This is a genomic window from Streptomyces sp. NPDC021080 (assembly GCF_044333225.1).
GTDB lineage: Bacteria > Actinomycetota > Actinomycetes > Streptomycetales > Streptomycetaceae > Streptomyces.
The window spans coordinates 1-56,490 of the sequence record NZ_JBIRQM010000014.1; the positions used below are offsets into that span (position 1 = coordinate 1).

Genomic DNA, 56,490 nt, shown 5'->3' on the forward strand with positions numbered 1-56,490 from the left:
ACCAGATACGACAAGACCGCCACCTCCTACGAGGCAGCGGTCAATCTCGCGTCATTCCTACTCTGGGCAAGATCCGTTTGAAGACAGACCCTAGTGCTGGCCGTCGTTGTTCGCGCTTGTTGGTGTCAGCCGCTGATGCCAGCCCGTCTTGCCAGTCAGGGGCTTCACCGTGGCGCGGACGACAAGACCCCTTGGCACTCCTTGAGTGCGGCCAGCCTGAGGCCAGGATTCATGACTCCTCCGCCGGCTCACCGGCAGTGTCGGGAAGGTCGTCGTCGTGGATGTCGGCTATGAGCTCGGCGAGGGTGAAGTGAGCTTCCTCGGCCGACGACCACCGGTCTTCGACGCGCACGTAGTAGCTGCGTTCGGAGACGCGGAAGACCTGTCTTTTCTGGCGTTGGATCCCCTTCACGGAGTATGCCTTTTTGAAACTGTCCACGATGCGCAGCATCGCGGACAGAGCTTCAGCCTCGGTCCCTTCGAGTTCACTGTGGATGCGGTACCAGGAGGATTCCGCCTGGCCGTGAGCTTCCACGACGGCCCATCGGGGCATGGTGTTCTCCAGTTCATGAGACGGTGCGAACTGCGACGTCGCATGGCCGCGTTGCGCAGTCGGCCTGCACCCTGCTTCGGGCGCAGTGACCTTGGCGCGGGGAGACTATCGAAGGGGGAACGCCCAGGAGTTGCCTTTTTGGATCTTTCCTCGGTCAGGGACCGCTCGCGTGAGCGTTGTTCGCCGGCGACTGCTGTTCCTCGCTGTTTCCCGGTCGAACGGCACGGGGAGGGCACGGACCCTCTCGATGCGAACTCTCGGCGGGAAGGTCGCTGATGGTTCTCGGGCTGCTCGATCAGCCGTGGACGGTTCTTGAGGTACAGCCTCGGTCGCTGAGGTTGCTGTACTTCCGTGCTGTACGGCTTCGGCCTTCTGACGGGCGGTGACGAGGTCGTTGCGGCTCAACAGGGTGTCGGGGTGGGTATCGCCCAGGACTCGCTCGTGTTGCCTGAGGGCGGCCTCGTGCAGGGGTGGTCACCGCCGCCGACAAATACGGCTCAGCCTGCTCCACCAACCCGACGATCTCCGTACTCACACTCAACCCTGACCCGTGCCGCGACAGACAACGTTCGCCCCGTCGCGACGCCCGGCATGCCCTCTCACTGCACCGGCCGAAAGCCCAAGTACATCCAGTACGAGGACTTCCGGCCGGCACTCCCCCCGAGCTCTTCGAGCAGGGGGTACCCCCAGAGCACGCTCCCCCGAGCTCTCGGCTTCGCTCGAGCAGGAGGACCCCCATGACGCCGCTCCTTGACGAGCAAACGTTGCGCAGGCTTTCGGGAAGTTCGTCCGGGCCGTCGAGGATGGGCGGACCGTTCCGCCCGTCGCCTGGACGGAACGCCCCTGCTCGATCGCTCGGAGTCCGGAGGTCGTTCCTCCGTCTGGACCGCCGTTCAGTCGCCCCCGGCGCCAGTGAGGATCCGGAACTCCGCTTCCGCGTAGCCGGGTTCGCCCTGCCCGTCGTCGGCCCTGCGCCCGCGTGCAACGACGCTGCCCGCCCAGCCGAGAAGGAAAGCCGTCGGTATCGACACCACACCAGGAGTTTGCATCGGATACCAGTGGAAGTCGTTGCGCGGGAAGAACGCGAAGGGAGTACCGGAGACCGCCGGTGAGAACACATCCAGTCCGATGGAGGTCGCGAGGCCGCCGTAGACGGTCCACAACAGCCCGGTGCGGTTGTACCGCTGCCAGAAGAGGGTGTAAATGACGGCGGGCAGCACCGAGGAGGCCGCGACGGCGAGCGCGAGGGAGGAGAGGAAGTTCACGTTATAGCCCTGCGAGAGGGTGGCGAGGACGATGCTGAGGACGCCGACGCCCGTCCCGGACCAGCGAGCCGACCGGATCTCGCGCACTTCCGTGAGCCGGCCGCGGCGTAGTGCGTGCGCGTGCACGTCGTGGGCCAGTGCAGCGGCCGCCGAGAGCACGACACCGGCGACCACTCCGAGGACCGCGACGAACACCGCGCACGCCACAGCTGCGAACAGAGCACTCCCCGCAGCGTTCGTGGTGCCCCCTTCCAGCCCGCCGGCCAGCAGCAGCAGTGACATCTGGCCCTTCGGGTCGACCGCGGTAATGGTGCGGTCGCCGACCAGAGCGGCCGCGCCCAGCCCGGCGATCGCTACGAGCAGGCAGAAGACGCTGATCGCAGTGAGGGCGTACCGGGAGGCACGGCGCGCGGCCGCGCCGTCGGCAACGGAGTTGATCTGCGTGATCATGTGCGGCATCACGGCAAGGCCCAGCACGACGGTCAGTTGGGTGCCGAAGAAGTCGAGCCGTCCGGCGGGGTCTTGGCCCAGCTGAAGCCCGGGGTGCAGATAGACGTCTGGGCGCCCGCTGCCGCGCGCAGCGGCCGCGAGCAGTGCGTTCACGTTCCAGTGGAAGCGGTGCAGTACGAGGACGGCGACCGTGGCCACCGCGCCGAAGACGATGACGACCTTGAGGATCTGCACGACGCTGGTGCCCCGCATGCCGCCCAGCACGGGGTAGCAGATCATCAGCGCGCCGACGAAGACGATGCAGGCCTTCTGCGCGCCAGGGTTTTCCAAGCCGATGAGCAGGGCGGTTGTGCTCCCCACCCCCGACAACTGCACCACCAGGAAGGGCAGCGAAACGGCGAGGGTGGCCACCGCGGCCGCGATCCGTGGCGCCGCCCCGGGCATCCGCAGTGCGAGGATGTCGCCGATGGTGAAGCGACCGGCATTGCGCAACGGCCCGGCGAGTACCAACAGCACACCGAGGGCGAGGCTGGTGCTCAGCACGAGGACCAGGCCGTCATAGCCGACGACGGCGACGAGTCCGGTGGTGCTCAGCAGAGTTGCCACCGATATGTAGCCACCCACCAAGGCGATGGCGGCCTGAAATGGCGTCAGTGATCGATTGGCGGCGTAGAAGTCGGCGACCTCGTCCCGCTCGGGTGCGGCCAGCACGCACAGCAGCAGCGAAAGTCCGGCGAACGCCAGAAACGAGACCAGAACGGCCGTTTGCGCGCCGGAGCCGAGGAAGCTGGCACCGGGCCCCTCGAGAAGCGTGACCTCGCTCATCACCACGTCGTCCCCGTCCATCCCGTCGGGTCGACCGGCCGGCTGCGGCCCCACGCGTGGAGACCGCCTTGCCCTCGTGCTGTGTCTGCGCGGGCCCGCAGGATCTTCGCGCGCGTGTCGCAGCGCTGGGTGGAGAACCGGTCGTACCGCCAGGCGGTCACCAGCAGCAGCACTGCCTGCAGAAGGCCGAGGCCCATGCCGAGAGTGAGCGTGCCCGCGATCTGCCACGCCGGAAGTCCGTCTGACGAGCAGTCGATGAGCAGGGCGAGAGCGAATACGGCTCCGTTGGCGATCACGAAGCGTCGCCGCGACCGCGCGGCCAGGCGGCGGAGCTTGCCGAGTTCCGGACCGTCAGCCGTCAGGTGCTCCTCCGAAGGGAGCGCCGCGGACCGGTTGACGGGGTAGTGCGAGAAGGACATACGGGTGTCCCTTCACATGAGGAGTTTGTTCGGTTGTTGTCTGTAATTTGGAGCCGGCTCAGGTTCGACAATCGGACGGAAGCCGCGATCGTTCGTCCGGGCGGAAACGGATCGTGAAGCCGACACGCAGCAGTCGCAGGGGACCAGCTGCTTGTCGAGGAGCCGTTGAAAGAGGGCAGGAGTTTTCGCGCGACCCCCGGCGCCCACACCGAAAATCGTTACGTCGAGTATCGATATCTGGGGGTGGGGGGACAAGACTCTGGCAGGAGATTTCCGAAGAGACTGGCGGGACCCGTGAGGCGTGAGCTGTCAGGAGTGTCGGCCCGCAGAGATGATCAAGGATCCACAGATCAGGGCAAGGGCCGACAAGCGCAGCCACGCCAGGTGCGCCCCTTGAGACCGGGACGAGGCGGAACCCGGTACGGCACGGAGCAGCAGGTCCGGCGCATCCTGCCCTGGGAGGCTCATGTACCGGCCCACGCGTACGGCCCGTCCGCTGTCAGCCTCCCGGAGAAGGCGCACATATCGGCTGTCGAGCGCCGCTTGCACGGTCATCTCGGCGGCGGCCGGTGGCGCGGGTGACGCCTTCGTCCGGCGCTTCGGCGCTTCGGCGCTTCGGCATTTCCGGGATCGGCGGGTGCCCGGCGTCGCCAGAGCCCTCGTGGGGACAGGCACGCAGCGCGGTCCCGGGCATGTGCCACGCTCGGCCGCAGAACCGGCGTGCCCCCTACCTCGCACTCCTGGCCGCCATGGCCTTGCGGGAGCGAGGAGGCGAGGTATACGAGACATCGGTCTCCAAGAGTCACCGTGTGGCCTTGGGGGCCGACGTTGCCTTGTTCATCTGCCGCCTGGTCTGACCCGCGGGCCCGCGGGTCAACCGTGCCTCAAGGATCCCTCGCAAGCCCAGCTGCCGAAATGGACGAGCGCGATCGACAGCCTCACGCCGGTCAAGGTCTTCGCACTCGGACTGGCCCGGTCTGCTGACCCCACTGGCAGTTTTCCTGCTCGGGGAGAGCGAGCCAAGACCACGCTCGCCAACCGGAAAGACTGGCCGGCTCAGCACAACGTCGCCGTGATGGCGGTCCTGTTCTTCGTCCTCGGGCTGAAACTGCTCGGAGACGGCATCGGCATCCCCACCTCCTGACAGGCCTGTCGGGTGGGGCGTGGCCACTACCGCTTCAGCTCGCTCCGAGCAGATCCGCGGCCCTTTCTCCGATGACGATGGCGGGGGCGTTGGTGTGGCCGCGGATGATCGCCGGCATGATCGATGCGTCCGCAACCCGCAAGCCCTCCGTCCCTCGTACGCGAAGTTGCGGGTCCACGACCGAGGCGTCGTCGCTGCCCATCCGGGCTGTTCCGACCGGGTGGTAGAGAGTGTGGGCGTGATCGGCCAGCGCAAGGGCGTCACGCCGATGACGGGACAGGAGCTCGCCCCCTGGGGGCATCAGGAAGCGACCCGAGGACAGCCCCCTGGCAGTGAGTCGCTCGATGATCTGCTCGCAGACGTCGAGCCCGGCCATCATGGCCGCACGGTCGGTCCCGCCCGCGTCCGTGAGGTAGCGCGGGTCGATGACCGGCTTATCGAGCGGATCCGGTGAGGCAAGTCTGATCGATCCGGTGCTCTGGGGCCGGAGGAGGATCGCACCCACCGTGACACCGTGTCCGGAGGGCTTGACGAGACCTTCACCGATGAACGGCACCGGGGCGAAGATGATTTCGAGGTCGGGGAGTTCGAGCTCGGGGCGGCTGCGGACGAAGCCGTATGCCTCGCCGACGTTCGAGGTGAGCATTCCTCGGCGGCGGACGAGGTAGTTCAGGATCTCGCGGGGCCGCTCGGCGGAGAACAGTGTCCGGTCCGGCACGTCGACGGCGAGTCCGGAGATGAGGTGGTCGGTGAGGTTGGCGCCGACCTCAGGGGAGTCCACGAGGACATCGATTCCCCGTTCGCGCAGATGAGTGGCGTCGCCGATACCGGAGAGCATGAGCAGTTGCGGGGTGTTGACCGCGCCCCCACTGAGTACGACCTCGCGGCGTGCCAGCACCTTGCGTGCGACGCCACCGGTGACGTACTCGACTCCGACGGCGCGGCGGCCCTCGAAGAGGACGCGGGTGACCTGCGCGTCTGTGATGACGTGCAGGTTCGAGCGGCTGCGGGCGGGCTTGAGGTAGCCGTCCGCGGTGCTGAACCGGGCTCCGCGTCGCTGGCTCACCATCGTCTGCGAGAAGCCGTTGGGCGTGGATGTGTTGGCGGGCTCGACGGTATGGCCGAGCTCCCTGGCGGCGTCGAGGAAGGCGGCCGTGTGCGGGTTCGGGTTGCGCTGCGGCTCGATGCTCATGGGACCGGAGCGTCCGTGGTCCGGGTCGGTGGCGCCTGCGATCCTTTCCAGGCGGCGGAAGTAGGGCAGCAGGCCCTGCCACGACCAGTCCGGCCCGCAGAGGTCGCCCCACTCGTCGTAGTCGGCGGCGAACCCGCGCACCCACATCATGGCGTTGATCGAGGAGGATCCGCCGAGCATCCGGCCCCGGGGCCAGTAGACGGGGCGCCCGGAGAGTTGGACCTGCGGAACCGTCGTGTAGTCCCAGTCGAGTTGGGTCTTGAAGAGCTGGGAGAAGGCGGCGGGGATGTGAACGGCCGCCTTCCTGTCCGGGCCGCCCGCCTCCAGGAGGGCCACCGAGGCCGTGCTCTTCTCGGTCAACCGGCCGGCGAGAGCGGCTCCGGCCGATCCGGCTCCGACGACGACGTAGTCGACGCTGTCGAGCGAGGTGCTCATCGGTCCCCCTCGATCGTGCGGGCATCCGCCGTACCTGCGTCCCCTGTCTGCGTCACCGGTCGGCCGAAGGGGTCCCCGTGCGTGTCCCGGAGCTCGCGCTTGAGGATCTTGCCGGTGGCGTTGGTGGGCAGGGTATCGAGGAACTCCACCAGGCGGGGGTACTTGTAGCCGGCCATCTCTTCCTTGCACCAGGCGATCAGTTCCTCCTCGGAGAGCACCGCTCCAGGGGTGAGGACCACGCAGGCCTTGATCTCCTCGCCGTGACGCTCGTGGGGTACGCCGATGACGGCCACCATGGACACGGCGGGATGCGCGAGCAGCACTTCCTCGATCTCCCGGGGGTACACGTTGAAGCCACCGCGGATGATCAGGTCCTTGGCACGGTCGACGATGTAGTACCAGCCTTCGGTGTCCCGGCGTGCGAGGTCGCCGGTGCGGAACCAGCCGTTGCGCATGACCTCGGCGGTCGCCTCGGGCCGGTTGTAGTAGCCCTTCATGATGTTGTGCCCGCGGATGACGAGCTCGCCGACCGCGTCGGGCCCTGTGACCGGGGTCCAGTCCTCGGCGACCAGGTCCACCTCCACGCCCCAGACCGGACGTCCGATGGAGCCGGGCCGCACCTCCTCGCCGGGGGCCGAGAAGGTGGCGGCCGGGCTGGTCTCCGACAGGCCGTACCCCTCGCGGATCGTGACCGAGAACCGCTCGCCGAACCGCCGGTGGATCTCGACCGGCAGCGCCGAGCCCCCTGAGCCGGCTATCCGCAGGTTCTTGGCTATCTCCGGCAGGTCCACATCGGGCGCGTCCGCTTCGAGCAGGGCCCAGTACATGGTGGGGACGCCCGCGAAGAAGGTGACGGCATGGTGCTGCATCAGGGCCAGGGCCGATCGTGCGTCGAAGCGTGGCAGCAGCACCAGAGTCGCACGTGAGGCGAGGCCGGCGTTCATCTGCACGACCTGGCCGAAGGAGTGGAACAGCGGAAGGGCGATCAGGTGCACGTCGTGCTCGACCTCGCCGAACAGCTTGTGACAGGTCAGCACATTGAGCGTCACGTTGGAGTGGGTGAGCTCGGCGCCCTTGGGCAGGCCGGTGGTGCCGGAGGTGTACAGGATGACCGCCGTGTCACCGGGTTCGGTGGCGACCGTCTCGAAGTCGGTGCTCTGACCCGTCAGTGCGGCCGTCAGCGTCCGGGCGCCCGTGATCGGGGACTCCAAGGCGGGGGCCGCGGTCATGACGAAGAAGTGCTCGCAGCTCTCGGTGTTGCCGAAGCCGGTCCAACCCTCCTGGCCCAGTGGGAGCCCGGGGGTGCCTTCGAAGCAGAAGTAGGCCTTGGCTTGCGAATCCTTCAGGTGGTACGTGATCTCCCGGCTCTTGAGCAGCACGTTGAGCGGGACGGCCACCGCGCCGGCCTTGAGGATGCCGTAGTAGACGACGGGGAACCAGGGAACGTTCGGGCAGGACAGTGCGACCTTGTCGCCGGGCTCGATGCCGCGCGAGCGCAGCAGGTTGGCCACGCGGCAGGCGGCGGCGTCGAGTTCGGCGTAGGTCAGCTGCTGGTCGCCCAGGACCACCGCGGCGCGGTCGGGCACGGCACGGGCGCTGCTTTCGAGCATGGCGGCGAGATTGAGCATCGGATCTCCGTAGGGGTGGGGCGGGGTCAGCCGCGCAGCGCAGAGGCGAAGATGGCGGGCAGTTTCAGGAGGCCGGGCGCGGCGGTGAAGCGGGTGACGAGTTCCACCGTGGCCAGCGCCGTCTGGTTGGTGACGAAGTACGGCGGGCGGGGGGACAGGGACGGGTCGCCCGTGAGCAGACCGCGCGGGGCGGGCGTGAAGGGTGCGCGCAGCACGGTCTTCTCGATGTCCTCGAGCATGAAGGCGTTGTGCACGAAGCCGATGCCGCTGCCGATGTCCTGGCGGGTGTGACCGGGGAACGCGCCCCAGGGGGTGAAGCCGAGGAGGAAGCCGACCGCCGACCAGCAGTTGACGCCCAGGGTGCCGTACCGCAGTCCGGCGACGGCCTTCTCGACCGCTGCCCGGTCGGTCTTCTCCGTCCTGGGGTGGACGATCAGGGTGGCGCCGAGGGTCCCGGGGAGGGTGTCGTTGGCGAAGTCGACGGCGTGGCCGAGGAATTCGGCCGGGGTGTCGCCGGGCAGGCGTACGACACCGAGGGCGCTGCCGAAGACTTCTCCGGTGATCAGGGCGTCGTCGTGGTCGGTGATGTCGGGGACGAGGAGCCGGCAGCCGTCGCCGTGGGTCTCGGCCTTCGGATGGGCCGCCAGCACAGCGGACAGGCGCTGCTCGGCGCCTGGGTAGTAGTCGGTGCGCGGCGGCAGTGCGCGCAGCACCCGCCGGATCTCGTCCAGCAGTCGCTCGGTGCCGTCCCACTCGCGGGGCAGGACCAGGATCTGGCTGGCGATGCAGTTGTGGCCGGAGTTGTTCATCTTGCTGGTGACGATGTGCTCGGCCTGGTAGCGGAAGTCCGCCGCGCTCCAGGGGCCGGGGGTCACGATGCAGGGGCTGACGCCGCCCAGCTCGCTGGTGAACGGCTTGCCGATCAGCGGCACGTCGTCGCGGCGGCGCTCGCCCGCCTGCTCGTCGGTGCCCCACACGATGGCGTCGTGGGTACGGTCGCTGCCGGTGACGTGGATGGCGTCGACGCCCTCGTGCGTGGCGAGGTATCCGCCCTCGGCCGCACCTCCGTCGACGAAGCGCACCCAGCCGCGCGCGACGAACTCGGCGAAGACGTGCTCGAAGTGCGGGCGGAGATAGGCGTTGACCGGGTTCATCTTCGCGACGACGACCTGGCCCTCGGCATAGAGCTTGTGCAGGATGTCGAGGGCGGTGATGGCGGCGACGTTCCCGGCACCGAGTACCAGGGCCACCGCGGGACGACCCGGCCGGCCCCGGTACTCCCCTGCGGCGCGGCTGCGTGCCTGCTCCCCGGTGATGCCGGGCCGAAGCCACACCTGAGCCGTGAAGCCGTTGAGCAGCAGCCTGTCCCAGCCGGTGGCGGGGAAGACGTCGACGTGGGTACGGCCGTCGCGGGCTCGCACGGCCTTGGCGTCGACCGGGTCCTTTCCCGCGGCGATGCGCCGTAGTACGTGCAGATACGCTGCGGCGTTCTGGACCAGGGCCCACGGCCCTCCGATCCAGTCCTCCGCGGCCCATGGGGAGGCAGGGTCGTAGCCCTTGGCGCGGGCGCCGGCAGCGGCCAGGTCGGCGGCGCCGGAGGTCAGGCGGGGGAGCAGCCGCTCCAGCAGGGCGATGCGTTCGGTGAGCGGGGTGGTGGACCAGGACACGGCGCCGATGCGCAGTTCGGCAACGGCCTGGTCGAGGCAAGAGGTGTCGAGGGCGCTGGGGTTCACGTCATTCCTCGTGGAAGGTGGATTGAGGGCGGGCGGGGGCCGTGCTCCGTTCGCTGTGCGAGGGGCGGCGGACCCCGCCCGGGGACACGACGGTGTCGCGTCGTCAGGCCGGGAGCAGGCGCGCGTCGCGGTCCGGGTCGATCAACGTGACGGCGGCGCTGCCGCCCAGCAGGAGCAGAACACCGGTGATCATGACCGCGTACCGGTAGCCCCCGGCTCCATGCACATCCACGAGGTGCCCGATCAGCGTCGGGGCGATCAGACCGGCGGTGGTCACCACGGCGTTCATGATGCCGAGCGAGCCGCCGCGGCGGTCGGCCGGCACCAGTTCCACGACGGTCGTGGCGGCGACGCTGCCCATCGCTCCGGAGAGTGCGACTCCGATGACGAGGAGCACGACGGTCACGGCACCGGCCGGGGCCCACGGCAGGGCCAGGCATGCCGCCGCGCCGATGAGCATGAGGATGCCGCCGACCCCGCCGCGGGCCCACCGGCTTGCGGTCCCGCGGCGCAGCAGCCATCCGGTCAGGCCCGCCTGTCCGAGCACCACGATGCCGCTCGTGCCCCACACCAGCATCAGCAGCTGGGCGGAGGTGGTCGAGGAGTAGCCCAGACCGTCCTGGAGGTAGGACGGGAGCCAGACCAGGGCGAAGGCGATGACCCAGTAGGTGCCGAAGTAGGCGATCGTGGCACCGATCCAGGTACGGGTCGCGAGGATCCGGCGGTACGGCGTCCTGCAGGTTGCCGGACCGGTTGTGGTTTCGGCGCCCTGGGCAAGGGCGGGCGAGTCGGTCCCGTACCGTCCCTCTCCGCCGAAGGGGATCCACAGCAGAGCCCACACCACGCCGGCGACCGCCACCACGGCGACGGCCGAGCGCCATCCGTGGTGGTGGATCACCCAGGTCAGTACGGGAGCGGCGACGAGGACTCCCAGGGTGATTCCCAGCACGATGAGTGCCCCGGGCAGGTTGCGCCGGTGGTCGGGGAACCAGGACAGGGTGGTCTGCTGGGCCACGGGGAAGGCGGGCCCCTCGGCGGCGCCGAGGAGGACGCGAGAGGCGATGAGCACCGCGAGCCCTCCGCCCAGGGCCAGTGGTGCCTGGGAGACGGACCACAGGAGGGCCATCGCCAGTAGCAGCCACTTGGGCCGTATGCGGTCGGCGAGCAGTCCCACCGCGGCGCCGCAGATCGAGAACAGCAGGAAGAAGGCGCTGCTGGCGAGCCCGAAGGCTGATGCGGACAGGCCGAGATCCTTGCGGATCGGGTCGGCCGCCAGGCCGAGCACGGACTTGTCGGCGAAGTTGATCATCATGAGGACCACGAGCAGAGCGGTGACGACCCATGCACGGAGTCGTGGGTCGCTCGCGGTCATCACAGGATCGGCGGGCACAGCTGGTACGACGTCGGTGTCGGTCACAAGAGCTCCGCGGGAGACGAGCGGGACGGGGAGGGCGGGCGAGGGGCCCGGCGGCCCCTCGCCCGTGGGCGTACGATCCGGCGCCGCTCAGGAGAGCGGGACACCGGCGATCGCGATGCGCTCCATGACGCGGCGCTGCGGGTAGTAGTCGTTGATCGCGTAGTGCTGGGTGGCGATGTTGTCCCAGATCGCGACGGAGCCCGGCTGCCAGCGGAAGCGCACCTGGTACTCGGGGATACGGGCCTGCAGGACGAGCTCGTCGAGCAGGTCGCGGCTTTCGCTGTCGGACAGGCCGACGATCCGGGTGGTGAAGGGCTCGTTGACGTAGAGCAGCTTGCGGCCGGTGCGCGGGTGGCGGACGACCACCGGGTGCTCGACGGGCGGCAGGGCGTCCCGGAAGGCGGCGATCTGGCTCTCCGTCATCATCGCCCCCCAGCTGGGCACCCAGTCGTGCACAGCGGTGAGCCCCTCGATACGGGCCTGCGTCTTTGCCGAGAGGTTGTCGTACGCGGCAGCCATGTCGGCCCACTGGGTGTCGCCGCCCGCGGGCGGGACCTCGACGGCGCGCAGGATCGAGCCCAGGGCGGGCGCGGCCATGAAGGAGTGGTCGCTGTGCCAGATGTTCTCGGTGCCGATGGCCATGGCGTCCTTGGCCAGACGGGAGACTCCGGCGGTGTCTCCCTTGGGGAAGAAGGGGTTCACCTCCGGCTTGCCCCACAGGCCGGAGAGCGCGAGCTGGGACTGCGGGTCGAAGGCGTGCTGGTCACGGAAGAAGATCACCTTCCACTCCAGCAGGGCCTGCTCGAGCTCCTGGGCGAGGTCCTCACCGATCGGCCGGGACAGATCGACGCCGTCGATCTCGGCACCGATGTGAGGGGTGAGCGGACGGATGCCCAGGTGCTGGTACTCGACCTGGGTCCAGCCCGGCGCGGTGCGCTCCAGCACACGCTTTCCGTAGTGCATCAGGGGCTTGTCGAGGGCGGGGGCGGGGGCGGTGACGACGCTGTCCATGGGCACTCCGAGGCGACGATCGGCATTTCGTTCCTGGGAGTATCGTTATTCGGGCATGGTCTGGCAAGGGCTTGACAGCACCGATGTGAAACGAGAGTGTCCGGCGTGGTCGACGCGGTCAGGACGCCGAACCGACGGCGCGCGCCACAAGATCCACCAGGGCGTCCACGAACCTGGAGTCGGGCATCTCCTGCTCGCCGATCAGCCGGAACAGCAGCGGTGCCGCCACCAGGGTGGCCGCGGCCCGGACATCGGTGCCGGGCTGCACGTCGCCGCGGGCGATCCCGCGCTCGAGGATGCGTCTCGTTTCGCTCGTGATCCGCTCGGTGTACTCCGCGTACTGACCCCGTATCGCGCCCGTCTCGGCCGCCGCTCCGATCAGGCCCGCGATCAGCCGGTCCGACCCCGGCAGCCGGTAGGCCTCCAGGCGAGCGGTGAGCACGAAGTGCAGCTCGGCACGGAAGCTGCCCAGATCAGGCACTGACAGGACGCCGATACGGGTCTCCGCAGCGGCGATGATGAGGTCCTGCTTGGTGGGCCATCGCCGGTAGATGGCGGGCTTGCTCACCCCGGCCCGTGCCGCAACGGCATCCATCGTCACCGCCCCGATCCCCTGCTCGGTGACCAGGTCGACGACCGCATTGAGGACGGCCCCGGTGACCCGCTCCTCCCTCGGTCGCCCCGGTCCCTTCACTGTCCCGCGCGGCTGCATACCCACCATGCGCAGAGCCTACGATCTCGCGGACATCATCACCGCCGCATCACCCTCGCACACCGCCCGGATCCTGGAGGCCAAGCAGTGCGGAGCGACGGGCGTCGAGCCGCGACCACTGCTCGCGGAGGCCATCACCGAGTCCTGTTCCGCGAGGGCGGCACCGCCCGCGCAGGCCTTCGCGTCACCCAGCCGATGCCCCTGCTCGACGCAATCCCATCGGTCCGCGGCCGGGTCGGCCACCCCCGCCGTAAGCCCGACCCCCTCTTCGCCGACCGCGGCTACGACCACGACATCCACCGCGGTCAGGTCCGCGCCCGCGGCATCGTCCCGGCCATCGCCCGCCGGGGCACCCGGCACGGCACCGGACCGGGTGCCTACCGGTGGGTGGTCGAGCGGACGTTTGCCTGGTTGCCTGGCTTCCGGCGCCTGCGAACCCGCTGGGAACGCAGGGCCGACATGCACGAAGCCTTTCTGGAACCGGCCTGCTGCCTGATCACTCACCGACGGTTTCGCCTGCTGTGCTGTTCGCCGCAGGCGGCCAACCAGGCACCCGCCGATCACGCCGGTGGTTCAGCCTCCAGGAAGCTGCGCATCTCCATGGCGAGGTTGCGCATGTCCTCTCCAGGAGCGTGATCGGTCGTCGCCTCGAAATGCCACTCGTCGTCGGGGAGTCGGTCGTGCAGCCCCCACGTCAACTTGACGCGTGATCCCGCGTGCTCAGCGGAGACCGTCAGGTCCCGTTCCAGTGATCGCCAAGTCCGTGCACCGGTCCACCCGCGGAACTCTTCCGCGAGCTCAGCCAAGAATGCGTCAAGGCCGTCACCACCCCAGGTCCTCACCGTGACCTTGACCTGCACCGACTCGCTGTCTGCTGTCACGAGGAAGTCGCGCATCGGATCGTCTTGTTCGTCCGGGAAGGAGCGCATCAGGCCCTGGAAGCACAGCTTGATCGCTCGCGGGCTCTCCCCGCCCACACGGACGGCCGGACTCGTCTCGTCTTCCTCCACCATGAGCGCAGGCTACGGGGCGCAAACCCGTCACGACCAGCGAAAATAGCCGCTCACTGAGCCACCACTTGTGGCGCGAGCACAGGTGCGGGGTGCCGCGCATTTCATTCTGTCAGCCCTTGTTACAGCCCGCGGAGTGCCTCGTACAGGTCGTCGTAGGCAGACCAGCAGTCGATGCTGCCGTCGTCGTACAGGCTGCCCATGTACCAGTCGTCGTCATGGACGGGTTTCACGAGACACAAGCCGCCGAACCCGAGAACGATCTCTGGCTGCAGCATCTCGTCGGCTCCGGCGAAGGCGACCCACTTCACCGCTCGGTTCGGATCCAGGGGGACAGCCCTTTGGTCCCCGGACACGTCACGGATTTGCTGAAGCGTCCACCCTGGGGGTAGCTGCGTGTCGGCCATCCACGGATGATCTCACCCGCCAGGCGTGAAGCACCGCTTCAGGAGCGAGGTTGCGCGATCACGGGTCCGAGCTGCGAGTTCTCCGGCTTGGCGCAGTGCGGCCGTACTGCCCGCGCCGTGCCCCAGTTCCCTGTGAGTCCCCGCCCGTTCTGGCACGAGAGTGGCACGACCCGGATCACGCCGTGCCTTTTTCTCGCATCAGGGCTCCACCAGCTGATCGGGTCGAACGTCGAACTCACTCTGGTCACCCTCTGCGGCTTCCGGCCGCCCACCTGTAGAGATCGTGACGACCTCGCTGCCGTCCGGGTCCGAGGTGCGACTCAAGATTGCGCAGCCGATCGTCACGGCGATGGGGTATGCGGCGCCAGGGCTCAGCGCATCACCGCCACCGAAGATCGGCGGCTTGTCGAAGAAGACCCATTGCCGGCCATGGGCGTCGGTTAGGCGCACCTCGACCCACCCGGGGTAGAAGTCGTCGTCATCATCGAGTGCCCAGCGAGTGGCTTCACACCGTAACGAGGTCATTCCGCCTGCCCTCTGATCCCGGTTTGCCCCGGAACATGCATCCAGTGCGATGGTGTCTCGCGATAGAGGCGAGCTTTGAGATGTGGCCTCATCTTTATCAGGTCGATCACAGAGAGCCGCCGATCGCGGTCAACGCGGATAGTGCCCTGAGCGGCTGTCCGCTGAGGTCCAGCGTTCGCCGCCGTTGTTCCCAGCTGTTGATGTCAGCCGCTGATGTCGGGAGCCGGGCGTCTCGGCAAGTCCGGGGGATTTGTGCGCCGGATCATCTCGGCGACATGCTCCGCGTGCTTCTCGTGGGTCCATAGGTGGACAGGTCCAGCAGAGGATTCACACTCGATCACCAGCACGCTGTAGGAGAACCACGGCCATTCGAGGGGGGTCGTTTTGCGCGTGCGGATGTAGCGCAGATCTGTCGGCATCTCGCGCAGTCGCGTCCACCACCAGCGAGGCTTCCATTGGAACTCGCTTCCAGCCCGTACCCGGCCAAGGCTGTACCGCCGCCCCTTGCCGCCCAGCTTGACTCCGACCTGGAAGAAGACTGCTTCCCCCGCTTCGGCTCGTCTGGCTGTCCGCTGCGCTTGCCGTTCTACGACAAACGCCCCTATAAACGCGCTGACAAATAAACACAGCCCTGTGACCATGCGCGGAGTAAAGCAGTTGGTCGGACTTGTGGCCAAGACGGTTTGGCGCCTTGGAACTGACATCACGCACCACCAGCCCCTGCTCCCATCCCGTCTGCCGTCGACCCACACACCGTGGAGCGGGCGTGGTTCAGGGCGTCAAGGTGGAGCGCCCTGCCGGACGAACGACCTTGACGCCCTGGGCCGCGACTGCTCGGCTCTGCCTGGGTCGACGGCAGACGGGATGGGAGCACCCCGCGCACGCCACACTCGGCCGGCACCCGCGAACAGCGCCCCCGCCATCTCGGAGCCCGAGCGCCCCGGCATCGACGAGACGGTCGATCACCGGGTAGAGCCTTTTGGGGCCGGCCTGTCCTCGCCGAGGAACTTGGCGGCCTTGCGGACGATCTCGAGCTCGGTTTCCAGCTCGCGGATCCGTCGCCGTGCTGCACGCAGCTCTGCGGACTCCTCCGAGACCCTGCCAGGCCGCCGGCCGTTGTCGATGTCGTCCTGGCGCAACCACTTCGACAACGTGACCGGATGAATGCCGAGGTCAACGGCGGTCTGCTTCTGTTCTTTTCCTGCCCGAACCAGCGCGATGGCGCGGGCGCGGAACTCAGCGGGGTAGGCGCGGGGCATGTCCGACAGCCTTTCGTGATGGCCGTCAGTTAGCCAGCAGAACTGGAACCGGAGAGGTGGGGCAGGTCAGACGCGCTACTAGACGGGGTGGGTGTTGAGCCAGTTGTTCAGCTCGCGTGCCGGACCGAGCATGGGAGAGAGGCGGGCTTCCCCGCTCAGTCCTGCGGCGGCGGTGAATCCCTTCTCCAGCTTGCTGAACAGACGAATCGGCTCGGCATAGACACTTTCTGACGCTCCGGACGTCTTCATCAGGTCTTTGAGTAGCAGTCCGTCGCTGAAAACTTTTGCCAGGTCCCGCCCGCAGTCTGCGGAACAGTCGGTCGTGGTCAGTTCCTGAAAGTCCTCTTGAAACATGTACGCCGCATCCTGCAGAGTTGCACTGTGCCAGGATGGGGTCGGGCTCGCGCTCAGTGCTGGCTCCTTCTTGTCGGCGGATGCGTCCGTCTCTTCTCCGCAGCCACTCATGGCTGTTATCGCCGCAGCGGCGAGTAGAGCCCCTGTCACGGTCTTCCCCCACCGGTGTCTCCTCATGGCGGTGGATCATGCCATAGCGAGCATGGCTGACCTCCGCTACGTGGTGGAGCAGACCTTCGCCCTGCTCCACCAAGGTCGGTCGGCAACGGCAGTTGATCGGAGGCTACTGGATGACTGCGTCGGCCCTAACCGCATGCCGGACACCGCCGCCTTGTAAGGGCGGACGTGGCCGGTGGCGAGGGTGCCCAGGTCAGTTCGGCTGTAGCGCCAGTCCGAGCGAACGGCACATCTCGACCGTGGCGGACCGTCGTTGACCGTGATTGACCGCACGATGTGGCACGGCTGTGGCACGTTCGGAACGGCCGAGCGCTTAGAGGGCGCTTGGCTTTTGAGAGGCAGGGTGGGCGCTGATCTGCTCAAACGTCCGATCAGCTCCCACTCAACTGCGAGCTTCGACACGCATTCGACTCGTGTTGGTGAGGCGACCGCCGCCGTACCGCTCAGCGTTAGACCCCTGGCTGAGCTGTCGGCGGCAAGCTGCCGCTGCGCCTCAGGCGGAAGTCGGATCGAGTGGCCCCGTACGGATCACGGGAAACGAGGCACGTGTAATGAAGGCCGAGTAGCGCACCGGCGTCAACACCCAGGTTGGTGGCAAGTACCCGAGTGGGCAGTGGATGTTTGTCCTTCGGGTCATGGACCGCAACCGAGTCAGCCAGCACACCGCGAACTTTGATTATCTTGTACTCGACTTGGGTTCCGAGAGTCCCCTTCTCCTCCTCTCGGTCCCCGGATGCATCGCGGATCTGTTGAAGGGTCCACCCGGGGGGTAGCTGTGCGTCTGCCATCCACGGATGGTCTCACTCGTCAGGCGTGGACCACCGCTTTAGGAGCGAGGTGGGGCAATTGCTGTTCTGACCTGCGAAGCGCTTACGTCGATGGTCGCGGGATCAGCCACCCGTCGGCTACTGTCGTTCCCCGTGGCTCCCCGCTGGATCTGGCACGCTTGTGGCACGAGCCGTGGCCATGATCACGCAAGTTGCCGAGGAGGGGGCACAACGGCGGCCGTGCGGTGATGATGGTCGAATGAAAGAAGAGTCGCCCGTACCGTCGCTGGTCATCCTTGGCATAGACGATCTCCGGCCACTGCCTTGGACCACGCGGATCGCGCGCAGCAGCGGTGAAGGTGTCAAGCTCCTGCAAGAGCACCGCGACAGCTTCATCGATGAACTCTGGCTCGACCACGACCTCGGTGGCGACGACAGCATCTTGCCCGTGGTGACCCTCCTGGAAGAAGCAGCTTTCAACGGGCGGCCTTTTCGGATCGGCAGGGTCTACGTGCACAGCGCCAACCCCATTGGCGCCGAGACCGTCGTCCGGTCGCTCACACGCTGGAACTACCAGGTCCGGCGGGCGACGGTCTAGGAATCCGCTTTGAAGTCTGGCCTCATCTTTATCAGGTCGATCGCAGCGGACTCCCGGCACTGAAAGCCAACTGGTGTGCGACGTTTAGGCGATCGTCGGAGTCCGCGCAGGTACGCCTTCGTTCACCACCGTTGGTGTCAGCCGTTGATGTCAGTCATCCGTGCGCCACTTCCCGATACACCTGACGTGGACCACGCACGCGACGACTGTCTGTCAGTCTCGTAGATGCACGACCAATCGGTTCTGAGGTCCGGCGAAGCAGCGCCTCAGCAATCGTGCCTCACGGTTCCGCGTGGCAAAGATCCCCTGCTTGTCTACTTGTATGACGAGAACGTCATACTGATCGATAGTCTCGGAGATCCCCCGGGTCTGGATGGTGTCTGACCACGCGTCTAGGTTCCGCCCAAACCACTCAGGCAACCCACAGGGCCCTGCCACGGCATCCCAGAAGTCATCGAGCGTCTCAATCAACTGACCGCGAAGGTCAACGATCAACTCCGTTTTCACCTTCTTTGCCATTGACGCAGGTTAGCCAACGTTCCAATGATTCGAACACCGATTTGGCGCACCCGTTCAGTTCTCCTCGACCCGCACCTCCCTGCTCCCATCCCGTCTGCCGTCGACCCACACACCGTGGAGCGGGCGTGGTTCAGGGCGTCAAGGTGGAGCGCCCTGCCGGACGAACGACCTTGACGCCCTGGGCCGCGACTGCTCGGCTCTGCCTGGGTCGACGGCAGACGGGATGGGAGCACCCCGCGCACGCCACACTCGGCCGGCACCCGCGAACAGCGCCCCCGCCATCTCGGAGCCCGAGCGCCCCCGCCGGAGGCACGTTCTGACCGGAGCACCCCATGTCTAGATCTCTACTCATGGGCCGTCGCTTGCTGCGGCCCCAGGGGTCGACCCCGGCGCCGAAGGCGCAGAGGGGTCGGGCCCCAGGGGCCAGCCCGCGCTCGCGCGGGCACTTGATGAAGTAGAGAAAGTTCTATCCCGCTGCAATGAGGCGCTTCCCGTCATGGCTCCGCACCTGGGGCCCGTTGCCGTTCAAGGCATCCAGCACCCGGATCGCGAAGACCTCGGACATGCGCTCCTGGACCTCGTCAGGCGTGAGCCAAGCAACGGCAGTGGACTCGCTGGATGTGCGCTCGGTGCCGGCCGATGGCTCGCAGCGGAAGACCAGGGCCACGACTCCCAGCTTCATGTTCTTGTAGACACCGGTGAGTTCACCGACGGCGACCTTGATTTCGGTTTCCTCGAAGACCTCGCGCGCTACGCCTGTCTGCGGTTCCTCGTCCAGTTCCAGGACTCCGCCGGGCGGCTCCCAGGCACCGTTGTCCGGCGGACAGCGAGGATCCTGCCGTCCCCGCGAACGGTGATCCCCCGCAACGGACACCGAGTGCTTGGGGTTCTCTCCCGCCGCCGCTATGCCGCCTGCTTGCCCGGCGCCTGGCCGTGCTCGAGGTAGACCAGAGCGTTCTCGGCGCGGGCCTCAATCGCTGCCAGGATCCGCCGGGCCAGTCTCGGGATCGTGCGATCTGCGATCTCATGCGGGGCAACGAACCTGGCGGCTTTCAGCTCCTCCGTCTGGAGGTGGATCCCCTCCAGGGCTTCCTGCGCGAGCTCGCCGCCGTCGAACAGGTACAACACCTTGTCGCCCTCGGCTCCGTTCGGTGCCCAGTCGACGGCCAGGAGGCGACCGAGCACCGGCGTGATTCCCAGCTCCTCGCGTATCTCACGGCCGGCAGCCTGGAGCGGCGATTCACCGGTCTCGACGTACCCACCCGGGATGTCCCAGTAGTCCTTGTACGTGGGCTCCACCATGAGAACGCGGCCACCGGGATCGAAGAAGAGCGCACCCGCGGCCATACGCGGACGCGCCATCTTCACTTCGCGCTCGTTCGCTGCCATGCAACCGAGCGTACTCAGTTGGAACCCTTACGAAATGAGTGGCGGGGGCCACGCTAGGCTCGGCGGCCATGAGTCAGAGCGGTTCGCAAGTGGCGGCATTCTTCCGAGACGTCCGCAAAAGCGGTGTGGTCTGGTTTGTCAGGGATGACGACGGAATGCCGACCACCCTCTCCGCGGACGGCACGCGAAATCTTGGCTTTTGGTCGACCTCGGCCCGCGCCCAGAGGGCAGCGAAGATCTGGGGGCATGGGCTACGCGTTGAATCCATGCCTTTGGACACCTGGCGCAATCGTGAGCTGCCCGATTACGCCCACGACGGACTCAAGATCGGTATCAACTGGAGCGGGCCGCGCCTGGTCGGCTGGGACTTCACCCCCATGGAAGTTCTCAACCGGCTGGCGGCGGCCGACTAGACCTTCTATGAAGTAGGGAAGGTTTTACCGCGCCGTGATCATGGACCAAGGTCGTGGCCTGTCGGCTCCGTGCTCGTCTCGGCGACCGTTCCATCCATGCCTTCTGCGCTGGATACCCCCCAAGGGGCGGACCTCGCTGAGTCCCTGCTCCCTCCACTCGGGAACCGCCGGCTGCACGCTCAAGCTGTGGCCGCTCGGGCGTAAAAGGTCGCTGCGGCTGTGTCTGAGGCTGATCGGGATCTCCTCGTTGCCGCCGCGCTGGTCTACCAGCACCTCGTCAACGGGCGTGACCACCAGATCGCCGACTACGTGGACGGTCGGATCAAGAAGGTGAAGCGGCCTCCCCGCGACCCATCTGGCACGTGAGTGGCACGACGGCCCCGAGCAGCCGAAAAAGATCAAGGCCCAGATCACCGGATTCACACCGGCTGACCTGGGCCTTTTTCGTGTCCTGAGACTGGTGGGCGCGGACGGCTTCGAACCGTCGGCATCCGCCTTGCAAGTTCGCTCCATCAGCCGCCCTGGAGCTTTCAGACCCTCGTTCGGCGAGCGCGTTCGGTTGCTCAAGGCTGTCTGTGTACGGCGTCGTTGATGCCAGCTGGTGATGTCAGGTTGAATGGTGCGATGGAACGCGTCGAGGCAGAGCTGTTCACGGACGGTGGGAACAACGCTGTGGTGCGCCTGCCACCGCGTCGGTTCCCCGGCGTCTTGATCCAGGGCGACTCTCTCTCCGTCATCCGCAGCGAAGTCGCCGAAGTCGTTGAAGCCTGCGAACAGGGCGACCTCGCCGGGGCACGGGAAACCGCCGGCCTTCTGCTGGCCGACCTGGATGAGTTGCTGGCGCGGTACACCGCCGCGCTGGATGCCCACGAGGTCCCGCGGCCGTACTGAATCTCAAGGCTCCGGTCGTTGAAAGATGGATCGCTGCTTCGTGAGGGCGGGCGTGGTCGACCGTGGGAACGTCCAGGTCACTCCGGCTGTAGCGCCGGTCCAGCTCATCGGTGCATCTCGACCGTGGCAAGCCGTCGTTGACCGTGGATGACCGCACGATGTGGCACGGCTGCGGCACGCGCACATGAAGTGCGGTTCAGAAGTGGTCGGTTCTCTGCACGGCGGGACGGACTCTGAGTCGCACAGCCCGAACTCGGCGCTCTACAGCTCAGCAGTCGTAGCGGTGGATCGTGGGCCAGGTAGGGCAGGTGCGGCAGACGAAGACATAGACGCCTCCACAGTCACCCATGATCATTTCGTGGCTGTCATGCTGTAGTTCCGGGTCATCGGAAGTTTCCCAGCCGCAACCGGGACGGGTGCGCTCCTCGACCGGGAGCCAACGGCCACACGATTCGCTCGCCGAGATCGTCAGCAAGTGTTCCATTCGTGAACCGCAGGCGCAGTGGGGCCAGTTCGGCGGCTGTGTCCAGCCGGGGTATCCGCCGATCTTGCTCTGCTGAGTGGTGAAGGTGTCGTAGTAGGAGATGCCGCAGGACTGCTCCATCTGTTCGCTCCACTTGCCCACGCGCTCGGACAACTCCGCAGGCATGTCCCAGTTGGGGTACTCCACGGTCTCGGTGGGGTGTATCACGCAGGGCTGTGGGACGTACTCGTCGTCGAACTCGTGAGGCTGCGGTGTCTCGTCCAGCAGTGGACGATCCGCCAGGTCGGCCATGGATCGCCAGCGCAGCACCGGCACCGGCGAGTGCTGGTCGTATTCGGGATGGATCAGCGGACACCAGAGCACTTGGAGCACGTCGGCGTCGGCCGGGAACACCAATGCCGGGACGTCGCGAGCGATGAGTTGCAGCACGGGCACCATGGCGACGGGCGTCGGCCCGACCACCGCGCAACCACGAGCGGGGTTGTAGTGCTCGGGAGCCGCGCACGTCGGCCAGGGCTCATCGGCGGGCCAGAGGAGCGGCCCACCCATCGAGCTTTCATCCCGTACGGGGCTGCCGGCGCGCGGGTACAGCAGAGTGGTTGCCCGCGCATACGGCACGAGTTCCGGAAATACATCCGCGATGTCGAACGGGGCCGGCGGAACGGTAAGACCCATGATCACCTCCGGGCCGCGTATCGTAACGCGCCCGAAGCCGGCCATCACCGCTCGTGCCACCTCGATGCGAACTATGGGCGCGACAGTCGCTGAGGTCGGCCGGTCGTTCGAGGCCGGTGGTGGTCAGCTGCGGTCTCGGTGGTTGCTGCACTTCGCTGCTGTACAGCACGACCAGAAGCCTGCGATCCCCGCTTCAGGAGCGAGGGTGGACTCTTGCCGGCGTGAGCCGCGGAGACGTGGCTCGAAGCAAGGCCTGGTGCTTGCACCGATATTGTCGCCGAGTCCCCGTGAGTCCTCGCCTCTTCCGGCGCGAGAGTGACACGACCCGTAGACCGCTACGCGAGCCCCGGAAGCGCATCGGGACTGGAACCACCTGCTCAGGTCCATGGCAACGTGGCTAGTGTGATCAGGTGACAGAATTCAGCGTCCTTGGGGACGCCGCGGAATGGCAGAAGGACTTCGAGCGGCGGTTACGCACCTCGTACACGGCGGCCGGGCTCGGTGCGGCCGCCGCAGAGCACATGCTCGAGGATGTGCGTGCCGGCATCGGCGACTGGACCGTCGCCGAGATCACGGACGCGGGGACCCGTGTGGGATACGTCGCCGTGGTTGTGGTCGACGACAACGGCGCGCTCGCGGGTCGTATCGGCGACCTCCGCGTCGACCCGCTGCACGTCGACCGGGGGCACGAGCAGGCCGCCCGAGACTGGGCCGAGGAATGGTGCACGGAGCGCGGCGCGCACCGGCTGGACATACGGCTCACCGAGTCAGCGGACGAGCTGTTCAGCGGTTACCGCATCCGCGGCCAGGTCAGGGCGCGGCGTGTCGGTTCCCCGCCGAAACCACTCGCCGGCGTCACCGCACGGCCGATGACACAGGCCGAATATCCCGAGTGGCTCGCCTCTGAGAAGGCCGCCTACATCGGCGACATCGTTCGGTCGGGAGCCCTGAGCCCCGAGGCGGCCGCACGCAAGTCCGACCGCGACTTCGCGAAGCTGATTCCCGAGGGCCTGGAGACGCCCGACAACACGTTCCTGGTGCTCGAGGCGGCGGGTGAGCGGATCGGCACCGGCTGGTTGAAGCACGGGCACCTCCCGGGCGTCACCTACGGCTACTCGCTGTACATCCAGGAGCAGCACCGCGGCAAAGGGTACGGGCGAGCCGCGATGGCGGCCGGCGAACAGGCGACGTTCGCGGTCGGCGACTCGGCCCTGATGTTCACCGTATGGGGCGGCAACGAGGTGGCGATGAACCTGTACGCGAGCGCCGGCTACCAAGTCATCGAGGAAGACCGTTCCACCGACCTTTCCCGCTCCGCGGCCTGATGGCGGCGCACATGCTCTGACAGGCGCTCCGCCAGTGGCAAAAGTCGTTCTACAGGCGTCGGTCGGCTGCTTCAACCCACCACTCTCCCCGACTCCCATCCCGTCCGCCGTCGAGGCAGGACGGTGAGAGCCGCGGTGTCGGCGGTGTGGGTGACGGCCTGGACGCGGTGCACGGGCAGTTCACCGAAGGCGAGGTCGACCAGCGCGTCCACGGCGTCCGCGCCATGGTCCCGGCCCCGGTGGTCCGGCCCGGCATCAGCATGATCTCGGCCGTGCCGTCGGCCAGGCCCTGGTCGGTCAGGGCGATACGGCCGATCGGTGTGCCGTCGGGGAGCAGGACAAGGAAGCCGTCGCGGTCGTGGCCGTCGAGGTCCCGCTCGATGCGCTCGCGCACGGCGAGGGGGATCGCTTGGTACGGGACCCGGGCGCGGCAGATCTCGTCCGCGTGCCGGGGCGGGTGCAGTCCTCACGGTCGAGGACGGGGTGCCGTCCTCCTCCCCCGGCTCTGGTGGCCGGGGGAGAGCAAGCGCGCTGCGCTGCGCAGGCGGTCAGTGGCCGATGGGTTCCAGCTCGTTCCGGGGTGTGCGGTCGGGTCCGGTGCGCAGGATCCCGGCCGCCGCGGCCGTCGTCACGCACAGCAGGGTCAGCAGGACGAAGGCGTGGTCGAGGGCGACGACGTGGGTCAGCCAGCCGATGAGCGCGGGACCGGCGAGCATGCCGACGTAGCCGAGCCCGGCGACGCGGGAGACGTTGGCGCCGGCGGCAGCGGGATCGGCGTGACCGGCCGCGCTGAACAGCTGCGGGACAGTGCCGGACAGGCCCAGGCCGAACAGCGCCCATCCCGCGAACGCGGCCCACATCCAGGGACAGAGAGCCACGAGCGTGATACCGACGGCGGCCATGGCCGCGCCGTGGCGCAGGACCGCCATGGAGCCGTAGCGGGCGACGAGGCGGTCGGCGAGCAGTCGGCCTGTGGTCATGGCCGCCGCGAACGTGCCGTAGGCGAAGGCGGCCGTGTCGGCGGGAGCGCCGAGGACGTCCCTCAGGTGCAGGGCGCTCCAGTCGTTGGCGGCGCCCTCGCACAGCATGACCATGAACGCCAGGACGGCGAGGAGCCGGACGCGTCCCCCGGTGCCGCGGAGCGGGACGGCCGTTGGTGTCCCGGTCCCCTCCGTGGAGTCGGTGCCGGAGGTGGCGCCGGTGTCGGCCGGGGCGGGTGCGGTGGGCTCCGTCAACAGGGCGCGTGCCGACGCCAGGGCGACCGCGATGCCCACGGCTCCCATGGCGGCCATGCTCGCGGCCGGGGCCAGGCCGGCGCTCGCGGCGCCCGCTCCGGCGAGCGCCGCGAGGACGCCACCGACGGAGAACGTGGCGTGGAAACCCGACATGACGGGCCGGCCGTAGGCCTTCTCCACGTGCACGGCGTGGGCGTTCATGCTCACGTCCAGGCACCCGTTGCAGAACCCGAAGACCAGCAGCGCTCCGGCCAGCGTCCAGGGGTCCCGGGCAAGACCGGGCAGGACCAGGGCGGCACTGCACAGCACCCCGCTGAGGGGCACCACGATGCGCGCGCCGAAGCGGTCGGTCAGGGGGCCCGCCACCCGCATCCCGGCGAAGGCCCCGAGCCCGAGCAGTACCAGCAGGGCACCCAGCGTCGCGTGGCTGACGCCCACGCGCTCCTCGGCGGCGGGGATGTGCACCACCCAGGCGCCCATGAGAGTGCCGCACAGAACGAAGTAGACATAGGTCGCCACGCGGGCGGCTCGAAGCGAACGGTCCATGCCGCCCACCGTAACGAACAGTTCTGATGTGCGAAAGCCAGAGAATTGAACACGTTGTGCGTTCGTTGTGTGGTGGTGTTCAATCCCGGTATGAGCAACGCAGACCGGCACGGGCTGATCGCGAAGGCCGTCAGGGACTCCGGCGGCGCCACGGTACAAGAACTCGCGGAGCTGACCGGCGCCTCGGAGATGACCATCCGGCGCGACCTCGACACCCTGGCCGCCCAGGGCGTCCTCGAACGGGTCCGGGGCGGGGCACGCACCCTGCTGCTCAGGGGCGAGGAACCGCCTTTCGCGCTGCGCACCAACGAGTCGGTCGACGCCAAGCGCCGGATCGCCGCCGAGGTCTCCGCCCTCATCGCCGACGGCGAGAGCGTCCTGCTGGACAGCGGCACCACCTGCCTGGAGGTCGCCCGCCTTCTGCGCGAGCGGCCCGTCACCGTGATGCCGCTGTCCCTGCAGGCCGTCCATCTGCTCGGCGAGACACCCGGCCCGGCCACACTGGTGGTACCCGGCGGACAGCCCCGCGCCGCCGAGGGGGCGCTCACCGGTCCCCTGACCCTCGCCTCCCTGGCGGCCCTGCGCTTCGACACCGCCGTCATGGGCTGCTGCGGGCTGAGCGCGGCCGACGGCCTGACCGCCTACGACCTCGACGACGCCGCGGTGAAGAAGGCGGGCATCGCCTCGGCGCGCCGCGTCGTCCTCGCCACGGACGGCAGCAAACTCGGCCGCACCGCCTTCGCCTACGTCGGCCCCTCCACGCTCCTGCACACCCTCGTCACCGACGCCACCGCACCCCCTGACGAGGTGACGGCGCTCGAAAGCGCCGGCACCGTCGTCAGAACCGCCTGACCACCGCGCGTCACTGGATGCCACCGGGTACTGCCGAGCGGGTCACGGCGGCCACCTGCGCTCGGCCCGTGCCCGTCCTGATCCGGGAACAGTGGCGGATGGCCGGGCGCCGGCCCGAGAGCCGGGCACTCCGGAGCCCGGGGCTCCGTTCAGTAGGCCATCCACCGGTCCATCTCGCGGGCGCGGCCCGTCAGCGCGTCGGCGACGGCTCCGGGCGCCGACCGGGGACCGGCCGGAACCTGTACGTCGAACCGGGGTCCCCCACGCCGGGGGTCGGCCTCGGGTTCGGGTACCGCCACCTCGATCCCGGCCCGCCGCGCGAGCGCGACCGCGGTCGCCACGAACCCCTCGGAGAGGGCGAGGATCACCTGGTGCCCCGTCCCGCAGTGCCAGGCCACCAGGTGGTGTACGAACTGCTCGTAGAGCACCGGATCGACCTCGAGCGTGCTCGGGTCGCCCCAGTACTTGCCCTGGCCGATTCCCGAGGGCAGTCCGAGCTCCGCCTCGAACACCTCGATCTGCCGCATGAAAAGGCGGCCGGCACCGTTCGACGGGTTCCACAGTGTCGCGTCGTCCAGCTCGAAGTCCATGCTCACCCTGTGCCCAAGGTGCTTTCCAGGAGAGGGAGCAGGCGGTCCCAGTGGCGCTGCAGCGCGGCGGCGTCGAAGGCGTCGGTGTCGGCCATCGTGAAACCGTGGACGGTGCCGGGGTAGATCTCGCAGGTGTGCTCGACACCCGCGGCTTCCAGGGCCTTGTCCAGCGCGCCGACCGCCTCGGGGGTCATGTCGCTCTCGGCGATGCCGAGGTGGACCCGGGCGGTGAGCTCGGAGAAGAGGTGGTGCGGGCTGTCGGGCGCGTCGGTCATGAGGGGGCTGGGGTGGAATCCGGCGACGGCGGCGACCCGGCCGGGGTGGGCGGCCGCGGTGCGGACCGCCGCTTTGGCGCCCATGCAGTACCCGACGACGGCGACCGGTCCGGCAGCGACCTCGGGCTGTTCGGTGAGGAAGTCGAGGTAGGCGTCGGCGTCCCGCAGCACGCGTTCGGTGGTGTGCGCCTCGATCAGGGGCATCACCTGGGCGAAGACCGCGGGCCGGGCCTCCTTCGTGATGTGCTCGGGCAGGTCGAACACCGGTGCCGGGCGCTGCCGGTAGAAGACGTTGGGGACGAGCACGTAGTAGCCGTGCCCGGCCAGTCGGCGGGCCATCTCCTCCAGCACGGGCCGCACGCCGAAGGCGTCCATGTAGAGCAGCACCCCAGGGTGCCGATCGTCGCTGTCGGGGTGGGCGGCCAGGGCATCGGCCCGGCCGTCCGGAGTGGGGATCTGCAGTGCCTTGACGACGGGAATGACGGATCTTCCTTCCTCGGACCGGTGAACGGGGCGGAAGCGGTCCGCGCGCACGCGGCCGGAACTCCCCGGGCGGCCGGATCATCGCACCCGTTCACGGTCGGCCGGGCTCCAACACCCCGTATACAGCTGTCCGTTCATCCTAAGCGGACGTGGTTGCGACCGTACGGACCGGGGAGATCATGCGTCCGCGCAGACGCGGAACCTCCCCGAAGGGGTGTGTGCCGGGTTCGTGGCGTCAGGCGGGAAGGGGAATGCGTACCGTCTCCACCCAGTTCGGGGGCTGCGGTGCGGTGGAGCCGATCAGCGCCGCGATGACGCGGCAGGGCGGGTTCTCGTCGGGCCAGGGCGTGAGCCCGTCCGTGAGGACCACGACGATGTTCGGGCGGTCCGCCGTCGCGAGCGCCGCCTCGATGCCGACGCGCATGTCCGTGCCGCCACCGCCGCCGAGCGTGATCTGCTCGGTGGCCGTCACCCGGGACACGGCGTGCACGTCGGCGTCGCAGGCGAGCACGGTCACACGGTTGCCCCGGATACCCACCTCGCGCAGGACTCCCGTCACCTCCCCGAGGGCGGCGGCCAGTTCGTCGTCGCCCATGGAGCCGGAGGTGTCGATGACGACGGCGACCCGCGGAAGCGGGCGGCGCAGGCTGGGCAGGACGACGCCGCGCAGCGCCGGGGTGCGGCGCGAGGGGCGGCGGTAGGTGTAGTCGACGGCTCCCCCGGCCCAGGCCGCGGCTTCCCGGACCGCTCCGGACAGCGCCTGCCGCCAGTCCACCGTGGGTTCCAGGATCTCCTCGGCCCAGCGTTGCCAGCCCCCGGGCAGGGAGCCGCGGGCGCGGGCGTGGGCGCGCATCGCCTCGGCCGTCTGCCGTCGCAGGGCCTGCGCCTCGACCTCGCCGAGTCGTGCGGGACCGGCGGAGTCGGAGAGTTCCCACGGCACGGGTCGGCCGTGGGCGCCCGATCCGCAGTCCGGCGCACGCACATGGGGGGGCAGCAGGTCGAGGTACGCCTCGAAGAACCCGCCCTCGGGAAGGCCGAAGAGGCGGGGTTCCATGCGGCCGGCGGGGAGGTGCAGACCGTCGGAGAGCAGATCGTCGTTGATCTCGCAGTCCTGGGCGACGTTGACGCGGTGCCAGTCCCGTTGGGCGGAGGCGGGCAGCCGGTCCGCCCGGCCGTGGTGGTCGCGCAGCAGGTGGGCCGCCTCGTGCACCCACACGCCCGCGAGTTCGGGCACCGGTGTCGCGTCGACGAAGGCGGGGGACACGTAGCAGCGCCAGTGCCGGTCCACGCCCATCGTCGGGACCTCGGTGCTCGGGACGACGGTCAGGGCGTAGAGCGCCGACGCCAGGTACGGCCGGTCGCTCGCCGCGCGGTAGCGGGCGGCGAGCAGCTTGGTCATGTCCAGGGCGGGGCGGGAGCCGTCCGTCTTCCCCCCGGACCTCAACGGCCCAGCGCCCCGGACATCTGGAGCAGGTCCAGGAAGCCGTCGATGCCGGGCGGTACGGGCCAGTCGAGGTGTCGCATCGACGCGAGGTCGGTGGCGGCCCGGGCGGCCACGTCGGGGACGCCCGCGTCCACGGCCTTCGCCAGCACCGCCCAGCCGGCCTCCCAGCGCGGCCGGGTGAGGTCGCTCTGGATGGCGGCGACCACCGCGATGAGGAACGCCAGTTGCCGGTCCCCGCGATCGGGCAGGGCGAAGGCGTCCGGGTCGGCGAGGACGCGGTCGGGGTCGGGAAGGTCGAGGTGTTCGAGGTAGGACAGCAGCTCGATGCCCGCGCCGTCCCCGACGGCGCCGGTGAGCGCGGCGGCCAGTGCCTCGCGCCCGGCGCCGGCCGCGTAACCGGTGGCGAGCAGCTTGAGTGCCATCTCCCAGGTACGGGGGGACGGCCAGGACCGGCCCCGGCTCTCGGCGTCGCCGGGGAGGTGGTGCACCAGGCCGGGCCGGGCCGTGAGGAAGCCGGAGATCGCGCCGCGGGCACGGGCGACCGCGCCGGGCACCTTGGCGGCGCCGACGACGGGCACGGTCACCTCCGGCCAGGTGCCGGCCATGCCACGGGCGACGGTCCGGGGGTCGTGGGTCCATTCGAGGTGGACGAACCGGTTGGCGAGCGGCGGGCTGAGGTGCCAGCCGTCGGCCGCGCTGGAGGGCGGGTTGGCGGCGGCGACGATGCGTACCGCCTCCGGCAGGACCAGGCTGCCCACCCGTCGTTCGAGCACCACGCGCAGCAGGGCCGCCTGCACGGCGGGCGGTGCGGAGGAGAGTTCGTCGAAGAAGAGCAGGCCCTGTCCGGCTCGCGCGAGGCGGACCGCCCAGTCGGGCGGGGCCATCGGGACGCCGGTCACGGCAGGGTCGTCACCGACGATGGGCAGTCCGGCGAAGTCGGAGGGTTCGTGCACGCTGGCGATGACCGTCTCCAGCGGCAGGCCGAGCCCGGCGGCGAGCTGCTCCAGTGCCGCCGACTTGCCGATGCCCGGCTCGCCCCACAGCAGCACCGGCTGATTGGCCGTCACCGCGAGGGCGAGCGCCTCCAACTGCGGGTTCGCGGCGGATTCGGTGCGGTGCGTACGCAGCCTGCGGTTGAGGTCGTCCGCCGCCGCCAGCGGGCCGGACGGTGTGCCGGCGGCGGTCCCGTCGGTGTTCACAGGGGCAGCCTCTCCTCTTCGTCGGGCTCGTCCGCGTCACGGGGCTCGTCGGCGTCGTCCGGCTCGTCCTCGAACAGCGGATCACCGGGCTCGTCCCCGGACTGCGGCTCGTCGTCCTCGTCGGGCTCGTCCTCGTCGGGCTCGTCCTCGTCGTCGTAGTACTCCGCCTGCTCCTCCATCCATTCGTCCCACCAGTCGGCGCCGACGTCGGGGTGCTCCTCCTCGACGCGCTTCTGGAGGAAGGCCAGGTCGGGGCGCTTGTAGCGGCGGACGATCTGGGCGAGCGAGAGGTCGGACTCGTCGACCGCGTCGAGCCGCGCCCCGGCGGCGACGAGCGCCTCCACCAGTGCCTTCGAGCCGAGGTCGTTGGCCGCCACGTACAGCGGTGTGCGATCCCGCTGGTCGGTGGCCTCCAGGTCCAGTCCCGCCGCCAGCAGTCGCGGCAGGAGCGTCTCGTGGTCGAGGAGGTTCAGTGCGTGCAGCAGGGTACGGCCGTTGGCGTCCCGTACGCGGGGGTCGACACCGGCGTCGAGGAGTTCCAGCACACCGGGGGTGTCGCCGTGCTGGGCGCGCAGGAACAGGTCGTTGCGCTGGGCCCGCAGCGCCTTCGGCAGGCGGCCGCTTCCGGAGGTCCACGTCTGCTGCACGGCGAAGCATCCGGCGACGGCGCCACCGAAGGCGCGCAGGGCGCGTTCGCGCTGCTGCTCCTCGTCGCTGTGCGGCATGCTCAGCAGGTCTCCGGGACGGAAGGACACCTCGTGCCATTCGCCGCGGCACCTGACCCGGACCGGTGCGGGAGGCGTCGGCCCCGGCGGACCGGCCGGGCCTGCCGGGGCGGGCATGGCGGGGAACAGTGCCTCGCGGACGAGCGGATGCAGATGCTCCGCCGCGACGCCCCCGACGCGCATCAGGTCGAGGTCGGGGAGCCTGCGCCACAGGGCCTCGGCGAGGATGGGCACGCCCTTGGCCCCGTCCCGGTCCACGGCTCGTAGCAGCAGGCCGCCCGTGACCTTGGGCGCCAGCACGATGTACGTCCGCCAGTGCGCGGCGATGACGAAGCGGTCGCCGACGCCTTCGGCCATCTGCCGGCGGATCTCCGGCTCCAGGCGGGTGTGGTCGAGTGCGACCGCGTCCAGGAGATGCTTCGGGTTCCCCCCGGGGTACCGGCCCGAGTTCTCCGGGCGTGCCGGGTCGACCTCGATGCCGGCTGCGGCGAGGGCGAGGCCTGTCTCACCCTTCTGGTGCAACAGCGTGGCCCATTCGGCCAGCGCCGCGGGGTCGCCCGTACCGGGATGGGAGGTGGGCAGTTCGTCCGTGCCGCGCGGGGTGGCGTCGGCGTGGAAGAACGGCGGCCGGTCCGTGCCGCCGGAGCGTTCGAGCAGTTCGGCGGTGTGCCGTGCGTCCCAGAGGTGCCGTGCGAACCGCCAGTCCTCGGTGTTCGGTCCGAAGACGCCCGCGGCCCGCTCGTCCTCGACCGTGCCGAACCTGAGGGCGATCCGCTGCGGTCCGTCGATCATCGCGGGTGTGGTGATGTGCAGGTAGCACGTGGTCCGGCGCTTCTCACCGGGCGTCTTCGGGCGGTAGCGCGCGAGGACGACCGTCCGGTCCGTGACCAGCGTGGTGCGCCCGCCGAGCATGCGCGGCAGGTGCCAGCGCAGCAGGTCGGGGGCGAAGTGGCGAAGGTCGTCCTCCAGGGCCGCGGCGACGTCGTCACCACAGCGGCCGGCGATCTCGGACAGGTCGAAGGCGATGTCGACGTTCGCCGCCGCGCAGGCCCCCCGCCAGTCGCCGACCATCCGGGACGCGGTCGCGCGTTCGATCATCCAGCGGGGCACCGCGTACCGGCGGATCCGGCGTCGGCTCGACACCTCGACCGGGGAGAAGCAGCGGAGTCCGTCACGAGAGCTCAACGGTAGACACTCCCTATCGCGCGCAGGTCGGGGTGCGCCCTGCCGACGGGCCGCAGGCGCTGGGTGAAGGACCGCTTCACCTTGCGGGGCAGGCCCGGCCCCAGACCCACGTACTCCAGGGGTGAGCCGTCGGGCACCGCGGCCAGCAGGGTCTTCGCGCCCCGGCCGGTCAGGCCGGTGTGGCAGAGCTCGAGCCGACGGAGCGGGCTGCCGGGCAGGGCGGCGGCGAGCGCGTGGGCGCCTTCGTCACCGGTGGCGTTGGCGGGGGCACCGAGGCTGCGCTGCGACAGCGGCCGGCCCAGGTCGAGTGCCTCGATGCCGTCGAGGGAGTCGGCGAGGGCGCGGGCACCGGCGGGTCCGATGCCGTTGCCGCCGAGGCCGAGGCGCACGGGGCGCCCGGGGTCGACGGCGGCGGCGAGGATCGCCGCACCCTCGTCCCCGAGGTGGTTGGCGGGGAGGTACAGCTCGCGCACTCCCGCCTCACGGATCAGGGTCGCCAGGAGCGGGGCGACGTCGGCGGTCAGGCCGTTGCCGCCGAGGAAGAGTCGTTCCACCGGGCTGGGGCGGTTCGTGAGCGTCTCGCACAGGGCACGCAGACCGTCGACGGTCAGGCCGGTGTTGACGAGATCGAGCGTGCGCAGGGTGGTGTTGCGGCGGAGCATCGCGGCGAGTGCCCGAGCGCCGTGGTCGCCGACCGGGTTCCGCTTGAGCCACAGGGCGTAGACGGTGCCGTCCGTCGCCAACGCGTCGGTGAGCGCGGTGACGCCGTCGGGGCCGATGCGGTTGCAGCCGAGGTAGAGCGTGTGCAGGCCGTGGCCGTCGGTGAGCGAGCCGGCGACCGAACGGGCTCCCTCGTCACCGATGGCATTGGTGCCCAGCAGGACGTGCGTGGCGTGCGGGGAGGCGGCGGCCACGGGCATCAGCCGGGCGGCGCCGCCTGCTCCGAGGCCCTGCTTGCACAGGTCGACGCGTCCGTCCGCGCGGACGGTGCCGAGCGGGAAGGCCTCGTCGGTCTCCACCGGCGCGGCGGACCGCAGTCGGGCGAGCAGCGGCTCCAGAGCAGCGGGTTCGCTGATCGGGATGTCGGGGTGCTCGATCGCGGGGCAGCGTACGGGCGTCGGCTGCGTCATCACCACTCCACCGGTCCATCGCCGGTGCCCGGTGTGCCGAGGGCGGCATCGCCCTCCGCCCGCTCGGGGTGAACCGACGCCAATCGACTTTCGTCCACGACAAAGGTGGCAAGACCGGTCGGATTCGAACCGACGTCCTCCAGCTCGATGCTTGGGCGCGACGACCTCTGCGCTACGGCCTTGCCGTGGTGGATCATAGCGGTTCCCGCATTCGCGTTCGAACGCGGTGGGGTACGTGCGGGATCGGCCGGTTCCCCGGCCTCCGCCGGCCCAACCCACGCGCCGGGCCATGGGGATGGGAGCCCGCTCATCGCAACGACTGGTGGGCACCCGGGGTATGGCCGAACACGCGGCGGAAGACGTCGATGAAGGCGCTGGCGGACGACCAGCCGCACCGGTGCGCCACAGTGGTCACCGGCGTGCCCTCGGCCAGCAGCACCAGGGCGTGATGCAGGCGCAGTTGGGTGCGCCACTGCGGGAAGGTCATCCCGAGGTCGTTCCTGAACAACCGGGACAGCGTACGGTCGCTCGCTCCGACCTCTCTGCCCAGCGCGGCCAGCGTGCGGTCGTCGGCCGGGTCGGCGCGCAGGATCTCGCACAGGGCCCGGAGCCGGGGCGCGGTCGGCGTGGGCAGATGCAGGGGCTGCTGCGGAGATGCCCTCAACTGGTCGAGCAGCACGGCACGGAGCCGGAGGCGTTCGGGACTGTCGTCGACCGGGGCGCGGGTGTGGGCGAGGATCAGCTCGCGCAGCAGGGGGCCGACGGCCAGCACGGTCGGCGTGTCCAGACCGAGCGGGTTCTCGTCCCGGGGAAGCCCGACCAGATGCAGTTCGAGTTCACCGTGGGCCTGGTGGGCGTGGACCGTACCCGCCGGTACCCAGATGGCGCGTGTGGCGGGCGCGACCCAGGAGCCCGCGCCGGTGGTGACGGCCAGAACTCCGCGACCGGCGTAGACGATCTGATGGTCGTCGTGCCGGTGGGCGTCGATCGCGGCACCGGGCGCCAGCCGCTGCGTGCGGGTGGGCGCCGTCGGCTCGTGGCGGATCCGCGGACGGACCGGCGCCGTCGGCTCATGGTGGATCTGCGGGCTTGTCGGCACCGTCAGCTCGTGGCGGATCTGCGTCATCGGTTGGCAGGTTATCGGAAGCACGACACATCGCCCGGTGACGACCATGGTGAGGTGTCAAAGAACAGATCGATCACGCTCCTGTCGGTCGGGCATGCCTGCGTCGACGTCTATCAGGGCGCGGTGGCGTCCCTCGTCCCGTTCTTCGTCTCCGAACGCGCCTACAGCTACGCCGCCGTCTCCGGCATCGTGCTCGCCGCCTCGCTGCTGTCCTCGGTGGCGCAACCGGTGTTCGGTGTGCTCACCGACCGCTGGGCGATGCCCTGGCTTCTGCCGCTGAGCACCCTCGTCGGCGGACTGGGGATCGCACTGAGCGGGCTGAGCGGCTCGTACGGGCTGACGCTGGTGTTCGTGGCGGTCTCCGGGCTCGGTGTCGCCGCCTACCACCCCGAGTCCGCCCGGGTCGCCCGGCGGGCGAGCGGGGGCAGTCACAGTGCGATGGGCTGGTTCTCGCTGGGCGGCAACCTGGGGTTCGCACTGGCGCCACTCATGGTCACCGCGGTCGTGTCGACCGGGGGCCTGCGGCTGACGCCGCTGCTGGTGGTGCCCGCGCTCGTCGGCAGCGTCGTGTGCCTGCCGGTCCTGCGTTCACTGGAGCGACGGCGCGCCGCCGGGTCCGCGACGGCCGCGGTCGCCGCGCGCGACGACCGGCCGTCGTTCGTGAGACTGTCGCTCGCCGTGGTCTGCCGGTCGATCGTCTTCATCGGCCTGAGCACCTTCATCTCGCTGTACGCCAGGGAACGCAACGGCAGCAGCACGGAGGCGGGCACCGCGGCACTGTTCGTGCTCTACGCCGGCGGCGCGGTGGGCTCCGTCCTCGGCGGCCGGCTGGCCGACCGCTGGGACAGGGTCACCGTCTCCCGCTGGTCGTACCTGGCCACCGTCGGCTCCGTCACGGGGGTCGTGTTCGCACCCGGCCCCGCGCTGTACCTGTTCGTGGCGCTGACCTCGGCCGGCCTCTACGTCCCGTTCTCGCTCCAGGTCACGCTCGGACAGGACTACCTGCCCACCCGGATCGGCACCGCCGGCGGCATCACCCTCGGTCTGACCGTCAGCATCGGGGGCCTGGTCAGCCCGCTCATCGGCAGCGTCGCCGACGCCACCTCGCTGCGCACCGCTCTGACACCGCTCATCCTGATGCCCGCGCTGAGCTGGTGGTTCTTCCGCACTCTGCCCGAGCCCGGCGTTCCGAGGCCCGGGTCTGCGGCACACCGGAACGGGGGCACTGCGGAACACCGGAACGGAGGCACTGCGGCACACCGGAACGGAGGCGATACCGACGGCGCACTCGCTCCCGCCCGGTCCGACAGCAACCCCCGGTAGGCCTTCGAGCGGAGCGCCGGATCAGACGAAAGGCCCGCTTCGCCGGGCCGGGCAGGGAGATTCGCGATGGCCACCCAACGCGTCAGAAACCCCACGGGCTGAGTTCGACGATGGCTGCGAACAGGTGCTCCCAGACGTCCTGCGCCGGCGCTTGCTTGTCCACCGAGAGCGGTTCGAGCGCGGCAACTTCGTCCAGGAAGTCCCGTCGGCCGTCCTCGCCCGGGTACGCGTTCCAGCAGGCGCCCATGAACCGGTACACGGCCTCCAGCAGCCGTACGAACGTCTCGGTGTCCCGGGCGAAGGGGAACGACCCCTCGCCGTTGCGCACCATCGACACCGCGCCCGTCCCGGGGTGGACGAGCACCCGGCCGGTGTCGGCGTACGCCAGGTCGAAGGTGCCCAGGTGCAGCAGGCCGTTCTCGTCGGGCTCCAGCCCGTGCGCCTTCCCGTCTCTCCAGGCCAGGGTGAACGAGGCGACTCCCGCGGCGAACCACGTCGGCAGCCCCGCCGTGACGGCCAGCTCCCGCGTGGGCTCGTGGGCCAGCGCGGCAGGCAGTTGATCCCGTGTCAGCACCGCCATTCCGTCCGCGCCGAACGCCTCCTCCAAGCGAGCGGCGTTCAGAGGTACTTCGGCTGCCGACAGCCCTGTGAACCACGGCCCGCCCGCGCCCCAGGAGACGGCTGCGGATCCCGTCGGATCGTCGGCCGCCGTGCCGTTGCGCTCCAGGACCACGACACCGCGCGCTTCGAAGAACATGACACGGTCGCCACCGAGAGGTGCGAGCTCCTCCCAGGTCTCGGGCTGGTGGAGTCCGTGGTCGTCGTCCGGGTCGAAGAGGACGGGCTCCTCGACGGGGGCGTCGTACGGCCGCTCGGCGAACTCGCCGTCGGCGGGGGCGGGAACCCGTTCGCCGGTGGCCGGATCGAGCCAGCGCTCCTGGGTCCACTGCGACCACAGCTTCAGCAACAGACGGCCGTCCTCGGCCTCATGGACCTCTACGTCGGCGTCCCCGCTCAGGTTCGGCGTGGCCCGGTAGGCCCCGACCGGCCGCCACCAGGCCCAGACGGTTCGCCACGGCATGTCCGGCGCGGCTTCGGCGACGAGGTCGGCGTAGTCGTCGTGGCCCAGGACCTTCGCGCCGAAGTGCAGCCACGAGGCGAACTCCGCCCGCGGCACCGCGGCTCCGTCGAGGATCGTGACGGCCTGGGCACAGGCCTCGCGGCCGACTCCGCCGCCCGTGACGGGCAGGTCGCGAAGTGCCTCGGGGCCGGCGGCCAGCAGCGCCGCGGGCGAGGCGAACAGCATGTCAAGATCGTCACGGGTCATACGGACATGCTGTCATCCGGCACCGACAGCGCCACCTGACCCCATGGCCCGGTTCACGGTCATCAGCTGCGTATGTCGGTCGGTTCGGCGGCATTCGCCGTTCAGCGATCCGGCGGATCACGGGGCACCGGAGTGGTGCGGAGCCCCGCACCACCCCGCCGAACAGTCCTCGTGGAACGTCAGTTGTCGTTCTTGAAGATGCCGATGGTGTACCAGTCGCCCCGGTCCGGCGACTGCCATGCCGGAACCCATTCGTCCTGCGAGCCGAGCCAGCTGCCGCCGCTCTTGCCGCAGGTCTTGTCGGTCCACTTGCTGAAGTGCATGTAGTCGCGCCACCACCAGCCGGGCATACGGCTCTCGTAGCCCGACGTGACCATGCACGCCGTGGCGGGCGCGCCGTGCTGGTCGGACCCCTTGATGAGGATCGACTCGACCCGTCGTGTCTGGTCGTCGATGATGATCTGCTGCCCGTTGGTCCCGGCGAACGCGGTCCCGCCCGTGGCGGCGAGACCGGTGACGGTCAGCGCACCCGTCGCCGCGGCCATGGCGAACTTCTTGCCCATACCCATGAGTTGTCCCCGTAGATCGTAAATGATCACTTGCGGTGGAAGATCGTACGACAGGTCAGGGCATGACTCGTACCTGCGAAGACGTCACATGTGTCGGCTATGATCATTTCGCCATCGGTCGTCGACGGGGGAAACCGACGCCGGTGTGATGCGGGGAAATCTGCCGTGGTGCCGCTCCGACCACCCTGCCCGGCAAGGGCAGTTGAGCGATGCCCACACTCGGCATGCCTTCCGCCATCAGGATTCACGCACCCCCGAGTCCCGAGCCCCGCTCATCAGAAAGAGAAACATGGCGGACGACAAGGTCCTTGCTGCCCAGAAATGGGTCAACGCCACCTACGCGAACATCCCCGGCTATGCGAAGTGCCCCGAGGACGGGCGTACCGGCTGGTCGACGATGTTCTCGCTGACCATGGCGCTCCAGGCGGAGTTGGGGATGGCCCCGCTGATGGCCAGCTTCGGCCCGGGGACGCTGTCCGAGCTGGCCAAGCGCGGTGACATCGGCCCGAACGAGTCGAACGTCAACATCAAGAAGATCGTCGAGCACGCGCTGTTCTGCAAGGGCTACTGGGGAGGCGACGGCACCGGCTCGTACGGCGCCGCCACCGACAAGTCGGTCCGCAACCTCAAGAACGACGCCGGTGTCGACGCCTCGAACGGCCTCGTCCCGCCGAAGATCTTCAAGGCGCTCCTGAGCATGGACGCCTACGTCTCGATCACGGGCGGCACCGACACCGTCCGCGAGGTCCAGCGCTGGCTCAACAGCCGCTACGTCAACCGGTCTTCGTTCTTCATCGGCCCCGCCGACGGCGTCTACTCGCGCGATGTGCAGAAGTCGCTGATGAAGGCGATCCAGTACGAGCTGGGCATACCCGACGAGCAGGCCACCGGCGCGTTCGGCCCCGGCACCCAGGACGGGCTGAGGAAGCACGTGGTCAAGGAGGGCGACTCGGGCATCTTCGTCCAGCTCTTCTCCGCCGCGTGCGTCTTCAACTCGCCGGTGGTCACGCCCGACTCCAACATCATGACCACCTTCCGGGGCACGTTCGACGCCAAGCTCACCGAGTGGGTCAAGGCGTTCCAGTCGTTCTCGGAGCTGGGCGCGAGCGGCGTCGGCGACTACGGCACCTGGGCCCAGCTGCTGGTCTCCACCGGCGACCCCAACCGCTCCACCGCGGCATGCGACACGCGCTTCAGGATCACCCGCTCGCGCGGCGACGCCCTGTACAAGGCGGGCTACCGCCACGTCGGCCGCTACCTGTTCGACCCGCCGGGCAGCACCCTGGACAAGAACATCAAGGACGGTGAGCTGGAGGACATCTTCGCCTCCGGTCTGAGCGTCTTCCCGATCTACCAGGACAACGCCCGCCGCCTGGTGGACTTCACCTTCGAGCAGGGCTTCAACCACGCGCTGAACGCCCACTCCTGCGCGGAGAGTTACGGCTTCAACCGCGGCACGGTCATCTACTTCGCGGTCGACTACGACGCCACCGCGGACGAGATCGCCTCCAACATCGTCCCGTACTTCCAGGGCGTGCAGGCCGGACTCGCCAACAAGGGAATGCGCTACGTCCACGGCGTCTACGGCTCGCGCAACGTGTGCACGCAGGTCAGCAAGAACGCCGGCGCCCGGTACTCGTTCGTCTCCGGCATGTCCTGGGGCTTCTCCGGCAACCTCGGCTTCCCGCTGCCGCCCAACTGGGCGTTCAACCAGATCCGGGAGTTCAAGTTCTCCGCCGGGTCCGACGCGTTCGACCTGGACAACGACGCGCACCGGGCCGGCAGCGACACCGGCCAGAACAGCATCCACCAAGTCGTCGACCCCGCATCCGCGTTCGTGAAGAACCTGGAGACGGTGTACCCGCTGGCGATGCAGTTCACGAACACCGGGAGCGGTGACCCGAACCAGCTCACCATGGAGTACGGCCGCCACATCGCCTACCGCGGCGCAACGTGGATCTCCCTGCTCGGCCTCATGCACACCGACTTCATCGAGTTCGCGGACAGCCACGGCGCCTCCGTCCTCAAGGAGTTCAAGGACCTCGTCACCGGATATTCGATCGGCGCCGAGCACCTGCTCGCCGCCGCCAACGGGCACTACATCAAACCGCAGAGCGAGAGCGACATCCGCACCGTCGGCGCGGGCGACATCGCGGGCTGGGCCGGTGATCTCATCACCCTCTACGCGGAGTGGCGGCGCGACATCAAGGCGTACCCGTCCGGACACGCCTACTGCGACGCCAAGTTCGCGAAGATGGGCGTGACCTCGACGTTCGGCTTCAACGATCTCATCGAGGACGCCGACGGCTATCTGATCGCCCGGCGCGTGCAGCGCGGCGGCCAGCTCCTCGACGTGGTGCGCGAGCACTACGGCATGGGCGAGCGCGACGCCGGCGCCCTGACCCGGTTCCGGGACTACTTCGAGCAGCGCTTCGGCGGCAACACGGACTACGTCGTCACCATGGCCCGCTCCGTCCTGCTCCTGGACTACGACCTGATCATCGCGGTCGGCCGCACGAAGCTGATCTACGACATCGCGGGCAAGAACGCCCCTCTGCCGTCGGATCTGCCGGACGCCGTCCTCAACGACTTCTGCCGGGGCTTCGCGGACGGGCTCCACGACCGGGCCCTGCAGGAAGCGAACGCGAAGGGCGCGTAGTGCTCCGCGGGGTGCGTCTTCTCGGCCGCGGGCCGGTGGGGCTGATCGCTCCCCCGAGTTCCCGGCTTCGCTCGAACTGGCCCCCATCGCGGCGGAGCCGCGGATGCCGCAGCCCCGCGCCCCTTGCGGGCGGGCCCGGACCGCACCTTTTTCCACACGTCTTGAGAGGGAATCTGTTCATGCGTGATGTCACGACCCCGGCCATACGGTTCGACCGGCGGCGTTTTCTGCTCACCGGGCTCGGTGCCGCCGGTGGCGCTGCGCTCGCTGCCGACGGGATGAGCTCAACTGCATTCGCCGCCACGCCCGTTGCGGCGGCGGCGGCCGGCCAGTGGCGCAAGAAGACCAGCGCCAACGGATGGCCGGTGCTCGACTCCGCCCCGGCGCACCGCGTCGAGGGCACGGGCGGTGTCCGCTTCGAAGCGGCCGACGGCGACGTGGCCACCGTGCTGACGCACGTCGTGCGCCGCTTCCACTACGAGATCGACACGCTCGGCACGGGCGAGGTCACCGGCCACACCACCTCGCGCACGGTGGCGGCCGCGTACGAGAGCAACCACCTCTCGGGCACGGCGATCGCGATCCGTCCGCTGCTCTACCCGGTCCGGGCGCAGGGCGGGTTCTTCCCGCCCGAGCTCGTGGTGGTCCGCGACATCCTCGCCGACCTGGAGGGGGTCGTGAAGTGGGGCGGCGACCTGAAGCCGGCCAAGGAGTCGCACTTCCAGATCGACGTGAGGCCGGGTGACGCGGCACTGCGCCGGGTCGCGGCGAAGCTGCGGGGCTGGGAGCTCAAGCCGGGTGAGGGCGCGGGCACCATCGAGGCCACCGCCCCGGCCCGGATGAAGGCGGCCGACGCCCTGGCGGCCCGACAGCGCTGACGCCGGCAAAGCGACGGCCGGGCCCCGATCCTCACACAGGGCCGGGGCCCGGCCTCGTCACGTCCCGTCCCGTCCCGTCTCATGGAGCGCATTCCCCCGAGGGGGCGTGTCAGGGAGCGTCGCCGGAGTAGTAGAAGCGGCATGTCACGCCTGGGCCGGGTGTACGGGGTTCGCCGGGGTGCGGGTCGTACAGCGCGCGGCCGCCGGGCCAGCGTGACAGCTCCGTGGACAGGGCGGCGCCGTCGTCGATCTCCTCCGGCTGCCGGTCGGTGATGTCCAGGAGCAGTCCGTCCAGCGGTCCGCCCATGAGCGCGGCGTACGTGCGGTGCGGCAGCGGGCCGGGGTCGGGGTCGTCGTGGTCACGGCCGTAGACCCGGCCGCGCAGCAGCTGCTCATCACCGTTCATCCGACCAGCGTTCCAGACGGCACTGACAACGGGGGGCCGGGGACGCGGCGGCCGGTGCCGGTGCGGACCTGGGGAGAACCCAGGTTCGGGGCCATGGGAGAGGGCTGCTCGGGAGCGCACGATGCGTCGGCTCCGCATCGGCCGAGGCTGAATCGCACGCGAAACCCTGACCGGCGGCAAGCGGCTGCGACACCCAGGGGGATTCCGTGCCGGTGGCAGACTGCGACGTCTTCATTCGTGGTCGCGCAGGAACGCGGGGATGTCGGCCCGGGTCGGGGAGTTCGGCAGGGGTGCCGGCTCGTCCTGAAGGAACGCGGTGATGACGGCGACGGCCCGGCCGTTGTTGTCGTCGAGGCCGTTCCACATGTGGTGTCCGACTCCGGGCATGTACTGCGTGCGCCGGACGGCGGGGTCACGGGCGAGGACGGCGGTCGCCCATTGACGGACCTGGGAGGAGCACTCCGCGATCATCAGCATCGCGGGGGTCCGGGAGCGCCTCAGTCGTGAGGCGATCGAGGGTGAGTCCTTGACCGTCTGCTGGATGCGGAGGCTGGCGGCGGGGCTGAACGAGAAGTTGTGCGCGTTGTCCTCGGCGGGGATGCGGTGCGCGTCGCGCGCGCAGTAGGCGGATGCGGTGTCGCCGCCGAGGGCGGCAGCGGTGAAGGCGTTGTCGCCCTCGGCCTGTCCGATCAGTCCGGTGTCGGGGGCGAGGAGTCCGAGTCGCATGAACCCGAAGGCCACGGCGTACCGGGGGACGTGCGTCGATCGCGGTCCGGGCATGGCCGGTGCGAGACCGCGCGCGGATTTCCGACCCTTGTGCCCGGCGATGTGCGCGGTGGGGCCGTCCATGGGACCGGGTTCGGCGATGATCGCCCGATGCAGACGCGCGGCGACGCGTGGGTCGGCCAGAGCTCGGGTGAGAACGACCCCGCCCGAGGAGAATCCGAGGATGTCGACCTTTCCCTTGCCCAGACGGTCGACGAAGGCACCTAGGTCCCGGACCGACCTGGAGATCGAGTACTGGCCCATGGGAAGAAGGTCGCTTCGTCCGCCGCCGGCCTGTTCGTATGTGTAGACGTCGTAGCCCTGGCGCGCCAGGAGTTGCAGGAAACGGTGGTCGAGCACCGAAATGCCACGGACCGGTCCGCCATTGAGGTACACGAACGGGACGGGGTGCCGGGGGCCGGAGTTCGCGGGCGGGTAGTGATAGACCGCCACCCGGCTGCCCGTGGCCAGGCTCCAGTGCTGCGCGGCCACGAACGGCAGGGAGGGCGGGTACCGCCGGGACGTCGGCACGGTCGGGACGCAGACCGCCGCCGTCAACGCCGCCGCGACGATCACCGGCAGAAACGGCACGAGCCGCGCCGGCCAAGTGCGGCGCCGCCCCCACCACATCGCGAGGACTGCCCCGATCCCGAGGGTCGTCAACCACGCGACGAGCCCCGCGCCCGCCCCGTCCGTGAGGACGATCAGTGCGAGAAAGACGACGGCCAGCGTCACGACGGCGGCCAGGGCCGACGACAAGCGGCCGGTGAAGCGGACGAAACGTATGGCGTACGTGGGCACGGCGAGCCTCCGACAGTTTCAGAACGCTGTTTCAAAACGACGTTATCAGAGAGGGTAGGCTGCTGACCGTGGGTAGGCCGAGAACGAACGACGAGGCCGTCAAAGAGCGGCTTGTGGTGTGCGCGACCGAGATGCTCGCCACGCATCCGCGGGAGTCGGTCACGCTCCGCGCCGTGGCCGCCGGCGCCGGGGCGTCGACGACGGCGGTGTACTCCTTGTTCGGCGGCAAGGACGGACTGATCGGCGCGGTGCGCGACAGAGCTGTCGCGGGCCTGTTCCAGGAGGTGTCGGCGGTGCCGGCATCCGCGGACCCCCTCGCCGACCTCTTCGCGCTGGCCGTCGCCTACCGTCGCTGGGGGTGCGGGCACAGCCACCTGTACACGGTGCTGTTCGGTGGCGTGCAGTCCTTCGACCCGTCGGGGGAGGCCGGCGCCGATGATCCGATGCGTCCGCTCCTCGCGGCGATCGATCGCGCCTTGACGGCGTCCGTCCTCGCCGGCGACGCGACGTCGATCGCCCTGTCGATCTGGGGAACCCTGCACGGGGTCGTCACGCTCGAACTGGCCGGCGCCCTCGACACCACCACGGCCGAGACCGCGTTCCGGACGGCGGTTCACGCGACGCTGCGCGGATGGACGACGCCCGCGGTGTTCCGCGCTCTCCGCCAGGCCGAGCTAGCTCATTGACAGGTCTGAGTGGCGGTCAGTGTCTTGCGTCCGCAGCGCAACAGGTCCCGATCCGCTGGATGTCGAGCGGGCGAGGGGCTCGGTACGACACCGGCCCCCGCCCGCCCCCTGAACCCGGCTGGCGGTCAGCCGGCCTTGGCGCAGATCGCGTAGACCGCGGCGGTGTAATAAGGCTCGTAGCCACCGTTCAGGAAGCCGGCGGTCCAGCCGACGGGCGTGGTGCCCGAGACGATCGGGTTGGAGTGAAGCGCCGCGCCGTAGGCCTGGGCGGTGCCGCCGGGCAGGTACCAGCCGCCACCCGTGGCTGTTTCACCGTCCGGACACCGCGCCTCGACGTCGACCATGTCCAGCACGGCGACGGTCTTCGTGGCGGTGACCACGTGCGCCCCCGCGACCCCGTTCGCACCCGCGGGCCCCTGAGCCCCGGTGTCACCCTTGTCGCCCTTCTCCCCCTGCACGCCGGGTTCCCCCTGGTCACCCGTGTCCCCCTTGACGCCGGGCTCCCCTTTCTCCCCCCTGAACCCCGGTGTCACCCTTATCCCCTTGAACCCCTGGGGCCCCCTTCTCCCCCGCCTCTCCTTCTCGCCTTTCTCCTCAACATCCCCCTTGTCACCCTTGGCGCCGGCGGGCCCCTGAGGGCCGGTCCGGTTCCAGGTGACGGAGTCCTCGCCGGAGCGGCGGGCGGAGTCCGGCTCGACGAGGCGCAGTCGGCCGTTCGCGTTCACGCATCCCTGGATCGTGCCGTCCTCGGCGATGTACGACCGCTGCGCGTCCTTGGCCAGCGCGAAATCCGCCGACGCCACCACGATCACGACAGAGACAGCGGCAGCGGCCGCGACGGCACGACGAACGAGTCGTCCCAGATCCCCCGGGATTGTTGAACCATCGACTTGGCAACTCGCCCCAGAGATTCCCAACCACCCCCGAAAACACACTTGTTGCCGGAATGCACGGCAATCCCACCGGGTCACGGCCTCCAGCGCCGACACTGCCGGTCCACCCGGCACCGGCCCCGGCGTCCCTCACTTCGGGCACGGCCCGATCCACCGCGACGCGCCCGCGCCGCCCGGCGACCGCGGACTTTTCCCTTGCCCGCCACCTGCCGCGCTGTTTATAGTCACATCGACCATAAAGGAGTCGCCCCGTGAACTGGAACCTCAGCTGGACCGAAGCGCTCGGCTTCGCCACCGGCGCCCTCTGCGTGTGGCTGGTGGCCCGTCAGCACATCGCCAACTGGCCTGTCGGCATAGCCAACAACGTCTTCTTCATCGTGCTCTTCCTCCAGGCCGGGCTGTACGCCGACGCCGGCCTCCAGGTCGTCTTCATCGCCCTGGCCGCCTACGGCTGGTGGACCTGGGCCCATGGCGACGGACCGGTCACCGGCGGCGCCCTGCCGGTGCGCCGCACCACAGGCACCGAATGGGCCTGGCTCGCCGCCGCCGGAGTGCTGGGCACCGGCGCCCTCACACTGTTGCTGGACCGGGTCACCGACTCCACCGTCCCCTTCTGGGACGCGCTCACCACCGCCCTCTCCCTGGCGGCCACTTACGGCCAGTGCCGCAAACTGCTCGAATCCTGGTGGCTGTGGATCGCCGCCGACCTGGTCTACATCCCGCTGTACGCCTACAAGGGCCTGTACCTGACCTCCCTGCTGTACGTCGGCTTCCTCGCCCTGTGCGTGGCCGGCCTCCTCGGCTGGCGGCGCACCCTGGCGGCCATCGGCCCCCGCCCCGCCGCGGCGGTGACCGCGTGAGCGCCGCCGTCCGCCCGTACCGACACGGCCTGGTGCTCGGCAAGTTCTATCCGCCGCACGCCGGCCACCATCACCTCGTCCGCTCCGCCCTCGCGCGGTGCGACCGCCTGACCGTCCTGGTCTGTGCCGCCTCCGTCGAGTCGATACCGCTCGCCGACCGGGTGGCGTGGATGCGCGAGGCCCACCCGGAGGCCGAGGTCGTCGGCGCCGTCGACGACCACCCGGTCGACCTGCACGACCCCGCGGTGTGGGACGCCCACATGACGGTCTTCCGCACCGCCGTCCCGGATCCGGTGGACGCCGTGTTCACCTCCGAGTCCTACGGCACGGAGCTGGCCCGCCGGTTCGGGGCGGCCGAGGTCGGCGTGGACCCCGACCGCACCGCGTACCCGGTCTCCGGCACGGCCGTACGCAAGGACCCGGTGGGGTGCTGGACGTTCCTCGGCCCGGGCGTACGCGCCGCCCTCGCCCGGCGTGTGGTCGTCCTCGGAGCCGAGTCCACCGGCACCACCACCCTCTCCCGGGCGCTGGCCGCCCACTACCGCACGCGCGGCGGCATCTGGACGGACACCGGCTGGGTACCCGAGTACGGACGCGCGTACAGCGAGGAGAAGCTCGCCGCCCGGCGGGCCGTCGACCCCGGAGCCGACTGGGCCGAAGTCGAGTTCACCTCCGAGGAGTTCCCCGTCATCGCCCGCCGTCAGGACGCCGACGAACAGCGCGCCGCCCGCGCCGGTTCCCCGGTGCTCTTCTGCGACACCGACTCCTTCGCCACGGCGATCTGGCACGAGCGCTACCTCGGCGCGCCCAGCCCCGAGGTGGCGGCCGTCGCCGCGCGCACCCCGCGCCACCTGTACCTGCTCACCGACCACGAGGGCGTGCCCTTCGAGGACGACGGCCTGCGCGACGGCCCGCACCTGCGCCCGTGGATGACGGGCCGGTTCCGTGAGGAACTGGAGCGTACCGGCCGCCGGTTCCTGCTGGTCACCGGAAGCCCCGAGGAGCGGCTGCGCACCGCCGTGGCGGCGGTGGAGGGCCTGCTCGCCGAGGGCTGGCACTTCGCCGACCCGCTCCCGGAGCGCCGGTGAGGCGACCTCCTCGTCCCGGCCACCCGTGTACGGCCCGTTCGGGTACGGGCCGTACCGGCCTTTGGCATGCGCGCCGTTCGCGGTGACCAGTGACTGTCGGCCGCCGACCGCACCGGTGTCCCCCGGACCGACCCGCCACTCCCCCGCACCCCGCCGGAACCGCCCGCCCGCTGTGGTCGTCCTGTGCACTGACTGTGTACGAAGCGGAAATACGGGGGACGTTGTGACACGGAACGTGACGAAGGCAGGGGTCGTGCTCGCGGCCATGGCGACGGTACTCGGGTCCTCGGCCTGCGGCGGAAAGGCCGGGGCCGGCGGCGGGACGCATCCCGCGCACAAGAAGGCGGAAGCCGTGGCCCCCTTCGGGGACAAGGCGTCGTCCGGATGGGCGCCGGCATCTCCCGGCGCCGTCGGGAAGTCGTCCAGGACCGCGCAGAGCGCGGCGTCGCGCGTCACCCGGCACGTACCGTGGAATCTCGACATCCTGGACCAGCGGTCGCGACCGCTGAACGGGAAGCTCACCACCACCGCCACGGGCAAGGGCGTTCACGTCTACGTGATCGACACCGGCATGGACATCGCTCACACGGAATTCGGCGGGCGTGCCCACCTCGGCGCCGATTTCGTGGGACCGAGGGACTCCGGTGACTGCTTCAGCGAGGGCGGGATCGGCCACGGCACGTTCGTCGCGGGCATCATCGGCGGGGCCAAGTACGGGGTGGCGCCCAAGGCGGACCTCGTACGGGTTCAGGGCGTCCTGTGCGAGAGCGGGGGCGGCGGTTCCGCGGCGGCGGCCGAGGCTGCCGTGGTGAAGTCGGTCAAGTGGGTCACCGCGCACGCTCAGAAGCCCGCGGTGGTGAACATGTCGCTCAACTTCGACCACCGGTCGGCGGCTGTGGAGTCGGCCGTGAAGAAGATGGTCGACGCGGGGATCCCGACGGTGGTGTCGGCGGGCAACTTCCATGACGACGCCTGCAAGCACTCCCCGGCCGGAGTCCCCGGCACGATCGTCGTGGCGGCCTCCACGTCGAACGACCGCCCCTGGAGCGACGGCGGCTCCTACGGATCGGGCTACGGACGCTGCGTGGACCTCTACGCCCCCGGCCAGAAGGTGACCGCGGCCCTCGCCGGCGGCGGCACGACCACGGAGGACGACGGCGCGACCTCCTGGGCCGCGCCGCACGCGACCGGCGTGATCGCGCTGTACCTGTCGGCACATCCCCACGCCACGGCGCACGAGGTCCACGTCTGGCTCGACCACACGGCCACCCCCGGTGTCGTACACGGCGTCCGTTCCGACACCCCCAACCGGCTGCTCAACACCGGCGGCCTCTGAGCCACCCCGGTCACCGGGCACGGATCACCCAGGCCGCCACAGCCCGCCGGAAGGAACGGCGAGCGTCCGTCGCCGCCGCGGTATCGCGCGGCCGCTGGGGGAAGCCCGTCGGCTCGCTGAAGCGCGGCACGCATACGACCGGACCCGCCCCGCCCCGGCTACGACATCCGCTGACGAGGGAGCGTCACCGGCACGTACCGGTCGTGTGCCGTCTGGCGCGGGCGTGCCGTCAACAGCGTGACGAGCCAGGGGATCACGCCGGCTCGGCGAGGCCGCTGCGGTGGGCGAAGACGACGAGCTGGGCTCGGTCACGGGCACCGACCTTGACCATGGCGCGGTTGGCGTGCGTCTTGACGGTGGCGGGGCTGAGGACGAGTCGGGCGGCGATCTCGTCGTTGGACAGGCCGGTGGCCACCAGCGTGGTGATCTGCCGTTCCCGGCCGGTGAGCGCCTCCAGCCCACGGCGGGCCTGCTCGTCCATGGGCCGGGGCCCGGCGGGCGCGGCGAGGAACCGGCTGACGAGTGTTCTGGTCGCGGCGGGAGACAGCAGCGCGTCGCCCCGGTCGACCGTGCGGATCGCGTGCAGCAGTTCCTCCGCGTCGGCGCTCTTGCCGAGGAAGCCGCTGGCTCCGGCGCGCAGGGCCTCGAAGACGTACTCGTCGATCTCGAAGGTGGTGAGGATCAGCACCTTCACTCCGGCGAGGTCCTCGTCGCCGGTGATCAGCCGGGTCGCGGCGAGGCCGTCGAGGACGGGCATCCGGATGTCCATCAGGACCAGATCCGCCCGCGCGGCCCTGGCCAGGCGCACCGCCTCCCGCCCGTCGCCCGCCTCCGCCACCACCTCCAGGTCCGGAGCCGGATCGATCAGGGCCTTGAATCCCGTGCGCACCAGGGGCTGGTCGTCGGCGATGACTACGCGGATGGTCACGGGAGGTTCTCCGGGGCGAGGTCGAGAGGCTGGTAGGGCAGGGTCGCGCTCACCTGGAACGTACCGTCCGTGCGGGGGCCGGCGGTGAAACGCCCGCCGAGGGCCAGGACGCGTTCGCGCATGCCGACGATGCCGTGCCGGCCGGCGGCCTCGGGCCTCGCGGAGAGATCCCGCTCCCCGGCCGGGCCCGTGGCCGCGAGGTCGTCGACGGTGATGCGCAGTTCGTCCCGGGCGTAGCTCAGGCTCAGGCGCGCCTTGCGCCCCTTGGAGTGCTTGCGGACGTTGGTCAGTGACTCCTGGATCACGCGGTACGCGGTGAGATCGGCCGCGGGAGCGAGTGGGAGTACGGTGCCCTCGACCGTACGGTCGATGCTCAGGCCGGAGGCGCACAGCGAGGCGAGCAGTTCCTGGAGGCCGTCCAGTCCGGGTGCGGGGATCTCTGTGGGGGTGGCGGTCTCTCCGGGTTGCCGTAGCAGGGTGACGGTGTCGCGCAGTTCACCCAGGGCTCTGCGGCTGGCGGACTTCACGTGGGTGAGGGCCTCACGTGCCGACGCGACGTCGTGGTCGAGTGCTTGGCCGGCGACGTTGGACTGCACGCTGATCAGGGCGAGTTGGTGTCCCACGGCGTCGTGCAGGTCGCGGGCGATCCGCAGCCGTTCCTCGGCGATCCGGCGGCGTGCGTCCTGCTCGCGCTCGCGTTCGGCGCGTTCGGCGCGCTGCTCGACCTCGGCAAGGTAGGCGCGGCGGTTGCGGGAGGAGTCGCCGGCCGCGATCGCGAGGCCGCCGAGCGCGATGAAGGCCACGTTCTGGGGGCCCAGCAGCGACGGTTTGTTCACGGCGTGGACGACGGCGAGCGCGGCCACGGCGCCCGCCCCGAGGAACAGGGCGGGTCTGCGTTCGACCAGGTCGGCGACGGTGTAGAGCGCGGTCAGCGGTGCGAGCAGGACGAGTTCGCCGCTGGTGCTGCCGCTCCAGGCGAGGAACACCTCCGCGGCCGCCGCGCTGACACCGAGGACCGCCAGCGGGCGACGGCGCCGTCCGGCGAGCGCTCCGCAGCCGAGCGCGGCGACGGCGACAGCGGCGACCGGTCGGCCTCCGGTGACGGCGGCGGAGTGGCCTCCGTATGCGGTCACCAGGGTGGCGGCGAACACGGACAGGGCGATCGCCGCGTCCGCCAGGTGCGCGTGCCGGCGGACGGCGCTCCGCAGGTGGCCGATGGCATTCATGGCTTCACGATAGGCGGGCCCGGCCGGGGCGCCGTCCCCCGTGCGCGGCAGCCGGGACTACCGCGGACGCGGTAGTCGGCCGTGTGACCACCTCGTACGCGGCAGGCGGTCTTACAACGCCCGGGCGACGACACGGTTGCCGCCACGGGGATGTGATGAGGGCCGGCCACGGCACCCGGCGCCGGACGTCCCGGCCCTACACACCCACCAGGCGCCGGGCGTCCCGGCCCCACGGGCAGGGCGGCAAGAGCCGCACCGGCAAGGCGGCAAAGAAGGAGAGTCCCCATGAAACCGTCTCTTGTGCTTCCCCCGCGTCGCAGGACTGATTCCCCGAGGAAGTCACGATGAACGGCCGTGTCACGGTGGACGGCCTCACCAAGCGCTACGGCGCGGTGACCGCGGTCGACCGGCTGACCTTCGACGTCGAGCCCGGCATGGTGACGGGGTTCCTCGGACCCAACGGCGCGGGCAAGACCACCACACTGCGCATGCTCCTCGGCCTGGTGGCACCCACTGCGGGCCGGGCGCTGATCGACGGCCGCCGCTACACCGAGCTGAGCGAGCCGCGACGGTCCGTGGGCGCCGTACTGGAGACCACCGGGTTCCACCCCGGCCGGCGCGGCCGCGACCATCTGCGGATCCTCGCCCGTGCGGGGAAGATCCCGTCCTCGCGCGTCGAGGAGGTGCTGGAGAGGGTCGGACTGGGCGACGCCGCGGACCGGCGCGTGAGCGGCTACTCGCTCGGCATGCGCCAGCGCCTCGGGCTGGCCTCCGCGCTGCTCGGCGACCCTCGCGTGCTCGTCCTCGACGAACCCGCCAACGGTCTGGACCCGGCCGGCGTGGCCGAGCTGCGCGACCTGCTGCGCGGCCTGGCCGCCGAGGGACGCACCGTCCTGATGTCCAGTCATGTCCTCAGCGAGGTCGCGCAGACCGTGGACCGCGTGGTCGTCGTCGCCGCCGGCACCCTGCGCTACGCCGGGACGCTGACCGATCTGACCGGCGCGAAGGCGCGGACGCTGGAAGCCGCGTTCCTCGAGCTCACCTCGACCCCCGACACCGACCCCGTGACCGGCACGACGACGCCGGCCCACGGCCGAGCGCGCGAGGAGCGGGCCCTGTGAACACCCTCATGAGCACCGAACTGCTGAAACTGCGCACCGTCCGCGGCCCATGGCTGCTGCTGGCCGCATCCCCCCTGCTGGTCGCCGCGGGCACCAGCGGCCTGGTGGTCTCCGGCAACAGGCCGCTCGACGCCGTCGCGCAGAGCCAGGCGCTCGCGCACGTGGGCCTGGCCTCCTTGTTCTCCCTCGTGTTCGGGATCCTCGCGGTCGCCGGGGAGTACCGGCACCGGACGATCACGGACACCTACCTGAGCACGCCCGCGCGCGGACCCGTCATCGGCGCGAAGCTCTTGGTCCACGCGATCCTCGGTGCGTCGGCCGCGGTGGTCAGCGCCCTCGTCGGTCTCGGTGTCGCGGCCGCCTGGTGGTCGGCCAAGGGAGTGTCCTTCGCCTGGGCGGACTCGGCGATGTGGACCACGATCGGCGGCGGTGTCGCCTGGAACGCGGCGTTCGCCGCCATCGGCGTGGGCGTCGGCGCGCTCGTCCGCAGCCTGGTCGGCGCGATCGCCGCCGCGCTGGCCTGGGTCGCCCTGGTCGAGGGCATCGTCGGTCAGTTGCTCGGTGATCTCGCCCGCTGGCTTCCGTTCGACGCCGGACAGGCCCTCGGCGCCGCCGCCGAGCCGATGATGACGGACGATCTGCTGCCGCGCTGGGGCGGCGGAACCGTCCTGGTGGCCTACACGCTCGTCTTCGCGGTCCTGGCGGTCGGTACGAGCATGCGACGCGACGTGACGTGACCGCGCCGATGTCCACGGGCCGTCGGTACGGCCGCGGCACGAGGCGGTACGGCGGCCGTGCTGTACGCCCGCCCCGGTCCGGGGCCTGTTCGGCGGCCGGGAACCGGACCGCGGCGTCGGCGCTCGCGCGCTCGGTCGCCCGGAACAGCCCGGTCGCCCGGGACAAGTGACGCAGCCTCGCCCGGATCACCGGGCGAGGCTGTGTTCCATGCGGGTCCGCCTGCGAACCTCCACGGAGGGCTGCCGCCGACGAGGTCACCGCTCCCCCGGTACCCGGGTGGTCGAGCGGCGGCCCCGGCGATGCGCTGTCAGTGCCGCGAGGCCTGCTCCTGGAGGAGGGCGGTGATCTGGTTCACGTCGTTGAAGATGCTGATGAAACTGTTGAGGTCGGCGGTGGCGGCGCCGTTGACGCCGACGAAGAAGGTCAGCAGGCGGCCGTCGTCGGTCTTCAGGTAGCCGGCCTCGTTCTGGGCGGTGGCCGCGAGCTGCTGGTTCAGATCGTCGATCCCGATGATGGTGCCGGGCTTGGCGAAGACCTTGCCCTTGGCCGGACAGTCCGTGGTGCAGGAGATGCCGTTCGAGCCGTCGACGCCGAGGATGGGGAGCAGCTTGCGGAAGGCCGTGCCGTCGGGGGTGTGCAGCCAGTAGGTGAGGAGTTCGACGAGGCCCTTCGGCGTGACCCGCTCGGGCGGTGTGCCGCCGCGGCCGTCGGAGAGCTGGAACTGCCTCGGGTCGACGTGCGCGACGTCGGTGAGGAATTCGTGCTCGATCGGGAAGGCGTCGAAGCAGTTCTTGCTGCCGCGTGCGACGGCCATGTTGCACAGGGCCAGGTTGGCGCCGAGGTTGTGGCTGACCTTGAGGATCAGCTTGGCGTACTGGCTGTAGGGCGGGGAGACGTACGCGGCGACGCGGTCGTCGCCCCGGTAGGAGGCGGGCAGCTGGTTCTGCGGGTTGGCCCCGGTGGGCGGCGCGGTGACGGTGACGCCGACGCGGCCGAGGGCCTCGATCAGCGCGGTGCGGCCGAAGGCGTTCGGGTCCTGGATGCCGGAGACCCGCAGCAGTGGCTGCGAACCGGCGGCGATCGTGCCGGAGAGGTGGATCTGGGTGCCGTCGGGAGAGGCGGTCACGTTGACGTTGGTGGTCCCGCCACTGGCGACCGTCCGGACGCTGGAGGTGACGTGGTACGGCGAGACCTGCGGGCGCCAGAACAGTTTCGCCGCCTGCCCGGGTCTGGTCGGGGTGGTCAGCAGGTCGATCAGGTTGTCGTTGAGGATCAGTGGGGTGGGCTGCGGGCTCAGATCCGGGAGGTTGAACAGCCGGGGGTCGATGATGACGTTGCCGTCGACCCTGGTGATGCCGGCGTCACGGATCTGCCGGGCGATCTGGTTGATGCCGGCGAGCGGGTTCTCGGGAGTGAGGGTCGCGCCGGGGAGTTCGGCCTCGGTGTGGTCGATGTTCGTGTAGTCCACCGAGCCGTCGGGCTTGGTGCGCCCGCCCATGGTCAGGTCGCCCTGGGCGACCAGCGCCAGGTTCCCGTGCAGCGTCGACCCGGTGCGGGTGCCGGTCGCCATCACGGGGGTGGTGAAGCGGTGGTCGGGGCCGAGGGTGTGCCAGGCGCTCGAGATGGTGATCAGTTTGACCGTCGAGCCGGGGACGAAGAACTGGTTCGCGAACTGGGAGTGGATCACCCGGCCGCTTTCCGGGTCCGTCTCCAGCACCCCCCACTGCGCGTGCTCGTACTCGGGTTTGTGCATGATCGCCTCGATGGCGGGCCCCAGGTCGTCGCCGTGCGCCGCCGCCGGCGGCCCGGAGGCCGCCGCTCCCGCCATCACCGCGAGTGTCACACCGGCGGCGGCCCAGGTCCGCAGCCGCCCAGTGTTCATCGGTCTCATGCATTCCGCCTTTTCTGGAGTCGGAGAAGCCGAATCGAGGAAGCCCGCATCGCACGGGGCCGACCCGCCCGGGTCCTGCTCGCCGGGGCTCTCCTGGCGGCATCGTAGGAACAGGGACCGCGCACATTTCCGCTGCTCGGCGCCGTGCCGACAGCGCGTGGGAGAACTTCATCCGGTCGGTCGATCGCCGAGGCCGAGGACGCCTGGAGTCCGTACGGGCGAGGATCCGCATCCGTCCGGGGAAGAAGGCCGCTCAGGCGGGCGCGGACACACGTCGTGGCCGGAGCTCCATGAGCTCCGGCCACGACGTCGGAACGTGATGGTCAGAACGTGATGGTTGCGTGGAGGAGGCGGTGGTCCGAGAGTCCGGGGTCCACGACCTCGCAGCCGTAGCTCGGGCCGGTCGGACCGAAGATGTAGTCGATCTTGTTGTTCCCGTCGGTCGGTGCGCCGGTGTGCGGGGCGTCCGGGCCGGCCTGGCCGCATTCCTGACGGGAGGTGTAGAGGGCCGACAGCACGGAGACGTCGGCGGTGGTCGTGTTCAGGTCACCGCCGTAGAAGGGGACATAGCCGACGGGGAATCCGTCCACGATGGCCCGGAACTGCTCAGCCTGCTGACGGCGGAACGTGCCGTCGGGGTCGTCTCCCTGCTGCACGTTGTTGACGAAGTAGGAGCCGCTGCTGAAGTGCGCGTTGCAGTAGACCGTGCCGTCGTCCGGAAGAGCCGCACACAGTGCGGGCCGCTGTTCCTTGAGGTCGGGCGAGGAAAGCGTGTAGCCCCGGTACCAGGTGTTCGTGTCCTTGACCGCGAGAGCGATTCCGAACGCACCCCGGTCGGTACCGTCGCTGTCCATGCAGTTCTTCTGGGCCTTGAGGGACGGGTCCACCGGCTGCCCCTCCTTGTAGTCGATCACCTTGTAATAGGTAGGGGCGAACCGCACGTCCCAGCCCCCGCCCAGACGGCTCTCCAGCTGGAGCTCGAGCGGCTTCACCGCCTTCTCGCAGATCTCCTGGAAGAAGACGGCCTCGGGGCGGTGGTTGAGGGAGCCGGCCACATCGGTGGCGACTTCACCGGCGACCGTATCGCCGCTCTTGAACTGGAGCTTGCACTCGGCGCTCTTGTTGTTGTTCGCGCACAGATTCCACGAAGCGACGTCGTGCCTGCCGGAAGCCGTCACCGACGGGGCCGGCGGGGCGGTCGTGGCACCCGTCCCTCCTATCGGCTCGAAGGTGAAACGCTCCCAGCTGCCGACGGAGGTCGCATAGGGGCGCAGCAGACCCGCGTCGTCCCCGGTGGCGTTGAAGCGCGCCGATATGTAGAGATTCGTGTTCGCGGCGGACTTCAGGGCGTACTCGCCGCTTCCCTGCGGGACGACGTAGAACCGCTCCCAGGAACCGGTGTTGGTTCCGCGAGCGCGCAGCATGCCTTCCTGGACACCGGTGCTGTTGACTTCCGATGTGACGTACAGCCCGTTCTCCTCGTTGCGCAAGGAGATCGTCGTGCCGTACCCGACCGAGTCGATGTTGTCGGTGTGCAGCGTGAACGTCTCGAGGCTGGTCACGGACGTCGAGACGGCCCGGAGTTTGCCGGAGTTGCCCACCTCGGTGGTCACGTACTTCCCGTTGACCTTGAGAGCCCAGCGCTGGCCGGTGGACGACGGTGGGGCCGAGGCGGCGAGCGCGGGCGCGGCAGGCACTATCACCAAGCCTGCGACGGCAGCGAGGACCGCCGTAAAGAGGAAAAAGATTCTTCGCATGTTCCCTTTTTCAACGAAAACTGAAGGATTCAACGGTCATAAGGTCAAAAACGGCGGACAGACCGGCGACCCACTCCCCCTCATCCATGTCATGACCCGCCGCGTATTCCTGGACGAGGAGGTCTCCCTTGCTCCGGACCGGGCCCTCGGAGTGGCCCACTCGTCCCGCACGGTCTGCGGCTTCCCGCACGAGGACGACAACTGCACGCCGTCGACGACGAGGCCTACGAGGAGCGCAGGTCCGTCGAGCGATGCATGAGCCACCTGAAGCAGTGGTGCGGAATCGCCATCCGCTACGAAACGCCCGCAACCATCCGTCGGGCCGGGCTCCGCATCGTCAGCATCTCCCTCTGGGCTACCCGTTGAACCGAACTAGGGCGCTCCGTAGCAGGTGCCGCGGCCAGGGCCGGAGTGCTCAGGACGACGGCGCCGATCCCGGCGGCGGTCCTGCGCAGCGGGCGGCCGCGGCCGGCATCAGTTCGGAGCATGGATCATCCCTTGCGGTGACGCGACGGATACGTACAGGCGAACAACGGGGAACCGGGAGTTCCACCGCATCAGACGCTCCATGGCACCGCACGGTTGTACGACAGCAACGTCAAAAGGAGATTTTCCGACCGCCGCCGATTCACAACGGACGGGCTGCCTTGGCCAGTTCAACGGCAGCCGGAGAGATCCGACCGCCGCCACCCCGCCGAAGAACCAGCCGTCGGCGAACAGATCCTGGGCGGCGGCCGGTTCGAGGTCGAACATCCAAAATCAAGAGCCTCGAGAACGCCAGTAACGGTGTCGTACGCGGCCTCGGCGGGCCTGCGGCCGCACTCCGGCGGTGATGCGCGCTCCCGGGTCCGGCGTCCTTCCGAAAGCCGCC

The 56,490-nt window shown here is 69.7% G+C and carries 51 protein-coding genes, 1 tRNA gene and 2 pseudogenes; 16 read left to right on the forward strand and 38 right to left on the reverse strand.

All coding sequences use genetic code 11. The features are described from left to right. Positions 1–229: 229 nt before the first annotated feature. The 9 genes from ACH4S8_RS30710 to ACH4S8_RS30750 all read right to left on the reverse strand — a co-directional run bounded on the left by ACH4S8_RS30710 (position 230) and on the right by ACH4S8_RS30750 (position 12,793). Entirely contained in the window at positions 230–553 is a 324-nt protein-coding gene (locus tag ACH4S8_RS30710; RefSeq protein WP_398399763.1) for a hypothetical protein, read from the reverse strand. A gap of 893 nt (positions 554–1,446) precedes the next feature. Continuing rightward, the gene (locus tag ACH4S8_RS30715) at positions 1,447–3,093 is read right to left on the reverse strand and encodes a cation acetate symporter (RefSeq protein ID WP_398399765.1); all 1,647 of its coding nucleotides are present in this window, start codon (positions 3,091–3,093) and stop codon (positions 1,447–1,449) included. Continuing rightward, positions 3,093–3,512 (reverse strand): hypothetical protein, encoded by a 420-nt coding sequence (locus ACH4S8_RS30720; protein WP_398399767.1) that lies wholly within the window; start codon positions 3,510–3,512, stop codon positions 3,093–3,095. Before ACH4S8_RS30720 ends, ACH4S8_RS30715 begins: the two co-directional genes overlap by 1 nt. A 1,178-nt stretch (positions 3,513–4,690) precedes the next feature. Beyond that, complete coding sequence (locus ACH4S8_RS30725; RefSeq protein ID WP_398399769.1) at positions 4,691–6,283, reverse strand: GMC family oxidoreductase; 1,593 nt, start codon at positions 6,281–6,283, stop codon at positions 4,691–4,693. After that, complete coding sequence (locus ACH4S8_RS30730) at positions 6,280–7,911, reverse strand: long-chain fatty acid--CoA ligase (RefSeq protein ID WP_398399771.1); 1,632 nt, start codon at positions 7,909–7,911, stop codon at positions 6,280–6,282. The genes ACH4S8_RS30725 and ACH4S8_RS30730 overlap by 4 nt, the downstream gene beginning before the upstream one ends. 26 nt (positions 7,912–7,937) lie before the next feature. Further along, on the reverse strand, positions 7,938–9,644 hold the full coding sequence (locus ACH4S8_RS30735) for an aldehyde dehydrogenase family protein (protein WP_398399773.1): 1,707 nt from the start codon (positions 9,642–9,644) through the stop codon (positions 7,938–7,940). A gap of 103 nt (positions 9,645–9,747) precedes the next feature. Further along, positions 9,748–11,061, reverse strand: a complete 1,314-nt coding sequence (locus ACH4S8_RS30740) for an MFS transporter (protein ID WP_398399775.1) — start codon at positions 11,059–11,061, stop codon at positions 9,748–9,750. Positions 11,062–11,148: 87 nt separating this feature from the next. Next, on the reverse strand, positions 11,149–12,072 hold the full coding sequence (locus ACH4S8_RS30745) for a TauD/TfdA dioxygenase family protein (RefSeq protein WP_398399777.1): 924 nt from the start codon (positions 12,070–12,072) through the stop codon (positions 11,149–11,151). Between the two features lie 118 nt (positions 12,073–12,190). Next, positions 12,191–12,793 carry a TetR/AcrR family transcriptional regulator gene (locus ACH4S8_RS30750; RefSeq protein ID WP_398399779.1) on the reverse strand — a complete coding sequence of 201 codons (603 nt, stop codon included), beginning with the start codon at positions 12,791–12,793 and terminating at the stop codon, positions 12,191–12,193. An 84-nt stretch (positions 12,794–12,877) separates the two neighbouring features. On the opposite strand from ACH4S8_RS30750, the pseudogene ACH4S8_RS30755 reads away from it, so the two are divergent. Continuing rightward, a pseudogene (locus ACH4S8_RS30755) lies at positions 12,878–13,300 on the forward strand (transposase); the annotation flags it as partial. A 44-nt stretch (positions 13,301–13,344) separates the two neighbouring features. Here ACH4S8_RS30755 and ACH4S8_RS30760 read toward each other — a convergent pair. The 5 genes and pseudogenes from ACH4S8_RS30760 to ACH4S8_RS30780 all read right to left on the reverse strand — a co-directional run bounded on the left by ACH4S8_RS30760 (position 13,345) and on the right by ACH4S8_RS30780 (position 16,339). Continuing rightward, entirely contained in the window at positions 13,345–13,797 is a 453-nt protein-coding gene (locus ACH4S8_RS30760; RefSeq protein WP_398399781.1) for a DUF6228 family protein, read from the reverse strand. 119 nt (positions 13,798–13,916) lie between these two features. Continuing rightward, on the reverse strand, positions 13,917–14,201 hold the full coding sequence (locus ACH4S8_RS30765) for a hypothetical protein (protein WP_398399783.1): 285 nt from the start codon (positions 14,199–14,201) through the stop codon (positions 13,917–13,919). A 198-nt stretch (positions 14,202–14,399) separates the two neighbouring features. After that, positions 14,400–14,726: a hypothetical protein gene (locus ACH4S8_RS30770; RefSeq protein ID WP_398399785.1), complete on the reverse strand. Its 327-nt coding sequence runs from the start codon at positions 14,724–14,726 to the stop codon at positions 14,400–14,402. Positions 14,727–15,662: 936 nt separating this feature from the next. Further along, positions 15,663–15,985 (reverse strand): annotated as a pseudogene (locus ACH4S8_RS30775) (transposase); the annotation flags it as partial. A gap of 78 nt (positions 15,986–16,063) precedes the next feature. Further along, positions 16,064–16,339 carry a hypothetical protein gene (locus ACH4S8_RS30780; protein ID WP_398399787.1) on the reverse strand — a complete coding sequence of 92 codons (276 nt, stop codon included), beginning with the start codon at positions 16,337–16,339 and terminating at the stop codon, positions 16,064–16,066. A 1,143-nt stretch (positions 16,340–17,482) separates the two neighbouring features. Between ACH4S8_RS30780 and ACH4S8_RS30785 the strand changes: the two genes are divergently transcribed. Beyond that, positions 17,483–17,881, forward strand: a complete 399-nt coding sequence (locus ACH4S8_RS30785) for a cyclic-phosphate processing receiver domain-containing protein (RefSeq protein ID WP_398400245.1) — start codon at positions 17,483–17,485, stop codon at positions 17,879–17,881. A gap of 213 nt (positions 17,882–18,094) precedes the next feature. Here ACH4S8_RS30785 and ACH4S8_RS30790 read toward each other — a convergent pair whose 3' ends face one another. The 3 genes from ACH4S8_RS30790 to ACH4S8_RS30800 form a co-directional block, all read right to left on the reverse strand. Further along, positions 18,095–18,400, reverse strand: a complete 306-nt coding sequence (locus tag ACH4S8_RS30790; protein ID WP_398399789.1) for a barstar family protein — start codon at positions 18,398–18,400, stop codon at positions 18,095–18,097. Between the two features lie 466 nt (positions 18,401–18,866). Continuing rightward, positions 18,867–19,274, reverse strand: a complete 408-nt coding sequence (locus ACH4S8_RS30795; protein WP_398399791.1) for an NUDIX hydrolase — start codon at positions 19,272–19,274, stop codon at positions 18,867–18,869. Between the two features lie 29 nt (positions 19,275–19,303). After that, entirely contained in the window at positions 19,304–19,789 is a 486-nt protein-coding gene (locus tag ACH4S8_RS30800; protein WP_398399793.1) for an NUDIX domain-containing protein, read from the reverse strand. A gap of 68 nt (positions 19,790–19,857) precedes the next feature. On the opposite strand from ACH4S8_RS30800, the gene ACH4S8_RS30805 reads away from it, so the two are divergent. The 3 genes from ACH4S8_RS30805 to ACH4S8_RS30815 all read left to right on the forward strand — a co-directional run bounded on the left by ACH4S8_RS30805 (position 19,858) and on the right by ACH4S8_RS30815 (position 21,093). Beyond that, positions 19,858–20,202 (forward strand): DUF2750 domain-containing protein, encoded by a 345-nt coding sequence (locus tag ACH4S8_RS30805; protein WP_398399795.1) that lies wholly within the window; start codon positions 19,858–19,860, stop codon positions 20,200–20,202. 219 nt (positions 20,203–20,421) lie between these two features. After that, positions 20,422–20,568, forward strand: a complete 147-nt coding sequence (locus ACH4S8_RS30810) for a hypothetical protein (protein WP_398399796.1) — start codon at positions 20,422–20,424, stop codon at positions 20,566–20,568. A gap of 258 nt (positions 20,569–20,826) precedes the next feature. Continuing rightward, positions 20,827–21,093, forward strand: a complete 267-nt coding sequence (locus ACH4S8_RS30815; RefSeq protein WP_398399797.1) for a DUF6959 family protein — start codon at positions 20,827–20,829, stop codon at positions 21,091–21,093. 268 nt (positions 21,094–21,361) lie between these two features. On the opposite strand, the gene ACH4S8_RS30820 is transcribed toward ACH4S8_RS30815, so the two are convergent. Beyond that, positions 21,362–22,312, reverse strand: a complete 951-nt coding sequence (locus ACH4S8_RS30820; RefSeq protein ID WP_398399799.1) for a hypothetical protein — start codon at positions 22,310–22,312, stop codon at positions 21,362–21,364. A 350-nt stretch (positions 22,313–22,662) separates the two neighbouring features. On the opposite strand from ACH4S8_RS30820, the gene ACH4S8_RS30825 reads away from it, so the two are divergent. Further along, the gene (locus tag ACH4S8_RS30825) at positions 22,663–23,577 is read left to right on the forward strand and encodes a GNAT family N-acetyltransferase (protein ID WP_398399801.1); all 915 of its coding nucleotides are present in this window, start codon (positions 22,663–22,665) and stop codon (positions 23,575–23,577) included. A 49-nt stretch (positions 23,578–23,626) separates the two neighbouring features. Here ACH4S8_RS30825 and ACH4S8_RS30830 read toward each other — a convergent pair whose 3' ends face one another. Both ACH4S8_RS30830 and ACH4S8_RS30835 read right to left on the reverse strand, forming a co-directional pair. Next, positions 23,627–23,971 (reverse strand): hypothetical protein, encoded by a 345-nt coding sequence (locus ACH4S8_RS30830; protein WP_398399803.1) that lies wholly within the window; start codon positions 23,969–23,971, stop codon positions 23,627–23,629. A gap of 154 nt (positions 23,972–24,125) precedes the next feature. Then, on the reverse strand, positions 24,126–25,358 hold the full coding sequence (locus tag ACH4S8_RS30835; protein WP_398399805.1) for an MFS transporter: 1,233 nt from the start codon (positions 25,356–25,358) through the stop codon (positions 24,126–24,128). A gap of 90 nt (positions 25,359–25,448) precedes the next feature. Between ACH4S8_RS30835 and ACH4S8_RS30840 the strand changes: the two genes are divergently transcribed. After that, positions 25,449–26,210 (forward strand): DeoR/GlpR family DNA-binding transcription regulator, encoded by a 762-nt coding sequence (locus tag ACH4S8_RS30840; protein ID WP_398399807.1) that lies wholly within the window; start codon positions 25,449–25,451, stop codon positions 26,208–26,210. Positions 26,211–26,359: 149 nt separating this feature from the next. Here the strand turns inward: ACH4S8_RS30840 and ACH4S8_RS30845 are convergent, their stop codons facing one another. The 8 genes from ACH4S8_RS30845 to ACH4S8_RS30880 all read right to left on the reverse strand — a co-directional run bounded on the left by ACH4S8_RS30845 (position 26,360) and on the right by ACH4S8_RS30880 (position 34,367). After that, positions 26,360–26,800 carry a DUF6086 family protein gene (locus ACH4S8_RS30845; RefSeq protein ID WP_398399809.1) on the reverse strand — a complete coding sequence of 147 codons (441 nt, stop codon included), beginning with the start codon at positions 26,798–26,800 and terminating at the stop codon, positions 26,360–26,362. Positions 26,801–26,802: 2 nt separating this feature from the next. Next, entirely contained in the window at positions 26,803–27,537 is a 735-nt protein-coding gene (locus tag ACH4S8_RS30850) for a dienelactone hydrolase family protein (RefSeq protein WP_398400247.1), read from the reverse strand. Between the two features lie 256 nt (positions 27,538–27,793). Next, positions 27,794–28,957 (reverse strand): VWA-like domain-containing protein, encoded by a 1,164-nt coding sequence (locus ACH4S8_RS30855; RefSeq protein WP_398399811.1) that lies wholly within the window; start codon positions 28,955–28,957, stop codon positions 27,794–27,796. Positions 28,958–28,998: 41 nt separating this feature from the next. After that, positions 28,999–30,201, reverse strand: a complete 1,203-nt coding sequence (locus ACH4S8_RS30860) for an AAA family ATPase (protein WP_398399813.1) — start codon at positions 30,199–30,201, stop codon at positions 28,999–29,001. After that, positions 30,198–32,111, reverse strand: a complete 1,914-nt coding sequence (locus ACH4S8_RS30865) for an ankyrin repeat domain-containing protein (protein ID WP_398399815.1) — start codon at positions 32,109–32,111, stop codon at positions 30,198–30,200. Before ACH4S8_RS30865 ends, ACH4S8_RS30860 begins: the two co-directional genes overlap by 4 nt. Next, complete coding sequence (locus ACH4S8_RS30870; RefSeq protein WP_398399817.1) at positions 32,108–33,241, reverse strand: gala protein; 1,134 nt, start codon at positions 33,239–33,241, stop codon at positions 32,108–32,110. Before ACH4S8_RS30870 ends, ACH4S8_RS30865 begins: the two co-directional genes overlap by 4 nt. Before the next feature lie 106 nt (positions 33,242–33,347). After that, positions 33,348–33,423 (reverse strand) — tRNA-Arg (locus ACH4S8_RS30875). Between the two features lie 125 nt (positions 33,424–33,548). After that, complete coding sequence (locus ACH4S8_RS30880; protein ID WP_398399819.1) at positions 33,549–34,367, reverse strand: helix-turn-helix domain-containing protein; 819 nt, start codon at positions 34,365–34,367, stop codon at positions 33,549–33,551. A gap of 54 nt (positions 34,368–34,421) precedes the next feature. On the opposite strand from ACH4S8_RS30880, the gene ACH4S8_RS30885 reads away from it, so the two are divergent. After that, positions 34,422–35,690, forward strand: coding sequence for an MFS transporter (locus tag ACH4S8_RS30885; protein ID WP_398399821.1), 1,269 nt, complete (start codon positions 34,422–34,424; stop codon positions 35,688–35,690). Positions 35,691–35,772: 82 nt separating this feature from the next. On the opposite strand, the gene ACH4S8_RS30890 is transcribed toward ACH4S8_RS30885, so the two are convergent. Together ACH4S8_RS30890 and ACH4S8_RS30895 are read right to left on the reverse strand one after the other, a co-directional pair. Next, the gene (locus ACH4S8_RS30890; protein WP_398399823.1) at positions 35,773–37,017 is read right to left on the reverse strand and encodes an SUKH-4 family immunity protein; all 1,245 of its coding nucleotides are present in this window, start codon (positions 37,015–37,017) and stop codon (positions 35,773–35,775) included. 179 nt (positions 37,018–37,196) lie between these two features. Further along, positions 37,197–37,586 (reverse strand): hypothetical protein, encoded by a 390-nt coding sequence (locus ACH4S8_RS30895; RefSeq protein ID WP_398399825.1) that lies wholly within the window; start codon positions 37,584–37,586, stop codon positions 37,197–37,199. A 289-nt stretch (positions 37,587–37,875) separates the two neighbouring features. Here ACH4S8_RS30895 and ACH4S8_RS30900 point away from each other — a divergent pair, with 289 nt between their 5' ends. Both ACH4S8_RS30900 and ACH4S8_RS30905 read left to right on the forward strand, forming a co-directional pair. After that, the gene (locus ACH4S8_RS30900; protein WP_398399827.1) at positions 37,876–40,245 is read left to right on the forward strand and encodes a glycoside hydrolase domain-containing protein; all 2,370 of its coding nucleotides are present in this window, start codon (positions 37,876–37,878) and stop codon (positions 40,243–40,245) included. 179 nt (positions 40,246–40,424) lie between these two features. After that, positions 40,425–41,123 (forward strand): hypothetical protein, encoded by a 699-nt coding sequence (locus ACH4S8_RS30905; RefSeq protein WP_398399829.1) that lies wholly within the window; start codon positions 40,425–40,427, stop codon positions 41,121–41,123. A 109-nt stretch (positions 41,124–41,232) separates the two neighbouring features. Here ACH4S8_RS30905 and ACH4S8_RS30910 read toward each other — a convergent pair whose 3' ends face one another. Together ACH4S8_RS30910 and ACH4S8_RS30915 are read right to left on the reverse strand one after the other, a co-directional pair. Next, a complete protein-coding gene (locus tag ACH4S8_RS30910; protein ID WP_398399831.1) occupies positions 41,233–41,529 on the reverse strand; it encodes a hypothetical protein in 297 nt (98 codons plus the stop codon). A gap of 231 nt (positions 41,530–41,760) precedes the next feature. Continuing rightward, entirely contained in the window at positions 41,761–43,095 is a 1,335-nt protein-coding gene (locus tag ACH4S8_RS30915; protein ID WP_398399833.1) for an alpha/beta fold hydrolase, read from the reverse strand. 68 nt (positions 43,096–43,163) lie between these two features. Between ACH4S8_RS30915 and ACH4S8_RS30920 the strand changes: the two genes are divergently transcribed. After that, positions 43,164–43,781, forward strand: coding sequence for a TetR/AcrR family transcriptional regulator (locus ACH4S8_RS30920; RefSeq protein WP_398399835.1), 618 nt, complete (start codon positions 43,164–43,166; stop codon positions 43,779–43,781). A 125-nt stretch (positions 43,782–43,906) separates the two neighbouring features. Here the strand turns inward: ACH4S8_RS30920 and ACH4S8_RS30925 are convergent, their stop codons facing one another. Beyond that, positions 43,907–44,584, reverse strand: coding sequence for a hypothetical protein (locus tag ACH4S8_RS30925; protein ID WP_398399837.1), 678 nt, complete (start codon positions 44,582–44,584; stop codon positions 43,907–43,909). A 341-nt stretch (positions 44,585–44,925) separates the two neighbouring features. Here ACH4S8_RS30925 and pnuC point away from each other — a divergent pair, with 341 nt between their 5' ends. The 3 genes from pnuC to ACH4S8_RS30940 all read left to right on the forward strand — a co-directional run bounded on the left by pnuC (position 44,926) and on the right by ACH4S8_RS30940 (position 47,958). Beyond that, entirely contained in the window at positions 44,926–45,534 is a 609-nt protein-coding gene (pnuC, locus tag ACH4S8_RS30930; RefSeq protein WP_398399839.1) for a nicotinamide riboside transporter PnuC, read from the forward strand. After that, positions 45,531–46,622, forward strand: a complete 1,092-nt coding sequence (locus ACH4S8_RS30935) for an AAA family ATPase (protein WP_398399841.1) — start codon at positions 45,531–45,533, stop codon at positions 46,620–46,622. Before pnuC ends, ACH4S8_RS30935 begins: the two co-directional genes overlap by 4 nt. A 235-nt stretch (positions 46,623–46,857) precedes the next feature. Continuing rightward, positions 46,858–47,958 carry a S8 family peptidase gene (locus tag ACH4S8_RS30940; protein WP_398399843.1) on the forward strand — a complete coding sequence of 367 codons (1,101 nt, stop codon included), beginning with the start codon at positions 46,858–46,860 and terminating at the stop codon, positions 47,956–47,958. Positions 47,959–48,211: 253 nt separating this feature from the next. On the opposite strand, the gene ACH4S8_RS30945 is transcribed toward ACH4S8_RS30940, so the two are convergent. Both ACH4S8_RS30945 and ACH4S8_RS30950 read right to left on the reverse strand, forming a co-directional pair. Then, on the reverse strand, positions 48,212–48,886 hold the full coding sequence (locus ACH4S8_RS30945) for a response regulator (protein WP_398399845.1): 675 nt from the start codon (positions 48,884–48,886) through the stop codon (positions 48,212–48,214). Further along, entirely contained in the window at positions 48,883–50,112 is a 1,230-nt protein-coding gene (locus tag ACH4S8_RS30950) for a sensor histidine kinase (RefSeq protein ID WP_398399847.1), read from the reverse strand. The genes ACH4S8_RS30945 and ACH4S8_RS30950 overlap by 4 nt, the downstream gene beginning before the upstream one ends. Before the next feature lie 344 nt (positions 50,113–50,456). Between ACH4S8_RS30950 and ACH4S8_RS30955 the strand changes: the two genes are divergently transcribed. Together ACH4S8_RS30955 and ACH4S8_RS30960 are read left to right on the forward strand one after the other, a co-directional pair. Then, a complete protein-coding gene (locus tag ACH4S8_RS30955) occupies positions 50,457–51,233 on the forward strand; it encodes an ABC transporter ATP-binding protein (RefSeq protein ID WP_398399849.1) in 777 nt (258 codons plus the stop codon). Beyond that, a complete protein-coding gene (locus ACH4S8_RS30960) occupies positions 51,230–51,970 on the forward strand; it encodes an ABC transporter permease subunit (protein ID WP_398399851.1) in 741 nt (246 codons plus the stop codon). The genes ACH4S8_RS30955 and ACH4S8_RS30960 overlap by 4 nt, the downstream gene beginning before the upstream one ends. A 308-nt stretch (positions 51,971–52,278) precedes the next feature. Here ACH4S8_RS30960 and dacB read toward each other — a convergent pair whose 3' ends face one another. From dacB to ACH4S8_RS30975, 3 genes are all read right to left on the reverse strand, one after another. Continuing rightward, on the reverse strand, positions 52,279–53,862 hold the full coding sequence (gene dacB, locus ACH4S8_RS30965) for a D-alanyl-D-alanine carboxypeptidase/D-alanyl-D-alanine-endopeptidase (RefSeq protein ID WP_398399853.1): 1,584 nt from the start codon (positions 53,860–53,862) through the stop codon (positions 52,279–52,281). Between the two features lie 323 nt (positions 53,863–54,185). Beyond that, a complete protein-coding gene (locus ACH4S8_RS30970; RefSeq protein ID WP_398400249.1) occupies positions 54,186–55,565 on the reverse strand; it encodes an endonuclease/exonuclease/phosphatase family protein in 1,380 nt (459 codons plus the stop codon). Between the two features lie 528 nt (positions 55,566–56,093). Then, a complete protein-coding gene (locus ACH4S8_RS30975) occupies positions 56,094–56,372 on the reverse strand; it encodes a hypothetical protein (protein WP_398399855.1) in 279 nt (92 codons plus the stop codon). Between the last annotated feature and the right edge of the window lie 118 nt (positions 56,373–56,490).

Excerpts from the sequence above, each read along its gene's own strand:
- ACH4S8_RS30710 (WP_398399763.1), bottom strand. The coding sequence starts at position 553 with ATGCCCCGATGGGCCGTCGTGGAAGCTCACGGCCAGGCGGAATCCTCC.
- ACH4S8_RS30715 (WP_398399765.1), bottom strand. The coding sequence starts at position 3,093 with ATGAGCGAGGTCACGCTTCTCGAGGGGCCCGGTGCCAGCTTCCTCGGC.
- ACH4S8_RS30720 (WP_398399767.1), bottom strand. The coding sequence starts at position 3,512 with ATGTCCTTCTCGCACTACCCCGTCAACCGGTCCGCGGCGCTCCCTTCG.
- ACH4S8_RS30725 (WP_398399769.1), bottom strand. The coding sequence starts at position 6,283 with ATGAGCACCTCGCTCGACAGCGTCGACTACGTCGTCGTCGGAGCCGGA.
- ACH4S8_RS30730 (WP_398399771.1), bottom strand. The coding sequence starts at position 7,911 with ATGCTCAATCTCGCCGCCATGCTCGAAAGCAGCGCCCGTGCCGTGCCC.
- ACH4S8_RS30745 (WP_398399777.1), bottom strand. The coding sequence starts at position 12,072 with ATGGACAGCGTCGTCACCGCCCCCGCCCCCGCCCTCGACAAGCCCCTG.
- ACH4S8_RS30750 (WP_398399779.1), bottom strand. The coding sequence starts at position 12,793 with ATGGTGGGTATGCAGCCGCGCGGGACAGTGAAGGGACCGGGGCGACCG.
- ACH4S8_RS30760 (WP_398399781.1), bottom strand. The coding sequence starts at position 13,797 with ATGGTGGAGGAAGACGAGACGAGTCCGGCCGTCCGTGTGGGCGGGGAG.
- ACH4S8_RS30765 (WP_398399783.1), bottom strand. The coding sequence starts at position 14,201 with ATGGCCGACACGCAGCTACCCCCAGGGTGGACGCTTCAGCAAATCCGT.
- ACH4S8_RS30770 (WP_398399785.1), bottom strand. The coding sequence starts at position 14,726 with ATGACCTCGTTACGGTGTGAAGCCACTCGCTGGGCACTCGATGATGAC.
- ACH4S8_RS30780 (WP_398399787.1), bottom strand. The coding sequence starts at position 16,339 with ATGTTTCAAGAGGACTTTCAGGAACTGACCACGACCGACTGTTCCGCA.
- ACH4S8_RS30785 (WP_398400245.1), top strand. The coding sequence starts at position 17,483 with ATGATCACGCAAGTTGCCGAGGAGGGGGCACAACGGCGGCCGTGCGGT.
- ACH4S8_RS30790 (WP_398399789.1), bottom strand. The coding sequence starts at position 18,400 with ATGGCAAAGAAGGTGAAAACGGAGTTGATCGTTGACCTTCGCGGTCAG.
- ACH4S8_RS30800 (WP_398399793.1), bottom strand. The coding sequence starts at position 19,789 with ATGGCAGCGAACGAGCGCGAAGTGAAGATGGCGCGTCCGCGTATGGCC.
- ACH4S8_RS30805 (WP_398399795.1), top strand. The coding sequence starts at position 19,858 with ATGAGTCAGAGCGGTTCGCAAGTGGCGGCATTCTTCCGAGACGTCCGC.
- ACH4S8_RS30815 (WP_398399797.1), top strand. The coding sequence starts at position 20,827 with ATGGAACGCGTCGAGGCAGAGCTGTTCACGGACGGTGGGAACAACGCT.
- ACH4S8_RS30835 (WP_398399805.1), bottom strand. The coding sequence starts at position 25,358 with ATGGACCGTTCGCTTCGAGCCGCCCGCGTGGCGACCTATGTCTACTTC.
- ACH4S8_RS30840 (WP_398399807.1), top strand. The coding sequence starts at position 25,449 with ATGAGCAACGCAGACCGGCACGGGCTGATCGCGAAGGCCGTCAGGGAC.
- ACH4S8_RS30845 (WP_398399809.1), bottom strand. The coding sequence starts at position 26,800 with ATGGACTTCGAGCTGGACGACGCGACACTGTGGAACCCGTCGAACGGT.
- ACH4S8_RS30855 (WP_398399811.1), bottom strand. The coding sequence starts at position 28,957 with ATGACCAAGCTGCTCGCCGCCCGCTACCGCGCGGCGAGCGACCGGCCG.
- ACH4S8_RS30870 (WP_398399817.1), bottom strand. The coding sequence starts at position 33,241 with ATGACGCAGCCGACGCCCGTACGCTGCCCCGCGATCGAGCACCCCGAC.
- ACH4S8_RS30880 (WP_398399819.1), bottom strand. The coding sequence starts at position 34,367 with ATGACGCAGATCCGCCACGAGCTGACGGTGCCGACAAGCCCGCAGATC.
- ACH4S8_RS30890 (WP_398399823.1), bottom strand. The coding sequence starts at position 37,017 with ATGACCCGTGACGATCTTGACATGCTGTTCGCCTCGCCCGCGGCGCTG.
- ACH4S8_RS30895 (WP_398399825.1), bottom strand. The coding sequence starts at position 37,586 with ATGGGTATGGGCAAGAAGTTCGCCATGGCCGCGGCGACGGGTGCGCTG.
- ACH4S8_RS30900 (WP_398399827.1), top strand. The coding sequence starts at position 37,876 with ATGGCGGACGACAAGGTCCTTGCTGCCCAGAAATGGGTCAACGCCACC.
- ACH4S8_RS30905 (WP_398399829.1), top strand. The coding sequence starts at position 40,425 with ATGCGTGATGTCACGACCCCGGCCATACGGTTCGACCGGCGGCGTTTT.
- ACH4S8_RS30910 (WP_398399831.1), bottom strand. The coding sequence starts at position 41,529 with ATGAACGGTGATGAGCAGCTGCTGCGCGGCCGGGTCTACGGCCGTGAC.
- ACH4S8_RS30950 (WP_398399847.1), bottom strand. The coding sequence starts at position 50,112 with ATGAATGCCATCGGCCACCTGCGGAGCGCCGTCCGCCGGCACGCGCAC.
- ACH4S8_RS30955 (WP_398399849.1), top strand. The coding sequence starts at position 50,457 with ATGAACGGCCGTGTCACGGTGGACGGCCTCACCAAGCGCTACGGCGCG.
- dacB (WP_398399853.1), bottom strand. The coding sequence starts at position 53,862 with ATGAGACCGATGAACACTGGGCGGCTGCGGACCTGGGCCGCCGCCGGT.
- ACH4S8_RS30975 (WP_398399855.1), bottom strand. The coding sequence starts at position 56,372 with ATGTTCGACCTCGAACCGGCCGCCGCCCAGGATCTGTTCGCCGACGGC.